This window comes from Caulobacter sp. SLTY (assembly GCF_009905535.1).
Taxonomy (GTDB): domain Bacteria; phylum Pseudomonadota; class Alphaproteobacteria; order Caulobacterales; family Caulobacteraceae; genus Caulobacter.
In genome coordinates this window covers 1-50,518 of the sequence record NZ_JAAALA010000031.1, presented here as the reverse complement: position 1 = coordinate 50,518, position 50,518 = coordinate 1, and the positions used below count along the sequence as shown (strand labels likewise).

66 protein-coding genes and 1 tRNA gene are annotated in these 50,518 nt (G+C 67.2%); 54 read left to right on the top strand and 13 right to left on the bottom strand.

What is annotated here, in order from left to right; translation table 11 throughout:
* Together tuf and GVN21_RS16405 are read left to right on the top strand one after the other, a co-directional pair.
* Positions 1 to 1,095 (top strand): elongation factor Tu (tuf, locus tag GVN21_RS16410; protein ID WP_166575816.1); only part of this gene is annotated, 1,095 nt, incomplete at its 5' end.
* Positions 1,096 to 1,231: 136 nt separating this feature from the next.
* Entirely contained in the window at positions 1,232 to 1,612 is a 381-nt protein-coding gene (locus GVN21_RS16405; RefSeq protein WP_166575815.1) for a VOC family protein, read from the top strand.
* On the opposite strand, the gene GVN21_RS16400 is transcribed toward GVN21_RS16405, so the two are convergent.
* Positions 1,609 to 1,941 carry a metalloregulator ArsR/SmtB family transcription factor gene (locus GVN21_RS16400; protein ID WP_166575814.1) on the bottom strand — a complete coding sequence of 111 codons (333 nt, stop codon included), beginning with the start codon at positions 1,939 to 1,941 and terminating at the stop codon, positions 1,609 to 1,611. The genes GVN21_RS16405 and GVN21_RS16400 overlap by 4 nt on opposite strands.
* The gene (locus GVN21_RS16395) at positions 1,941 to 2,576 is read right to left on the bottom strand and encodes an SRPBCC family protein (RefSeq protein ID WP_166575813.1); all 636 of its coding nucleotides are present in this window, start codon (positions 2,574 to 2,576) and stop codon (positions 1,941 to 1,943) included. The genes GVN21_RS16400 and GVN21_RS16395 overlap by 1 nt, the downstream gene beginning before the upstream one ends.
* 167 nt (positions 2,577 to 2,743) lie before the next feature.
* Here GVN21_RS16395 and GVN21_RS16390 point away from each other — a divergent pair, with 167 nt between their 5' ends.
* The 30 genes from GVN21_RS16390 to rplQ all read left to right on the top strand — a co-directional run bounded on the left by GVN21_RS16390 (position 2,744) and on the right by rplQ (position 20,139).
* On the top strand, positions 2,744 to 3,880 hold the full coding sequence (locus GVN21_RS16390) for a GNAT family N-acetyltransferase (protein ID WP_166575812.1): 1,137 nt from the start codon (positions 2,744 to 2,746) through the stop codon (positions 3,878 to 3,880).
* A 12-nt stretch (positions 3,881 to 3,892) separates the two neighbouring features.
* Positions 3,893 to 4,759: a transcriptional regulator gene (locus GVN21_RS16385; RefSeq protein WP_166575811.1), complete on the top strand. Its 867-nt coding sequence runs from the start codon at positions 3,893 to 3,895 to the stop codon at positions 4,757 to 4,759.
* 108 nt (positions 4,760 to 4,867) lie between these two features.
* Positions 4,868 to 5,728 carry a DUF2807 domain-containing protein gene (locus tag GVN21_RS16380; protein WP_166575810.1) on the top strand — a complete coding sequence of 287 codons (861 nt, stop codon included), beginning with the start codon at positions 4,868 to 4,870 and terminating at the stop codon, positions 5,726 to 5,728.
* Between the two features lie 422 nt (positions 5,729 to 6,150).
* Positions 6,151 to 6,459, top strand: coding sequence for a 30S ribosomal protein S10 (gene rpsJ / locus GVN21_RS16375; protein ID WP_004616952.1), 309 nt, complete (start codon positions 6,151 to 6,153; stop codon positions 6,457 to 6,459).
* Between the two features lie 13 nt (positions 6,460 to 6,472).
* A complete protein-coding gene (rplC, locus tag GVN21_RS16370; RefSeq protein WP_166575809.1) occupies positions 6,473 to 7,231 on the top strand; it encodes a 50S ribosomal protein L3 in 759 nt (252 codons plus the stop codon).
* On the top strand, positions 7,231 to 7,872 hold the full coding sequence (gene rplD, locus GVN21_RS16365; RefSeq protein WP_166575808.1) for a 50S ribosomal protein L4: 642 nt from the start codon (positions 7,231 to 7,233) through the stop codon (positions 7,870 to 7,872). Before rplC ends, rplD begins: the two co-directional genes overlap by 1 nt.
* Positions 7,872 to 8,168, top strand: coding sequence for a 50S ribosomal protein L23 (locus tag GVN21_RS16360; RefSeq protein WP_166575807.1), 297 nt, complete (start codon positions 7,872 to 7,874; stop codon positions 8,166 to 8,168). The genes rplD and GVN21_RS16360 overlap by 1 nt, the downstream gene beginning before the upstream one ends.
* Positions 8,169 to 8,171: 3 nt before the next feature.
* Positions 8,172 to 9,011, top strand: coding sequence for a 50S ribosomal protein L2 (rplB, locus tag GVN21_RS16355; protein WP_166575806.1), 840 nt, complete (start codon positions 8,172 to 8,174; stop codon positions 9,009 to 9,011).
* A 2-nt stretch (positions 9,012 to 9,013) separates the two neighbouring features.
* A complete protein-coding gene (gene rpsS, locus GVN21_RS16350) occupies positions 9,014 to 9,292 on the top strand; it encodes a 30S ribosomal protein S19 (protein ID WP_166575805.1) in 279 nt (92 codons plus the stop codon).
* A 4-nt stretch (positions 9,293 to 9,296) separates the two neighbouring features.
* Entirely contained in the window at positions 9,297 to 9,677 is a 381-nt protein-coding gene (gene rplV / locus GVN21_RS16345) for a 50S ribosomal protein L22 (RefSeq protein WP_166575804.1), read from the top strand.
* On the top strand, positions 9,677 to 10,447 hold the full coding sequence (rpsC, locus tag GVN21_RS16340; RefSeq protein ID WP_166575803.1) for a 30S ribosomal protein S3: 771 nt from the start codon (positions 9,677 to 9,679) through the stop codon (positions 10,445 to 10,447). The genes rplV and rpsC overlap by 1 nt, the downstream gene beginning before the upstream one ends.
* A 5-nt stretch (positions 10,448 to 10,452) precedes the next feature.
* Positions 10,453 to 10,884, top strand: a complete 432-nt coding sequence (gene rplP / locus GVN21_RS16335) for a 50S ribosomal protein L16 (protein WP_166575802.1) — start codon at positions 10,453 to 10,455, stop codon at positions 10,882 to 10,884.
* Positions 10,885 to 10,886: 2 nt separating this feature from the next.
* A complete protein-coding gene (rpmC, locus tag GVN21_RS16330) occupies positions 10,887 to 11,078 on the top strand; it encodes a 50S ribosomal protein L29 (protein ID WP_166575801.1) in 192 nt (63 codons plus the stop codon).
* Between the two features lie 11 nt (positions 11,079 to 11,089).
* Positions 11,090 to 11,329, top strand: coding sequence for a 30S ribosomal protein S17 (rpsQ, locus tag GVN21_RS16325; RefSeq protein ID WP_166575800.1), 240 nt, complete (start codon positions 11,090 to 11,092; stop codon positions 11,327 to 11,329).
* A 17-nt stretch (positions 11,330 to 11,346) separates the two neighbouring features.
* Complete coding sequence (rplN, locus tag GVN21_RS16320; protein WP_166575799.1) at positions 11,347 to 11,715, top strand: 50S ribosomal protein L14; 369 nt, start codon at positions 11,347 to 11,349, stop codon at positions 11,713 to 11,715.
* On the top strand, positions 11,715 to 12,029 hold the full coding sequence (gene rplX / locus GVN21_RS16315) for a 50S ribosomal protein L24 (RefSeq protein ID WP_166575798.1): 315 nt from the start codon (positions 11,715 to 11,717) through the stop codon (positions 12,027 to 12,029). The genes rplN and rplX overlap by 1 nt, the downstream gene beginning before the upstream one ends.
* Positions 12,022 to 12,579 (top strand): 50S ribosomal protein L5, encoded by a 558-nt coding sequence (gene rplE, locus GVN21_RS16310; protein ID WP_166575797.1) that lies wholly within the window; start codon positions 12,022 to 12,024, stop codon positions 12,577 to 12,579. Before rplX ends, rplE begins: the two co-directional genes overlap by 8 nt.
* Before the next feature lie 18 nt (positions 12,580 to 12,597).
* Positions 12,598 to 12,903 (top strand): 30S ribosomal protein S14, encoded by a 306-nt coding sequence (rpsN, locus tag GVN21_RS16305; RefSeq protein ID WP_166575796.1) that lies wholly within the window; start codon positions 12,598 to 12,600, stop codon positions 12,901 to 12,903.
* Between the two features lie 10 nt (positions 12,904 to 12,913).
* Positions 12,914 to 13,312 carry a 30S ribosomal protein S8 gene (gene rpsH / locus GVN21_RS16300; RefSeq protein WP_166575795.1) on the top strand — a complete coding sequence of 133 codons (399 nt, stop codon included), beginning with the start codon at positions 12,914 to 12,916 and terminating at the stop codon, positions 13,310 to 13,312.
* A 1-nt stretch (position 13,313) separates the two neighbouring features.
* Positions 13,314 to 13,847: a 50S ribosomal protein L6 gene (gene rplF, locus GVN21_RS16295; RefSeq protein WP_166575794.1), complete on the top strand. Its 534-nt coding sequence runs from the start codon at positions 13,314 to 13,316 to the stop codon at positions 13,845 to 13,847.
* A gap of 3 nt (positions 13,848 to 13,850) precedes the next feature.
* Positions 13,851 to 14,204: a 50S ribosomal protein L18 gene (gene rplR, locus GVN21_RS16290; RefSeq protein ID WP_166575793.1), complete on the top strand. Its 354-nt coding sequence runs from the start codon at positions 13,851 to 13,853 to the stop codon at positions 14,202 to 14,204.
* A gap of 9 nt (positions 14,205 to 14,213) precedes the next feature.
* Positions 14,214 to 14,807, top strand: a complete 594-nt coding sequence (gene rpsE / locus GVN21_RS16285) for a 30S ribosomal protein S5 (RefSeq protein WP_166575792.1) — start codon at positions 14,214 to 14,216, stop codon at positions 14,805 to 14,807.
* A 3-nt stretch (positions 14,808 to 14,810) separates the two neighbouring features.
* Complete coding sequence (rpmD, locus tag GVN21_RS16280; RefSeq protein ID WP_166575791.1) at positions 14,811 to 14,996, top strand: 50S ribosomal protein L30; 186 nt, start codon at positions 14,811 to 14,813, stop codon at positions 14,994 to 14,996.
* A 112-nt stretch (positions 14,997 to 15,108) separates the two neighbouring features.
* Positions 15,109 to 15,594, top strand: a complete 486-nt coding sequence (gene rplO / locus GVN21_RS16275) for a 50S ribosomal protein L15 (RefSeq protein WP_166575790.1) — start codon at positions 15,109 to 15,111, stop codon at positions 15,592 to 15,594.
* 81 nt (positions 15,595 to 15,675) lie between these two features.
* On the top strand, positions 15,676 to 17,037 hold the full coding sequence (gene secY / locus GVN21_RS16270; protein ID WP_166575789.1) for a preprotein translocase subunit SecY: 1,362 nt from the start codon (positions 15,676 to 15,678) through the stop codon (positions 17,035 to 17,037).
* Between the two features lie 22 nt (positions 17,038 to 17,059).
* Positions 17,060 to 17,632: an adenylate kinase gene (locus tag GVN21_RS16265; RefSeq protein ID WP_166575788.1), complete on the top strand. Its 573-nt coding sequence runs from the start codon at positions 17,060 to 17,062 to the stop codon at positions 17,630 to 17,632.
* 174 nt (positions 17,633 to 17,806) lie between these two features.
* The gene (rpsM, locus tag GVN21_RS16260; RefSeq protein ID WP_166575787.1) at positions 17,807 to 18,175 is read left to right on the top strand and encodes a 30S ribosomal protein S13; all 369 of its coding nucleotides are present in this window, start codon (positions 17,807 to 17,809) and stop codon (positions 18,173 to 18,175) included.
* Positions 18,176 to 18,187: 12 nt separating this feature from the next.
* Positions 18,188 to 18,577 (top strand): 30S ribosomal protein S11, encoded by a 390-nt coding sequence (rpsK, locus tag GVN21_RS16255; RefSeq protein ID WP_166575786.1) that lies wholly within the window; start codon positions 18,188 to 18,190, stop codon positions 18,575 to 18,577.
* Positions 18,578 to 18,652: 75 nt separating this feature from the next.
* A complete protein-coding gene (locus GVN21_RS16250; RefSeq protein ID WP_166575785.1) occupies positions 18,653 to 19,669 on the top strand; it encodes a DNA-directed RNA polymerase subunit alpha in 1,017 nt (338 codons plus the stop codon).
* Between the two features lie 56 nt (positions 19,670 to 19,725).
* Entirely contained in the window at positions 19,726 to 20,139 is a 414-nt protein-coding gene (gene rplQ / locus GVN21_RS16245; RefSeq protein WP_166575784.1) for a 50S ribosomal protein L17, read from the top strand.
* Positions 20,140 to 20,389: 250 nt separating this feature from the next.
* On the opposite strand, the gene GVN21_RS16240 is transcribed toward rplQ, so the two are convergent.
* The 8 genes from GVN21_RS16240 to GVN21_RS16205 all read right to left on the bottom strand — a co-directional run bounded on the left by GVN21_RS16240 (position 20,390) and on the right by GVN21_RS16205 (position 27,348).
* On the bottom strand, positions 20,390 to 21,397 hold the full coding sequence (locus tag GVN21_RS16240; RefSeq protein ID WP_166575783.1) for an NAD(P)-dependent alcohol dehydrogenase: 1,008 nt from the start codon (positions 21,395 to 21,397) through the stop codon (positions 20,390 to 20,392).
* Between the two features lie 88 nt (positions 21,398 to 21,485).
* Positions 21,486 to 22,895, bottom strand: coding sequence for a DegQ family serine endoprotease (locus tag GVN21_RS16235; protein ID WP_166575782.1), 1,410 nt, complete (start codon positions 22,893 to 22,895; stop codon positions 21,486 to 21,488).
* A 72-nt stretch (positions 22,896 to 22,967) separates the two neighbouring features.
* Positions 22,968 to 24,227 (bottom strand): TCR/Tet family MFS transporter, encoded by a 1,260-nt coding sequence (locus GVN21_RS16230; RefSeq protein ID WP_166575781.1) that lies wholly within the window; start codon positions 24,225 to 24,227, stop codon positions 22,968 to 22,970.
* Positions 24,224 to 24,553, bottom strand: coding sequence for an MmcQ/YjbR family DNA-binding protein (locus GVN21_RS16225; RefSeq protein ID WP_166575780.1), 330 nt, complete (start codon positions 24,551 to 24,553; stop codon positions 24,224 to 24,226). The genes GVN21_RS16230 and GVN21_RS16225 overlap by 4 nt, the downstream gene beginning before the upstream one ends.
* A complete protein-coding gene (locus GVN21_RS16220; protein ID WP_166575779.1) occupies positions 24,550 to 25,008 on the bottom strand; it encodes an SRPBCC domain-containing protein in 459 nt (152 codons plus the stop codon). The genes GVN21_RS16225 and GVN21_RS16220 overlap by 4 nt, the downstream gene beginning before the upstream one ends.
* Positions 25,009 to 25,010: 2 nt before the next feature.
* Positions 25,011 to 25,355: a metalloregulator ArsR/SmtB family transcription factor gene (locus tag GVN21_RS16215; protein ID WP_166575778.1), complete on the bottom strand. Its 345-nt coding sequence runs from the start codon at positions 25,353 to 25,355 to the stop codon at positions 25,011 to 25,013.
* The gene (locus tag GVN21_RS16210; RefSeq protein WP_166575777.1) at positions 25,352 to 25,819 is read right to left on the bottom strand and encodes a VOC family protein; all 468 of its coding nucleotides are present in this window, start codon (positions 25,817 to 25,819) and stop codon (positions 25,352 to 25,354) included. The genes GVN21_RS16215 and GVN21_RS16210 overlap by 4 nt, the downstream gene beginning before the upstream one ends.
* Positions 25,820 to 26,118: 299 nt before the next feature.
* Positions 26,119 to 27,348, bottom strand: coding sequence for an ectonucleotide pyrophosphatase/phosphodiesterase (locus GVN21_RS16205; protein ID WP_205690126.1), 1,230 nt, complete (start codon positions 27,346 to 27,348; stop codon positions 26,119 to 26,121).
* 78 nt (positions 27,349 to 27,426) lie between these two features.
* On the opposite strand from GVN21_RS16205, the gene GVN21_RS16200 reads away from it, so the two are divergent.
* The 11 genes from GVN21_RS16200 (at position 27,427) to GVN21_RS16150 (ending at position 36,920) form a co-directional block, all read left to right on the top strand.
* Positions 27,427 to 28,329, top strand: a complete 903-nt coding sequence (locus GVN21_RS16200; RefSeq protein ID WP_166575775.1) for an ABC transporter ATP-binding protein — start codon at positions 27,427 to 27,429, stop codon at positions 28,327 to 28,329.
* Positions 28,319 to 29,137 carry a hypothetical protein gene (locus GVN21_RS16195; RefSeq protein ID WP_166575774.1) on the top strand — a complete coding sequence of 273 codons (819 nt, stop codon included), beginning with the start codon at positions 28,319 to 28,321 and terminating at the stop codon, positions 29,135 to 29,137. The genes GVN21_RS16200 and GVN21_RS16195 overlap by 11 nt, the downstream gene beginning before the upstream one ends.
* A 69-nt stretch (positions 29,138 to 29,206) precedes the next feature.
* A complete protein-coding gene (locus tag GVN21_RS16190; protein WP_166575773.1) occupies positions 29,207 to 29,503 on the top strand; it encodes a septum formation initiator family protein in 297 nt (98 codons plus the stop codon).
* 76 nt (positions 29,504 to 29,579) lie between these two features.
* Positions 29,580 to 30,602 (top strand): pyruvate dehydrogenase (acetyl-transferring) E1 component subunit alpha, encoded by a 1,023-nt coding sequence (gene pdhA / locus GVN21_RS16185; RefSeq protein WP_166575772.1) that lies wholly within the window; start codon positions 29,580 to 29,582, stop codon positions 30,600 to 30,602.
* Positions 30,602 to 31,999, top strand: coding sequence for a pyruvate dehydrogenase complex E1 component subunit beta (locus GVN21_RS16180; RefSeq protein WP_166575771.1), 1,398 nt, complete (start codon positions 30,602 to 30,604; stop codon positions 31,997 to 31,999). Before pdhA ends, GVN21_RS16180 begins: the two co-directional genes overlap by 1 nt.
* Positions 31,996 to 32,409 (top strand): GFA family protein, encoded by a 414-nt coding sequence (locus tag GVN21_RS16175; RefSeq protein ID WP_346764281.1) that lies wholly within the window; start codon positions 31,996 to 31,998, stop codon positions 32,407 to 32,409. The genes GVN21_RS16180 and GVN21_RS16175 overlap by 4 nt, the downstream gene beginning before the upstream one ends.
* The gene (locus tag GVN21_RS16170; protein ID WP_166575770.1) at positions 32,402 to 32,740 is read left to right on the top strand and encodes a tRNA-binding protein; all 339 of its coding nucleotides are present in this window, start codon (positions 32,402 to 32,404) and stop codon (positions 32,738 to 32,740) included. Before GVN21_RS16175 ends, GVN21_RS16170 begins: the two co-directional genes overlap by 8 nt.
* Positions 32,741 to 32,785: 45 nt before the next feature.
* The gene (locus GVN21_RS16165) at positions 32,786 to 34,111 is read left to right on the top strand and encodes a pyruvate dehydrogenase complex dihydrolipoamide acetyltransferase (RefSeq protein ID WP_166575769.1); all 1,326 of its coding nucleotides are present in this window, start codon (positions 32,786 to 32,788) and stop codon (positions 34,109 to 34,111) included.
* A gap of 10 nt (positions 34,112 to 34,121) precedes the next feature.
* A complete protein-coding gene (locus GVN21_RS16160) occupies positions 34,122 to 35,072 on the top strand; it encodes a DUF3667 domain-containing protein (protein WP_166575768.1) in 951 nt (316 codons plus the stop codon).
* Between the two features lie 4 nt (positions 35,073 to 35,076).
* Complete coding sequence (lpdA, locus tag GVN21_RS16155) at positions 35,077 to 36,480, top strand: dihydrolipoyl dehydrogenase (RefSeq protein WP_166575767.1); 1,404 nt, start codon at positions 35,077 to 35,079, stop codon at positions 36,478 to 36,480.
* 47 nt (positions 36,481 to 36,527) lie between these two features.
* Positions 36,528 to 36,920, top strand: a complete 393-nt coding sequence (locus GVN21_RS16150; RefSeq protein WP_205690125.1) for a GNAT family N-acetyltransferase — start codon at positions 36,528 to 36,530, stop codon at positions 36,918 to 36,920.
* Here GVN21_RS16150 and phaC read toward each other — a convergent pair.
* Positions 36,917 to 38,872 (bottom strand): class I poly(R)-hydroxyalkanoic acid synthase, encoded by a 1,956-nt coding sequence (gene phaC, locus GVN21_RS16145; RefSeq protein WP_166575765.1) that lies wholly within the window; start codon positions 38,870 to 38,872, stop codon positions 36,917 to 36,919. The genes GVN21_RS16150 and phaC overlap by 4 nt on opposite strands.
* Before the next feature lie 75 nt (positions 38,873 to 38,947).
* Here phaC and GVN21_RS16140 point away from each other — a divergent pair, with 75 nt between their 5' ends.
* The 11 genes from GVN21_RS16140 (at position 38,948) to GVN21_RS16090 (ending at position 49,260) form a co-directional block, all read left to right on the top strand.
* Positions 38,948 to 39,403: a hypothetical protein gene (locus GVN21_RS16140; protein ID WP_166575764.1), complete on the top strand. Its 456-nt coding sequence runs from the start codon at positions 38,948 to 38,950 to the stop codon at positions 39,401 to 39,403.
* Between the two features lie 118 nt (positions 39,404 to 39,521).
* Entirely contained in the window at positions 39,522 to 40,742 is a 1,221-nt protein-coding gene (locus GVN21_RS16135) for an LL-diaminopimelate aminotransferase (RefSeq protein ID WP_166575763.1), read from the top strand.
* A gap of 9 nt (positions 40,743 to 40,751) precedes the next feature.
* Positions 40,752 to 42,041 (top strand): homoserine dehydrogenase, encoded by a 1,290-nt coding sequence (locus GVN21_RS16130; protein WP_166575762.1) that lies wholly within the window; start codon positions 40,752 to 40,754, stop codon positions 42,039 to 42,041.
* A gap of 119 nt (positions 42,042 to 42,160) precedes the next feature.
* A complete protein-coding gene (gene glpX, locus GVN21_RS16125) occupies positions 42,161 to 43,111 on the top strand; it encodes a class II fructose-bisphosphatase (RefSeq protein WP_166575761.1) in 951 nt (316 codons plus the stop codon).
* Positions 43,111 to 44,904 (top strand): single-stranded-DNA-specific exonuclease RecJ, encoded by a 1,794-nt coding sequence (gene recJ, locus GVN21_RS16120; protein WP_166575760.1) that lies wholly within the window; start codon positions 43,111 to 43,113, stop codon positions 44,902 to 44,904. Before glpX ends, recJ begins: the two co-directional genes overlap by 1 nt.
* Before the next feature lie 64 nt (positions 44,905 to 44,968).
* Positions 44,969 to 45,043: transfer RNA gene (locus GVN21_RS16115), tRNA-Glu, on the top strand.
* Positions 45,044 to 45,215: 172 nt separating this feature from the next.
* Positions 45,216 to 45,803, top strand: coding sequence for a cold-shock protein (locus tag GVN21_RS16110; RefSeq protein WP_166575759.1), 588 nt, complete (start codon positions 45,216 to 45,218; stop codon positions 45,801 to 45,803).
* Positions 45,804 to 45,830: 27 nt separating this feature from the next.
* Positions 45,831 to 46,331, top strand: a complete 501-nt coding sequence (locus GVN21_RS16105) for a DUF192 domain-containing protein (protein WP_166575758.1) — start codon at positions 45,831 to 45,833, stop codon at positions 46,329 to 46,331.
* Positions 46,324 to 46,755: a PaaI family thioesterase gene (locus tag GVN21_RS21405; RefSeq protein WP_166575757.1), complete on the top strand. Its 432-nt coding sequence runs from the start codon at positions 46,324 to 46,326 to the stop codon at positions 46,753 to 46,755. The genes GVN21_RS16105 and GVN21_RS21405 overlap by 8 nt, the downstream gene beginning before the upstream one ends.
* Positions 46,756 to 46,883: 128 nt before the next feature.
* On the top strand, positions 46,884 to 48,620 hold the full coding sequence (ilvD, locus tag GVN21_RS16095) for a dihydroxy-acid dehydratase (protein ID WP_166575756.1): 1,737 nt from the start codon (positions 46,884 to 46,886) through the stop codon (positions 48,618 to 48,620).
* A 4-nt stretch (positions 48,621 to 48,624) separates the two neighbouring features.
* Positions 48,625 to 49,260: a LysE family translocator gene (locus GVN21_RS16090; protein ID WP_240902980.1), complete on the top strand. Its 636-nt coding sequence runs from the start codon at positions 48,625 to 48,627 to the stop codon at positions 49,258 to 49,260.
* Here GVN21_RS16090 and GVN21_RS16085 read toward each other — a convergent pair.
* Positions 49,257 to 49,574: a hypothetical protein gene (locus GVN21_RS16085; protein ID WP_166575755.1), complete on the bottom strand. Its 318-nt coding sequence runs from the start codon at positions 49,572 to 49,574 to the stop codon at positions 49,257 to 49,259. The two genes, GVN21_RS16090 and GVN21_RS16085, sit on opposite strands and share 4 nt — an antisense overlap.
* A gap of 55 nt (positions 49,575 to 49,629) precedes the next feature.
* Positions 49,630 to 50,313 (bottom strand): NnrU family protein, encoded by a 684-nt coding sequence (locus tag GVN21_RS16080; protein ID WP_166575754.1) that lies wholly within the window; start codon positions 50,311 to 50,313, stop codon positions 49,630 to 49,632.
* Positions 50,314 to 50,518 lie beyond the last annotated feature (205 nt).

Below are 50,518 nucleotides of genomic sequence, written 5' to 3'. Positions count from 1 at the left end.
ACCATGGTGCTGGCCAAGTCGGGCGGCGCGACGGCCAAGTCCTACGCCGACATCGACGCGGCGCCGGAAGAGAAGGCCCGCGGCATCACCATCAACACCGCGCACGTGGAATACGAGACGGCCAACCGTCACTACGCCCACGTCGACTGCCCCGGCCACGCCGACTATGTGAAGAACATGATCACCGGCGCGGCGCAGATGGACGGCGCCATCCTGGTTGTGTCGGCCGCCGACGGCCCGATGCCCCAGACCCGCGAGCACATCCTGCTGGCCCGTCAGGTCGGTGTGCCGGCCCTGGTGGTGTTCATGAACAAGGTCGACATGGTCGACGATGAAGAGCTGCTGGAGCTCGTCGAAATGGAAGTGCGTGAGCTGCTCAGCTCGTACAACTTCCCGGGCGACGACATCCCGATCACCAAGGGTTCGGCCCTGGCCGCCGTCGAAGGCAAGACCCCGGAGATCGGCGAACAGCGGATCCTGGACCTGATGGCCTCGGTCGACGCCTACATCCCGCAGCCCGACCGTCCGGTCGACCTGCCGTTCCTGATGCCGGTGGAAGACGTGTTCTCGATCTCGGGCCGCGGCACCGTGGTCACCGGCCGCGTCGAGAAGGGCATCGTGAAGGTTGGCGAGGAAGTCGAGATCGTCGGCATCCGCCCGGTCCAGAAGACCACCTGCACCGGCGTCGAAATGTTCCGCAAGCTGCTGGACCAAGGTCAGGCCGGCGACAACGTCGGCGTGCTGCTGCGCGGCACCAAGCGTGAAGACGTCGAGCGTGGCCAGGTTCTCTGCAAGCCGGGCTCGATCACCCCGCACACCAAGTTCGTGGCCGAAGCCTACATCCTGACCAAGGAAGAAGGCGGCCGTCACACCCCGTTCTTCACCAACTACCGTCCGCAGTTCTACTTCCGGACCACGGACGTGACCGGGATCATCAAGCTGCGCGAAGGCGTGGAAATGATCATGCCGGGCGACAACGCCGAGCTGGACGTCGAGCTGATCACCCCGATCGCCATGGACCAGGGCCTGCGTTTCGCCATCCGCGAAGGCGGCCGCACCGTCGGCGCCGGCGTCGTGTCGAAGATCGTCGAGTAAGCCTCACGCCTCACGGCTGAGACAGCGAAGGCCCCGGAGAGCAATCTCCGGGGCCTTTTGCGTTTCAGTTTGGCGCGACGTTGGCGGATTGCGCATACTCGGCAAACGTCATGAACCCCCAGGCGGAGGCAGCGCCATGAGTGAGACGGTCAATGTCCGGTACATGGTCGGCGACGTGCAGGCCTGCGTCGACTGGTATGTCGGGCGCTTCGGCTTCACGGTCGGGATGAACGCGTCCCCCGCCTTTGCTTCCCTGGAGCGGGGCGCGCTGCGCCTGCTGCTGAGCGGGGAGAAGAGTTCGGCGGGCCTGCCGATGCCGGACGGGCGCTTGCCGGAGCCGGGCGGCTGGAACCGGTTTCAGGTCATCGTCGAGGATATCGCCGCCGAGGTCGAGCGGCTGCGCGGGGAGGGGGTGGCCTTCCGCAATGAGATCCTCAGCGGGCCGGGCGGGTCGCAGATCCTGGCGGAGGATCCGGCGGGTAATCTGGTCGAGCTGTTCCAGCCGGCGGGGCGCTAGGTCTCCCCACGCGCCTTCTTCCCCCGCGCCACCTCGGTGGCCAGCGCTTCGAGCCTGTGGCCCCAGAAGGCGCGGAACGGCTCGAGCCATGCATCGACGTCGCGCATGGGCGCGGCCTGCACGGCGTAGACCCGGCGGGCGCCTTCCGGACGGACGGTGGCGAAGCCGCTGTCGCGCAACACGCGCAGGTGCTGGGAGACGGCTGACTGGGTGATGCCGAATTCGGCGCGGACGATGTCGGTCATCTCGCCGGAGGTGCGTTCGCCCTCGGCGAGCAGCTCCAGGAGCCGCCGCCGCACGGGGTCGCCGAGAACGTCGAAGGCGTGCATCAGGGAGCCGCTTCGCCGCAATAGAAGGCGGCTGTGCGGGCGGCCATGGCGCTGGCGACGTCTGGGTCTTCGCCACAGGCGATATGGGCCCGTCCCCAGGCGGCTGCGCTGGCCTTCATGAAGGCCTTGCCCTGATCGCCGGAGGACCAGCCGTTGACGCCCTCCATGTCGACGGGCTCGCCGGTTTCGATGTGGAGGCCGAGTCCCAGGAAGCTGAGATCCCAACCGACGCCCACCGCAGCCGGGCCGAACTGTTTCCAGTGCTGGTCGGCGTCGTCCGCCCACATGATGTGCTCGAGCGCGAGACGGGTCTGCTCGCCCTTCGGCTCCAGGCGGACGGTGACCCAGCTCTTGCCGCCGCCGAACTCCCAGTCGATGTCGAACCCTTCGTTCGGGTCGCAGCGGGTGATGGCGCCGCCGGCGTTGCCCTTGACCTGATAGCGGCCGCCCAGCCGCAGGTCGCCCTCGACCGGGGCGAACCAGCGCGGGATGCGCTCGGGGTTGGTCAGGGCGTCCCACAGATCTTCGGCCGTGGTGTCATAGTCACGATAGGCGACGACCACGCGGGCCGGCTTGCCCTGGTGCTCGCGTTCGACGAGCGCGCGGAACTCAGCGCCAATGGCGTTGGCGATCATGCTTCGCGTCTCCCTAACTGTCACCAGAAATAGTAGTCCGCACTAATATGAGTCAAGACTAATGCGAATTGTCGTCCCGGCTTAACGGGCGGTTCGCCTATCGCCGGTAGAGCGGAGTGGTACGCCTCTTGCGGGGGCACGGGTCAGAATGACCGGAGGGTTCCGTTTTGGGCCGACAGCTGAGCGTGGAGATCATCGGAACGGACGCGCTGACGTCCGCCGAACGCGCGCTGTGGCTCGAGTGGGTCGCGGCCGACGCGGCCTACGAGTCTCCTTTCTTCCATCCCGATTTCACGGCCATCGCCGGTGAGGTCGCGCCGGATGCGCGGCTGGCGGTGCTGCATCAGGGCGGCGATGTGGTCGGCTTCCTGCCGCACCAGCGGCGGGGCGGGGCGGCACAGCCGCTGGCCGCGCCGATGAACGACTATCATGCGGTCATCGCCAAGCCGGGTCTTGTCATCGGCCTTGAGCAGGCGCCGGAGCTGACGGACGCTCGCTCGTTCACCGCCACCGGCTGGGCTGGGCCCGCGGGCGAGGGGGAGGGCCGGACGTCCGCCCGCACTCTGCTGGCGGATCTGTCGGCCGGGTGGGACGCCTACTACGCGGATCGCAAGGCCAAGTTCGGCAAGTTCGTGCGGGACAAGGAACGGGTCCGGCGGTCGATGGAGCGGGACCTGGGGCCGGTGCGGTTCGAGGCGAATGGCGACCTGTCCCATTTCGAGCGGCTGATCGGCCTGAAACAGGAGCAATACCGGCGCACCCGGCGGCACGACATCTTCGCCTGCGGCTGGACGGTGGAGATGTTGCGCGCGCTGCTGACTCACAAGGATCCGGCCTTCGGGGCGCGGCTGGCGGTGCTGTACGCCGGTGATCGGCCGATGGCCTATGAGATCGGCCTGCGCGGGGGTGCGCACTACCACTTTTGGGTGCCGGCCTACGAGGCCGAGGGGGCGAAGTTCTCGCCGGGCATGCTGCTGAGCATGGATGCCATGCAGGCCCTGTCGGCCGAGGGTGTGAAGCTGTTCGACTTCGGGTTCGAGGGCGAGGCCTACAAGAAGTACTTCTGCGACGCCGAGCGTCAGGTCTGGGAAGGCGCCGTGGTCGAGGACGGGCTGATGAAGGCCATGGCCGGCGACTCCAGCCTGGCGCAGAGCGTGCGCCGGCGCTGGGCCGTGATCGACGCCTGCGAGACCACCACGATCGGCCGGGTGAGGGCGCTGGGCGCCGCCGCATCGGCCATGGCCACCCGCGTTCGACCCCCTCCCGCCGCCGGCGCCCTGCTGGCCGCCGCCATCTGCCTCTGACGGATAGAACCCATGACCTGGCTGACCCAACCGAAGGTCTATGACCACCAGATCCACAAGACCGGCCTGGTCGAGGACGCCGCCCTGGCGCGCGTGCTGGAGACCTATCCGGAGGAACTGCTGGACATCAACGCCTACAGCTACGACGCCGAGGGCCAGGTCAGCCTGGCGACCGGCGACCGTGGCCGGGCCGATGGCGCGGCCTTGCTGGAGGCGATTCAGGGCGGCCGGGTGTGGGTCAACCTGCGCGACGCTCATGAGGCGCATCCGGAGCTGTGGAGACACATCCAGCCGGCGTTCGACGCCATCGCCGAGGACCTGGGCGTCAAGCCGATCAAGGTGACCGGCCAGCTGATCCTGTCATCGCCGCAGACCAAGGTGCCCTACCATTTCGACGCCGCTGGCGTGGTGCTGTTCCACCTGCGCGGGGTCAAGAAGCTGTGGGTCTATCCGACCGACGAGGCGCATCTGCCGCAGCCGTCGGTCGAGAAGGTGATCATGCGGGTGCAGGCCGAGGAGCTGCCCTATCGCATGGCCTTCGACGGCGACGCCCAGGTGGTCGAGCTGCAGCCGGGGCAGGCGCTGACCTGGCCGCTGTACGCGCCCCACCGGGTGGAGAACCAGGGGGTGTTCAACGTCTCCCTGTCGCTGGACTTCCAGACCTGGGGCACCCGGCTGATGCGCGGCGCACACTACGCCAACGGCGTCTTCCGCCGCTGGGGCATGGCGCCGGCGCCGATGGGCAAGACTCCGACGCCGGCCCAGGCCGCGCTGTGGGCCGCGTCCCTGGCGATGAAGAAGGCGGGCTTCGTGCCGAACCTGATCAAGGACTATGAGCGCAGCTTCGCGCTGGCGGAGCAGGGCAAGAAGGCGGCGTGATTGTTTCGGGTCGGACATGAACCTTTGGTCATGACCCCGATTTAAGCTGTCTTCCGCAGCGACCCGTCATAGCGTCCCCTCACTGAATTCGAGAGGGAGACCCAAACCATGCGCGTTCTCGCCGCCGCCGGCCTCGCCGCCGTAGCCGCCTTTTCCACCGCTGTCGCCGCCGAGGCCAAGGAGCCTTCGGTAGAGATCAAGTATGCGGTCGCCCGCGTCACCGTGGTCCCGCAGGACCGCACGGATGTGCAGGTGGTGATCAAGCAGGGCGACAGCCGCCTGCCCCTGAAGGTCTACAAGAAGGGCGACCGAACGATCATCGACGGCGAACTGCGCCACGGGAAGATCCGCAACTGCAGCGGCACGCTGGAGACGGCCACGGTCGATGTCCGCGACGTCGGCAAGATCAGCTGGGCCCAGATGCCGGAAGTCACCATCTACACCCCGCGCGACGTCGATATCAGCGCTGGCGGAGCGGTGTGGGGCTATATCGGCCGGTCCAGCAGCGTCAGCTTGGGCAATGCCGGCTGCGGCGACTGGACCATCGCCGACGTCAGCGGCCAACTGGAAGTCGCGCAGGCCGGCTCGGGCGACGTGCTCGCCGGCAACACAGGCGGCTTGGACCTCAGCGTGGCCGGCTCGGGCGACACCAAGGTGAAGGCGGTGAACGGCGCCGCCGACATTTCCATCGCCGGTTCGGGCAACGTGGTCATGGCTTCGCTGAACGGCGACCTGGACGTTTCGATCGCGGGTTCGGGTGACGTCCGCATCTTCGGCGGCCGCGCGCCGACCGTAGACGTGTCGGTGGCCGGTTCGGGTGACATCCGCTTCGCCGGAGAGGCCCAGAAGGTGGACGCCAGCTTCATGGGCTCGGGCAATGTCTGGGTGACCAAGGCCGGCTCCGTGGACAAATCCGCGATGGGCTCCGGGTCGGTCCATGTGGGACCATTCGACATGAAGCGAAACTAGGCTCTCCGCCATGCGGCAGGGCAGGGGCGCGGTCGAAAGGCCGCGCCCCTTTTTTCTGTCGCCACAGCGTTCCCTCTGGCGCGCCGTTGGAATCTCTCTATAGAGCGCGCTCCGGCGCGTCGGCGCCCGTCGATCCTGTTGAGCGAAGAGGCCCACAAGCCTTGACGCCATGGGATTCGAGGGGTAATAGCGCGCCTCCTGTTGGACCGGCAGTGCCCTTGGGCAGACGCGGTGCGCAGAAACACCAGGGCGCCATTCGGGATCCCTGGCTGAAAAGGCCTTCGCCGGGCAACCAGCGTGGGCCTCTCGTTTTTTGCGGACTTGTGCGTATCCGAGCACCTTTCGAGGTGATCGGGCTGGTCTTTGAAATGGTTCGAGATCACGCGGACGGGCCGCCGTCTGTTGGGGAATAGAAGAGCGATATGGATCGTCAGAACATCCGCATCCGGCTCAAGGCCTTTGACCACCGCGTGCTGGACCATTCCACGCGCGAGATCGTCAATACCGCCAAGAGAACCGGCGCGACCGTCCGGGGGCCGATCCCCCTGCCGACGTTGATCGAAAAATTCACCGTCAACCGCTCGCCCCACGTCGACAAGAAGTCGCGCGAGCAGTTCGAAATCCGCACGCACAAGCGCGTGCTCGATATCGTCGACCCCACCCCGCAGACTGTGGACGCGCTGATGAAGCTCGACCTGTCCGCCGGCGTGGACGTCGAGATCAAGCTGTAAGGGGATCGAACCGATGCGTACCGGATTGATCGCCAAGAAACTTGGCATGACCCGCTTCTTCGACGAAGCCGGCCAACACGTCCCCGTCACTGTCCTGTCGCTCGACGGCTGTACCGTGACCGGTCACAAGACCCAGGACCGTGACGGCTACGTCGCGCTCCAGCTCGGCGCTGGCGCGAAGAAGCCGAAGAACACCTCCAACGCCATGCGTGGCCACTTCGCCAAGGCTCAGGTCGAGCCCAAGCGGATCGTCACCGAATTCCGCGTTGACGAAGACTCCCTGATCGACGTGGGCGCGGAGTTCACCGCCGACCACTTCGTCGCCGGCCAGAAGGTCGACATCCAGGGCATCACCGTCGGTAAGGGTTTCGCCGGCGCCATGAAGCGCTGGAACTTCGGCGGCATGCGCGCCACCCACGGTGTCTCGGTCTCGCACCGGGCCCACGGTTCGACCGGTCAACGGCAGGACCCGGGCAAGACCTTCGCGGGCAAGAAGATGGCCGGCCATCTCGGCCAGGAAACCGTCACCACCCTCAACATCACCGTCTGGAAAGTGGACGCCGAGCGCGGCCTGATCCTGGTGAAGGGCGCCGTCCCCGGTTCGGAAGGCTCCTACGTGAAGATCCGCGACGCGGTGAAGTCTGCCCGCCCTGAAGAAGCCCCGGTCCCGGGCGCCTTCCGCAAGGCCGGCCAGCAAGCCGCCGCCGCTCCCGCTGAAACCCCCGCTGAGGAAGCCCCGGCTGCTGAAGCGTCGGCCGAGGGTGCTGAATAATGAAACTCGACGTCATCAAACTGGACGGCGGCAAGGCCGGCTCTGTTGACCTCGACGACGCCATCTTCGGCATCGACGAGATCCGCGGCGACATCCTGCAGCGCGTCGTGACCTGGCAGCTGGCCAAGCGCCGCGCCGGGACCCACAAGATCCAGGTCCGCAACGAAGTCTCGCGGACCTCGAAGAAGATGTACAAGCAGAAGGGAACCGGCGGCGCCCGTCACGGCTCGCGCCGGGCGGCTCAGTTCGTCGGCGGCGCCAAGGCTCACGGCCCGGTCGTCCGCAGCCATGCCTTCGACCTGCCCAAGAAGGTCCGCGCCCTGGCCCTGCGCCACGCGCTGTCCTCCAAGGCCAAGGACGGCTCGCTGGTCATCGTTGACGACCTGGCCCTGACCGAAGCCAAGACGGCCGCTCTGCGGACCAGCCTGGGCGCCATCGGTCTGACCAACGCCCTGGTCATCGCCGGTCCGGAAGTGGACGCCAACTTCAAGCTGGCGGCCCGCAACATTCCGAACATCGACGTGCTGCCGAACGCCGGTCTGAACGTCTACGACGTGCTGCGTCGCCAGAAGCTGGTCCTGACCAAGGCCGCCATCGAGGCGATCTCGGCCCGCTTCGCCGATCAGAAGGAAGCCGCGTAATGGCCGCTACCGCCCGCCACTACGACACCATCCTGGCCCCGGTGATCACCGAAAAGGCCACGATCCTGTCGGAGCAAAACAAGGTGGTCTTCCGCGTCGCCGATACGGCGACCAAGGACGAGATCGCCGCCGCTGTCGAGGCCCTGTTCAAGGTCACGGTCACCAAGGTCAACACCCTGAACGTCAAGGGCAAGACCAAGCGTTTCCGTGGTCGGATCGGCCGTCGCTCGGACGTCAAAAAAGCCATCGTGACCCTGGCCGAAGGCCAGTCGATCGACATCACCACGGGGCTCTAAGTCATGGCTCTGAAGCATTTCAAACCGACCTCGCCGTCGCGTCGCCAGCTGGTGCTGGTCGACCGTTCGGAACTGCACAAGGGTCGCCCGGAGAAGAGCCTCGTCGAGGGTCTGACCAAGAAGGGCGGCCGGGGTGGCGGTGGCCGGATCGCCGTCCGCTTCCGCGGCGGCGGCGCCAAGCGCCTGTACCGCATCATCGACTTCAAGCGTCGCAAGTTCGACGTGGCCGCGACCGTCGAGCGTATGGAATACGACCCCAACCGGTCGGCCTTCATCGCACTGGTCAAGTATGCCGATGGCGAGCTGAGCTACATCCTGGCTCCGCAGCGCCTCAAGGTCGGTGACGAGATCATCGCCTCGGCCAAGGTCGACGTGAAGCCGGGCAACGCCGCTCCCCTGAGCGGCCTGCCGATCGGCACCATCATCCACAACGTCGAGCTGAAGCCCCTCAAGGGCGGTCAGATCGCTCGTTCGGCCGGGTCCTACGCCCAGCTGGTCGGTCGTGACGCCGGCTACGCCCAGATCCGCCTCAACTCGGGCGAGCTGCGCATGGTCCAGGACAGCTGCATGGCCACGGTGGGCGCGGTGTCGAACCCCGACCACATGAACCAGAACCTGGGCAAGGCCGGTCGCGTCCGTCACATGGGCTTCCGCCCGCACGTCCGCGGCGTCGCCATGAACCCGATCGACCACCCGCACGGCGGTGGTGAAGGCCGCACCAGCGGTGGCCGCCACCCGGTTACCCCGGCCGGCAAGCCGACCAAGGGCGCCAAGACCCGCACGAACAAGGCCACGGACAAGTTCATCATCCGTAGCCGTCACAAAGCCAAGAAGGCCCGCTAGAGATGACCCGTTCCGTCTGGAAAGGTCCGTTCGTCGACGGCTACCTGCTGAAGAAGGCCGATGCGGCCCAAAGCAGCGGCCGCAAGGACGTGATCAAGATCTGGTCGCGTCGTTCGACCATCATGCCGCAGTTCGTCGGTCTGACGTTCGGCGTCCACAACGGCCAGAAGCACGTTCCCGTCCTGGTGTCGGAAGACATGGTCGGCATGAAGTTCGGCGAGTTCGCGCCCACGCGCAACTTCCCGGGCCACGCGGCCGACAAGAAGGCCAAGAGGAAGTAATCGGATGTCCAAGCCGAAGACTCAACGCCGCCTCCCGGCCACCGAAGCGATGGTCAAGCTGCGCACCCTGCGCACCTCGGCCCGCAAGCTGAACCTGGTCGCTCAGTCGATCCGCGGCCTTCGGGTGCAGCGGGCGCTGAACGAACTGGAATTCAGCCAGAAGCGCATCGCCAAGGACGTTCGCAAGGCGCTCTACTCGGCCATCTCCAACGCCGAGAATAACCACAACCTCGACATCGACAGCCTGGTCGTCGCCGAAGCGTTCGTTGGCAAGAACCTGATCATGAAGCGTTTCTCGCCGCGCGCTCGCGGCCGGGCTTCGCGGATCGAGAAACCGTTTTCCGAGATCACCATCGTGGTCCGCGAGCTGGGTGAGGCCGCCTGATGGGTCAGAAAGTCAATCCGATCGGTCTGCGCCTCGGCGTCAACCGCACCTGGGACAGCCGGTGGTTCGCCGACGGCGCCGAGTACGGCCGCCTGCTGCACGAGGACATCAAGGTCCGTCGTGAGCTGAAGAAGCGCCTGTACCAGGCCGGCATCTCGCGGATCATCATCGAGCGTCCGCACAAGAAGTGCCGGGTCACCATCTATGCCGCCCGCCCGGGCGTCATTATCGGCAAGAAGGGCGCCGACATCGACAAGCTCCGCAAGGACCTGTCGGCCCTGACCAACGCCGAGGTGCACCTGAACATCGTCGAGATCCGCAAGCCGGAAACCGACGCCCAGCTGGTGGCCGAGAACATCGCCCAGCAGCTCGAGCGCCGGGTCGCCTTCCGCCGCGCGATGAAGCGCACCATGCAGTCGACCATGCGTCTGGGCGCCAAGGGCGTTCGGATCAACGTTTCGGGTCGTCTGGGTGGCGCTGAAATCGCCCGGATGGAATGGTACCGCGAAGGCCGCGTGCCGCTGCACACCCTGCGGGCCGACATCGACTATGGCTTCGCTGAAGCCAAGACCACCTACGGCATCATCGGCGTGAAGACCTGGATCTTCAAAGGCGAGGTGCTGGATCACGACCCGATGGCCCTGGACAAGCGCCTGGCCAGCGAGTCCGGCCCGGCCGGTGAAGGCGGCGGCCGTGACCGTGACGACCGCGGTCCCCGCGGACCCCGTCGCGATCGCGGCGACCGTGGCGGCCGTGGAGCTGAGGCGTAACGAACATGCTGTCTCCGAAGAAAACCAAGTACCGGAAGGCCTTCAAGGGCCGTATCCACGGCACGGCGAAGGGCGGCACCCTGCTGAACTTCGGCTCGTACGGCCTCAAGGCCGTTGAGCCGGAGCGCATCACGGCCCGTCAGATCGAGGCGGCCCGCCGCGCGATCACCCGCCACATGAAGCGTCAGGGCCGCGTCTGGATCCGGATCTTCCCGGACCTGCCGGTCACCGACAAGCCGGCCGAAGTCCGGATGGGTAAGGGCAAGGGCGCCGTGGATTACTGGGCCGCGCGCGTTCACCCCGGCCGCATCATGTTCGAGATCGACGGCGTCGCCGACGATATCGCCCGTGACGCGCTGAAGCTCGGCGCCGCCAAGCTGCCGATCAAGACCCGCATCGTCACCCGCATCGACGCCGGCATCGGCGCGGAGCACTAGAGATGAAGATCGATCAAATCCGGGGCATGACCCCCGACCAGCTGGCCGAGACCCTGCTGAACCTGAAGAAGGAGCAGTTCAACCTGCGCTTCCAGGCGGCGACCGGCCAGGTCGAAAAGACTCACCGCGTCAACGAGATCCGCAAGGATATCGCCCGCATCAAGACCGTGCTCCGCACCAAGCAGGCGGCGTAGGGAGAGGACAGATGCCGAAACGTATTCTCGAAGGCCTCGTCGTCTCCGACAAGGGCGACAAGACCGTGATCGTGAAGGTCGAACGTACCATTCTGCACCCCGTGCTGAAGAAGACCGTTCGTCGTTCGAAGAAGTACCACGCGCATGACGAAGCCAATGCCTACAAGGCTGGTGAAGTCGCTCGTATCATCGAGTGCGCGCCGAAGTCCAAGCTGAAGACCTGGGAAGTGCTTCCCAAGGCTTCGGCATAGTCTGGAAGGTTTGAACCATGATCCAGATGCAAACTAACCTGGACGTCGCCGACAATTCTGGCGCCCGCCGGGTCATGTGCATCAAGGTGCTGGGCGGCGCCAAGCGTCGCTACGCCCACGTCGGGGACAAGATCGTTGTCTCCGTCAAAGAAGCCATTCCGCGCGGCCGCGTGAAGAAGGGTGATGTGCTGCAGGCCATCGTCGTTCGCACGTCCTCGGCTATCAAGCGCAAGGACGGCTCGGTGATCCGCTTCGACAAGAACGCGGCGGTGATCGTCAACAAGCAGGCGGAGCCGATCGGCACGCGCATCTTCGGACCGGTTCCGCGCGAACTCCGCGCCAAGAACCACATGAAGATCATCAGCCTGGCTCCGGAGGTCCTGTAATGGCCGCGAAGATCAAGAAGGGCGATCGCGTCATCGTCCTGACGGGCAAGGACAAGGGCAAGACCGGTAGCGTCACCCGCGTCATGCCGAAGGAAGATCGCCTGGTCGTCGGCGGGATCAACATGGTCCAGCGCCACACCAAGCCGACCCAGGGCGACCCCCAGGGCGGGATCAAGAACAAGGAAGCGCCGCTGCACGTTTCCAACGTCGCGATCGTCGACAGCAACGGCAAGCCGACCCGCGTCGGTTTCCGTATCGACGGCGACAAGAAGGTGCGCGTCGCCAAGAGCACCGGTGAGGTGATCAATGGCTGATCAAGATTACACGCCCCGGCTGAAGTCCGAATATCGCGAGCGCATCCGCGCCGCGATGAAGGAGCAGTTCGGCTACACCAACGAGATGCAGATCCCCAAGCTCGACAAGATCGTCGTGAACATGGGTATCGGCGAAGCGGTTGCCGACTCCAAGAAGGCCACCGCGGCCATGAAGGACCTGGCGGCGATCACCGGCCAGAAGCCGATGCCGACCAAGGCCCGTGTCTCCGTCGCCCAGTTCAAGGTGCGCGAAGGCATGACCGTGGGCGCCAAGGTGACCCTTCGCGCCGACCGCATGTATGAGTTCCTCGACCGTCTGATCACCATCGCCCTGCCGCGGGTGAAGGACTTCCGGGGCCTCAACGGCAAGAGCTTCGATGGTCGCGGCAACTACGCCATGGGTCTGAAGGAACACATCGTGTTCCCGGAGATCAACTACGACGAAATCGATCAGATGTGGGGCATGGACATCATCGTCTGCACCACGGCCAGAACCGATCAGGAAGCCAAGGCTCTCCTGAAAGAGTTCAAATTCCCGTTCACCTCGTAAGCGGGAAGGAAAGAACCCATGGCAAAGAAAAGCGCCGTCAACCGCAACGAGATGGTCAAGGCCCTCGTCAAGCAACTCGCCGGAAAGCGGGCTGAGCTGAAGAAGCTGGCCAACGACGAGAGCCTGCCGCTGGAAGAGCGTTTCGACGCTCGCCTGAAGCTGGCCAAGTTGCCGCGCAACTCCTCCGCGACCCGCATCCGTAACCGGTGCGAAGTCACTGGGCGCCCGCGCGCCTATTACCGCAAGCTCAAGATGAGCCGGATCGCGCTGCGGGAGCTTGGCTCCGCTGGCCAGATCCCCGGCCTCGTCAAGTCGAGCTGGTGAGGACCATCAGATGTCGATGAACGATCCCCTGAGCGATCTGATCGCCCGCATCAAGAACGCCGCCATGCGCAAGCGCTCGAAGGTGTCGACCCCCGCGTCGCGTCTCCGCGCCCGCGTCCTGGATGTCCTGGCCGACGAAGGCTACATCCGCGGCTATTCGCTGGTCGAGAAGCCGGGAGCCTTCCCGGAATTCGAGATCGAGCTGAAGTACTTTGACGGCCAGCCGGTCATCGCGGAGATCTCCCGCGTGTCCAAGCCGGGTCGCCGGGTCTACAGCTCGATCAAGGACCTGAAGCCGATCAAGAACGGCCTCGGTATCTCGATCCTGTCCACTCCCAAGGGCGTCATGTCCGACAACGCGGCGCGCGACGCCAACGTTGGCGGCGAAGTCCTCTGCAGGGTCTACTAAGATGTCCCGGATTGGCAAGAAAACCATCTCCGTTCCGAAGGGCGTGACCGTCTCGATCGACGGCCAGACCGTCTCGGTGAAGGGCCCCAAGGGTCAGACCTCCTGGACCGTGATCGACGACGTCACGGTCACTCAGGAAGGCGATGAGCTGACCGTCGCCCCGCGCGACGAGTCGACCCGCGCCCGCGCCATGTGGGGCCTGACCCGCACGCTGGTGGCCAACATGGTCCACGGCGTGACCGAAGGCTTTGAGCGCAAGCTCGAGCTGGTCGGCGTGGGTTACCGCGCCGCCCTGAAGGGCTCGAACCTGTCGCTGCAGCTCGGCTTCAGCCACGACGTCGATGTCGAGCCCCCCGCGGGCGTGACCTTCGCCGTGCCCAAGCAGACCGAAATCACCATCAGCGGCATCGACAAGCAGGCGGTTGGTGAAATCGCCTCGAAAATCCGCCGCCTGCGTCCGCCGGAGCCCTACAAGGGCAAGGGCGTCCGCTACGCCGGCGAGAAGGTGCGCCGCAAGGAAGGCAAGAAGAAGTAAGCCATGCCGCTCTCTCCCTCTGAAATCACCAAGCGCCGCGCGGTCCGCATCCGCACCCGCCTCAAGGCGGTGGCCAACGGTCGCCCGCGCCTGTCGGTCTTCCGTTCGTCCAAGAACATCTACGCCCAGGTCATCGATGATGCCCGCGGCGTGACCCTGGCCGCCGCCTCCACCCTGGAAGGCGAAGGCAAGAAGGGCGCGGACAAGGACGCCGCGGCGGCCGTCGGTAAGCTGGTCGCCGAGCGCGCCATCGAAAAGGGCGTCAAGGACGTCGTCTTCGATCGTGGCGGTCACATCTTTCACGGCCGGATCAAGGCGCTGGCTGACGCCGCGCGTGAAGCCGGCCTGAACTTCTAAGGATCGATCATGGCTCGTGAACAACAACGTGGCGACCGCCGCGACCGCCGCGACCGGCCCCAGGAAGAGGGTCCGGAAAGCGACATCGTCGAGAAGCTGGTCCACATCAACCGCGTCGCCGCCACCGTGAAGGGCGGCCGCCGCTTCAGCTTCGCTGCTCTGATGGTCGTCGGTGACCAGAAGGGCCGCGTGGGCTTCGGTCATGGCAAGGCGCGCGAAGTGCCGGAAGCCATCCGCAAGGCCACTGAAGAAGCCAAGAAGTCGATGATCCGCGTTCCGCTGCGGGAATCCCGGACCCTGCACCACGACGGCAACGGCCGTTGGGGCGCCGGCAAGGTGATGGTCCGCTCGGCGCCTCCCGGCACCGGCATCATTGCCGGTGGTCCGATGCGCGCGGTTCTGGAAACCCTGGGCGTCCAGGACGTGGTCGGCAAGTCGACCGGGTCCTCGAACCCCTACAACATGGTTCGCGCCACCTTCGAAGCGCTGAAGGTCCAGAGCTCGCCCCGCCAGATCGCCGCCAAGCGCGGCAAGAAGGTCAGCGACGTCCTGAGCCGCCGCGCCGACGGGGCTTCGGCCGCGCCGGAAGCTGTCGAGGGCTAAGACATGGCCGAGAAGAAAACCGTCACCATCCGCCAGACCGGCAGCCCGATCCGTCGGAACGCCGTGCAGCGCGCCACCCTGTCGGGCCTCAAGCTCAACCGCGTGGGCCGTGTCGCCACCCTGGAGGACACCCCCTCCGTGCGCGGCATGATCCATAAGGTCCGCCACATGGTGGAAGTGGTCGAATAGGACTGCTACAGAGACCCCGGAAACGCCTTCCCCGAAAGGGGAGGGCGCTTTCTCATTTTTACAAAGCCGAGTCCGGGCCAGGCCCGGGCGCAGATCTCCAAGGAGAGGCACGATGACCAAGCTGAACGAACTGGCCCCCCAAGAGGGCTCGACCAAGAACCGCATGCGCGTCGGCCGCGGCCCGGGTTCGGGCAAGGGCAAGACCGGTGGTCGTGGCGTGAAGGGCCAGAAGGCGCGCTCGGGCGTGGCCATCGCCGGCTTCGAAGGCGGCCAGATGCCGCTGCACATGCGCATGCCCAAGCGCGGCTTCAACAACCCCTTTGCCAAGCAGTTCGCTGAAGTGAACCTGTGGCGCCTGGAACAGGCCGTCGCCGCCGGCAAGCTGGACGCCAAGAAGGCCGTAGACTCCGACGCCTTGGTCGCCGCCGGCATCGTCCGCCGCGCCAAGGACGGCATCAAGCTGCTGGGCAAGGGTGAGATCAAGGCCGCCCTGAACCTGACCGTCTACGCGGCCACCCCCTCGGCCGTCGCGGCCGTGGAGAAGGCCGGCGGCAGCGTCACCCAGACCCGCCCGGTCAAGGCCGAAGCGGAAGCCTGATAGGCCATGCGTCAAAATAGGGGTCGCGGAATGGTCCGTGCGCCCCTATCTGATGGCCTCATCTGAGTCAGGGGATTGTCGATGGCCTCGGCCGCCGAACAGCTAGCCGCAAACATGAACTTCGGCGCCTTCGCCAAGGCGACGGAGCTTCACAAGCGTATTTGGTTCACGCTCTGGGCGTTGGTCATCTACCGCGTCGGGACCTACATCCCGATTCCGGGCATCGACCCGGAAGTCTTCCGCCAGACCTTCCAGCAGCAGACCCAGGGCATCCTGGGGATGGTCAACCTGTTCAGCGGCGGCGCCGTGGAACGGATGGCCATCTTCGCCCTGAACGTCATGCCCTACATCAGCGCCTCGATCATCGTGCAGCTGATGGGCGCAGTCTATCCGCCGTGGGAAAAGCTGCGCAAGGAAGGCGGCGAAGCCGGCCGCAAGCAGCTGAACCAGTACACCCGATACCTGACGGTGGCCCTGGCCCTGTTCCAGTCGGCGGGCATCGCCTTCTCGCTGCAGGCGCAGCCGGGCGTGGTCGACGCCAACGCCTCGGGCGTCATCTTCATCATCTCGACCATCGTGACGCTGACCGGCGGCACCATGTTCCTGATGTGGCTGGGCGAGCAGATCACCGCGCGGGGCGTCGGCAACGGCGTGTCGCTGATCATCTTCGCCGGCATCGTGGCGGCCCTGCCGATCAGCCTGTGGACCCTGCTGCAGCAGGTGATGGTCGGGGCGGTCAGCTCCTTCATCCTGCTGCTGCTGGCCGTAATGGCCGTGGCGGTGGTGATCGCCATCGTGTTCATGGAGCGCTCGCAACGCCGGCTGCTGATCCAGTATCCCAAGCGCCAGGTCGGCAATCGGATGATGGGCGGCGAGTCGAGCTTCCTGCCGCTGAAGATCAACACCGCGGGCGTCATTCCGCCGATCTTCGCCAGCTCGCTGCTGCTGCTGCCCGCCACCGCCGCCGGCTTCATGAAGCCGGAGACCATGCCGGGCTGGGCCCAGTGGCTGCCCGAGGTTGTTCGCCACCTGCAGCACGGCCAGCCGGTCTACATCGTGGTCTACGGCCTGCTGATCATCTTCTTCTGCTTCTTCTACACCTCGATCGTGTTCAATCCGGACGACACGGCGGAGAACCTGCGCAAGTACGGTGGCTTCCTGCCGGGCATCCGGCCGGGCAAGCGGACGGCGGAGTACCTGGACTATGTCCTGTCCCGCCTGACCGTGATCGGCGCCGCCTACATCGCCGCCGTCTGTCTTATCCCGGAAATCATGGTCAGCTTCATGGGCGCGCCGCAGACGGCTCGGGCCCTGGGGGGCACATCGATCCTGATCGTCGTGTCGGTGACCATGGACACGGTGGCGCAGATCCAGTCACACCTGCTCGCGCACCAATACGAAGGGCTCATCAAGAAGTCCAAGCTGCGCGGCGCCAAGCGGTAGGGCAGGGGAGGCCCTTCAAGCGATGAACCTGATCCTGTTCGGGCCGCCCGGTTGCGGCAAGGGCACCCAGGCCAAGAAGCTGGTCGATGGGCGCGGCATGGTCCAGCTATCGACCGGCGACATGCTTCGCGCGGCCATCGCGGCCGAGTCGGAGCTGGGGCTGAAGGTGAAGGACATCATGGCCCGGGGCGACCTGGTGCCGGATGAGATCGTGATCGCCCTGATCGAGGAGCGCTTGCCCGAGGCCGAGGCCGCCGGCGGCGCCATCTTCGACGGCTTCCCGCGCACCGTGGCCCAGGCCGAGGCCCTGGACGCGATGCTGGCGGGTCGCGGCAAAAAGATCGACCGGGTCGTCCGCCTGCTGGTGGATGAGCCGGAACTGCTCGCCCGGGTGACCGGGCGATTCGAACAACAGGGGCGACCGGACGACAATCCGGAAACCTTCGTCACCCGCCTGGCGGCCTACAACAAGCAGACCGCGCCGTTGCTGCCCTACTACGGCAACACCGGCAAAGTCCGCGAAGTGAACGGCATGGGGACCATGGACAGTGTTGCCGCGGAGATCGCGGCGGCTCTGGACGAGGTCGAAGCCTGATCAATCACGCTGGGGCGGATTCATTCGCTTCCGGCATTGACGGAAACAAAACGTTGCTTATAACGCTGCGTTTCCGCGAAAGGCGCGACTCTCTCCGACCCTTTTTCAGGGGTTCGGCGGCGTGGCGTTTGGTTTTGCGTGCACCGTTAGGGTGCAACTGAAGAGAGAGCAGACGTGGCCCGTATCGCAGGCGTCAACATTCCGTCGAACAAGCGCGTGGTGATCGCGCTGCAGTATATCCATGGCATCGGCCCGAAGTCCGCACAGGACATCGTGAAGAAGGTCGGGATCGAGGACAGCCGCCGGGTCAACGCCCTGAGCGACGCCGAAGTCCTGCAGATCCGCGAGACCATCGACCGCGACTTCACCGTCGAGGGCGACCTGCGCCGTGAGACCGCCGTTAACATCAAGCGTCTGATGGACCTGGCCTGCTACCGCGGCCTCCGTCACCGCAAGGGCCTGCCCGTTCGCGGTCAGCGCACCCATACCAACGCCCGCACCCGCAAGGGTCCGGCCAAGCCGATCGCCGGCAAGAAGAAGTAAGAGAGCGCCCCGATGGCTAAGGAACAGGCTCGCGTCAAACGCCGCGAACGCAAGAACATCACCTCGGGCGTGGCGCATGTGAACGCCTCGTTCAACAACACCATGATCACCATCACCGACGCTCAGGGGAACACCATCTCCTGGTCCAGCGCCGGCATGATGGGCTTCAAGGGTTCGCGCAAGTCGACCCCGTACGCCGCCCAGATGGCCGCCGAAGACGCGGGCAAGAAGGCGGCCGAGCACGGCGTGCGCACCCTGGAAGTGAACGTCTCGGGCCCCGGCTCGGGTCGGGAATCGGCCCTGCGCGCCCTGCAGGCCGCCGGCATGACGATCACCACCATCCGTGACGTCACCCCGATCCCGCACAACGGTTGCCGGCCGCCCAAGCGCCGCCGGGTCTAAGACCCGAGCGACCGATTTTAACTGGCCGGCTCCGCATTCGCGGGGCCGGCACACGTGTTTCGAGGATATCCGCCCGTGATCGAACGCAATTGGAACGAGCTGATCCGCCCGGAAAAGCCGCTGATCGAGACCGGTTCCGACGCCAGCCGCAAGGCTCGCCTCGTCGCTGAGCCGCTCGAGCGCGGCTTCGGCGTGACGCTCGGGAACGCGCTGCGCCGCGTTCTGCTCTCTTCGCTGCAAGGCGCCGCCGTGACCGCCGTCCAGATCGACGGCGTCGTCCACGAATTCTCCTCGATGGAAGGCGTCCGCGAGGACGTCGTGGACATCGTGCTGAACATCAAGCAGCTGGCCCTGCGCATGCACTCCGAAGGCCCCAAGCGCATGACGCTGAAGGCCGTCGGCCCCGGCCCGGTGACCGCCAGCCAGATCGAAGTCCCCTCGGACATCGAGATCCTCAACGGCGACCATGTGCTCTGCACCCTGGACGACGGCGCCTCGGTGCGCATGGAGTTCACGGTCAACAACGGCAAGGGCTACGTCCCCGCCGAGCGCAACCGTCCGGAAGACGCCCCGATCGGCCTGATCGCCGTCGACAGCCTCTACTCGCCGGTCAAGCGCGTCGCCTACCGGGTCGAGCCGACCCGCCAGGGCCAGTCGCTGGACTACGACAAGCTCGTCCTCGAAGTGGAAACCAACGGCGCCGTGACGCCGGTGGATGCGGTGGCCTACGCCGCCCGCATCATCCAGGACCAGCTGCAGATCTTCATCACCTTCGAAGAGCCGAAGGCCAAGTCGGATGGCGAAGCCAAGCCCGACCTGCCGTTCAACCCGGCCCTGCTTAAGAAGGTCGACGAACTGGAACTGTCGGTCCGCTCGGCCAACTGCCTGAAGAACGACAACATCGTCTACATCGGCGACCTGATTCAGAAGACCGAAGCCGAGATGCTCCGCACCCCGAACTTCGGCCGCAAGTCCCTCAACGAGATCAAGGAAGTGCTCTCGGGCATGAACCTGCACCTCGGCATGGACGTGCCCAACTGGCCGCCGGAAAACATCGACGATCTGGCCAAGAAGTTCGAAGACCAGATCTAACAAACGTTGTATGACCCCCGCCGCCGAGAGGCGCCGGAGTTTTTGGAGAGACCGACATGCGCCACGGTTACGCGCACCGCAAACTGGGCCGCACGACCAGCCACCGCACCGCCATGTTCGCCAACATGTCGGCGTCGCTGATCAAGCACGAGCAGATCGTCACCACCCTGCCGAAGGCCAAGGAACTGCGCCCGATCGTCGAGAAGCTGGTCACCCTGGCCAAGCGCGGCGACCTGCACGCTCGCCGTCAGGCCATCAGCTCGGTTCGTGACGTCGAACAGGTCGGCAAGCTCTTCGCCACCCTCGGCCCGCGCTACAAGGACCGCCAGGGCGGCTACATCCGCGTCCTGAAGGCCGGCTTCCGCTACGGCGACAACGCCCCGATGGCGGTGATCGAGTTCGTCGACCGCGACCCGTCGGAAAAGGGCAAGGACTCCGGTCCGGTCCAGACCTTCGGCGACGACGAATAGTCGAACCGACCGGTTGGAACTGAAGAGGGCGGCGCCGAAAGGCGCCGCCCTTTTTGCTGGGGATTGGTTGTCCGCGTCGCGGCCGTTTCGGAAGTTCGCGCAGATTTGTCCCGGACAACCTGTCCCCGACAGGCCACCGGCGAAGACCGTGGACCATCGGGGACAGGTACTCCGAACAAGTTCTGAGTTCACCCTTCGAGGCCGGCGCGGCGGAGAACCAGTCCCCTTCGGCCGGCGTCGCGACCCAGCCTCAGATATCCACCACGATCTTGCCGAAGTGAGTGTTGCTTTCCTGGTGGGCGAAAGCGGCGCCGAGCTCGGCGAGGGGGAAGTGTTTGTCGAGGACAGGCTTGAGGCCGGTCGCGTCGATGGCCCGGACCATGTCGTTCTGATGCCGGCGGCTGCCGACGGTCAGGCCGATCAGCCGGATCGACTTGCCCATCACCATGGCCGAAGGGAAGTCGCCGGTGAAGCCGGCCAGGACGCCGATCAGGGCGATGTGGCCGCCGACACGCGAGGCGACGATCGACTGGGGCAGGGTGCCCGCGCCACCGATCTCGACCACATGGTCGACGCCGCGGCCGTCGGTGATCTTGCGGGCGGTCGCGCCCCAGGTGGGGTCGGCCTTGTAGTTGATCAGGTGGTCGGCCCCGAGCGCCTTGAGCCGCTCCAGCTTCTCATCCGAGGAGGAGGTGGCGATCACCGTGCAGCCGAACGCCTTGGCGATCTGCAGGGCGTAGATCGACACCCCGCCGGTGCCCTGGACCAGCACCGTGTCACCGGCCTTCAGGTTTCCGTCGGACACCAGGCCGCGCCAGGCGGTAACCCCGGCGCAGGTGATGGTGGCCGCCTCGGCGGCGCTGTAGCCGACCGGGGCGCGGGTGAAGTCCGTCGCGGGCTGAGTGACCATCTCGACCGCGTAGCCATCGATGCCGTCGCCCGGCACGCGGGTGAAGCCACGGTCGTTCGGCTCCCCGTCGATCCAGTCGGGGAAGAAGGTGGAGACGACCAGGTCGCCGACCTTGAACTCAGTGACGCCCTCGCCGACCGCCAGCACCTCGCCGGCGCCGTCGGACATCGGGATGCGGTCGTTGGGGGTGGGGATCATCCCCTTCACCACCAGGTAGTCATGGTAGTTCAGCGAGCTGGCCCGCAGGCGGACCTTGATCTGGCCGGGGCCGGGCGCGCCGGGCTCGGCGACGTCGACCAGCTCCAGCTTGTCCAGACCGCCGGGGTTGCGCACGTAGATGGCCTTCACGACGTCTCTCCTCATGGTGTTTTGACCCATGATGGCCAGACCCACGGGCGGCGCAACCGTGACCCGGCGGAACTCCGCCCAGTTATTTTTAGAGCGCGAAGCTGGACGTGATCTGCTGGCCCTGGCGTTCGATGGTGATGGACCAGCGCCGGCCGTTCTGGGCCGTGGCGGTGGCCAGCTCGCTTTCGGAGCGGACCGCCTTGCCGTTGATCGCCCGGATGAAGTCGCCTGGGCGCAGGCCGGCGCGGGCAGCGTAGCCGCGCGGGTCGATCTGCAGCACAACAAGGCCGCGCCCGACGAAGGGGTCCAGGCCCTTGGCGTCGGCCATGGCCGGGGTCAGCTCGGCGACAAAGGCGCCCTGCAGCGGGTTGCGGCCATCGATCAGCCGGCCGCCGTCGGTGCGGCCCGGCGCCTTCTCGGCCCGGACGTTGAGGGTGATCTCACGGCCGTCCCGCAGGACGCGCAGGGGCGTCTGGGCGCCGATCTTCTGATTGCCGAAGTGGTAGGTGACGGCCCCCTCATCGGTGACCGGCTGGCCTGCGATTTCCAGGATCACGTCGCCCTGGCGCAGACCGGCGCGGTCGGCGGCGGCGCCCGGCCAGACATCGGCCACTAGGGCGCCGCGCGGAGCGTTCTGGCCCAAGGTCTGGGCGATGTCGGAGGTGACCGCCTGGGTCCGGGCCCCGAGCCAGGGGCGGATCACGGCGGTCTCGCCGCCCAGGGCGGAAGCGACCACCCGGCGGGCCATCTGGGCGGGAATCGCGAAGCCGACGCCTGACGACTGGCCCGACCGCGACAGGATGGCGGTGTTCACGCCGATCAGGTCGCCGTCCATGTCGACCAGCGGCCCACCGCTGTTGCCCGGATTGATGGCGGCGTCGGTCTGGATGAAGAAGCCGAAATCGGTGATCCCCAGGTTCGAACGGGCGGTGGCGGAGACGATGCCGTTGGTCACCGTCTGGCCCACGCCGAACGGGTTGCCGATGGCCAGGACCAGGTCGCCGACCTCAAGCTGTTCGGCGTCGTCGATGGCAATAACTGGCAACTTCTCGGAGCCGACATCGATCTTCAGCACCGCCAAGTCCGATCGCGGATCGGCGAGCAGCACCTTGGCCGGAAATTCCCGCTTGTCGGCCAGCTGGACGATGACCTCGTCGGCCCCCTCGATGTTGTGGTTGTTGGTCAGGATCACCCCGTCGGCGCGGACGATGGCGCCCGAGCCCAGGCTCTGCGCGACCCGCTCGCGCGGCATGCCGCCGCCGGAGAAGAAGTCCCAGAAGGGGTCCACCCGTTGGCGCACCGTACGGCGGCTGGAGACGTTGACCACGGCGGGCGCGGCCTTGCGCACCACCGGGGCGAACGACTGCTTCATCTCCACGGCGCTGGTTGGCACGGTCTTCACCGTGGGCGGCGGCAGGCTCTGGGACTGGGCGTCCCCGCCAGGGGAGCAGGCGGCCAGGACAGCGAGGGCCGGGATCAGGACTTGATAGGCGCGCATGGGTTTCCGCAGGTGTTCAACGCTTCGCCCCCTAACAAAGGGAGGTTTTCGGCGCATTCAAGGCGCGGCGTTTCAGCTCTGCAGAGGTTCGGGCGCCGGCGCTGGGGTCTTGGCCACGTTCAGGGCCAGCACAAAGCCCGCCACCATCAGGGCCGAGGCGATCAGGATCGGCAGGCCGGGCAGGCCCAGCACCTCCTTGTGCCGCAGGGCCCAGGCGTAGCTTAGCCCGAACAGCGCCGGGCCGATGATGCCGGCGATGCCCATGATCGCCCCGTTGGCGCCCTGCAGCTGGCCCTGTTCGCTGGGGCCTACGCGGCGGGTCATCAGGCCCTGCAGCCCGGGGCCGGTGAATCCCATCAGGGCGAAGATCGGGACCCCGGCGAGGTAGAGCCAGCCGGTCGGCGCCAGGCCGTAGATCGCAAACCCGACCGCGCCGCTGAACAGGCCGAGCAGCAGAGCGCCGCGCTCGCCGATCTTCTTGACCACCGGGCCGATGAGGACAGCCTGAACAATGATGTTTGAGATGCCGGTGGCCATCATGCTGAGCCCGACCGTCCGCGCATCCCAGCCGTAGCGTTCGTTGAGGTAGAGGACGAAAATCACCGGCAGGGCGACGTGGGCAAGCTGGAACAGGAAGCCGACGCTGGCCAGGCCGAGCAGGTCTGGGTGGGAACGGAGCAGGCGCAGCGAGCCGAGCGGGTTGGCGCGTCGCCAGTCGATGATCTTCACCCGGCGCTCGGGCGGCAGGGACTCGGGCAGGATATAAAAGCCGTAGAGCCAGTTGAGCAGAGCGAGCGCCGCGCAGACCAGGAAGGGCAGGCGCAGGTCGATGTCAGCCAGGAAGCCGCCCAGGGTCGGACCGAAGGTGAAGCCGAGCCCGAAGGCGGCGCCCATCATGCCGAAGGCCTTGGCGCGGTTCTCCGGGCCGGTGATGTCCGCGATGTAGGCGTTGGCGGTCGAGAAGCTGGCGGCGGTGGCGCCGTTGATCACCCGGCCGACGTAGAGCCAGCGGATACCTGGCGCAAAGGCCATGAACAGGAAGTCGACGCCGATCCCGAAATTGGAGGCCAGCAGCACCGGCCGCCGCCCGAACCGGTCGGACAACAGGCCGATGATCGGGGCGCAGAAGAACTGCATCAGCCCGAAGGTGGTGGCGAACAGGACGTTGATCTCGGAGGCTTGCGCGGTGTCCCCGCCGACCAACTGCTTCACCAGCAGAGGCAGGACCGGGATCATGATGCCGAGCGCCGTAACGTCGATCAGGGCGGTGACGAAGATGAATCCCACGGCCGCCGTGCGCCGGTGGCCAGTCAGGCTGTCCTGTTCGGTCATTGATCCCCCAGCAGTGTCTTGGGCGCGACTTGCCGCCAGGCGAGGCGGATCAGGTTGGCCAGCTTTTCGTCATCCATGCGCTCGATGTCGAGCAGCGTCCAGCCGCCCCGGTCCCAGCCGCCGGGGAGGGGGATGACCGCCTCCGGATCCGACTGTTTCAGGCTCTCCTTGATCTCGGGGAGGATCTTGAGCACCAGCTGTTCGCCGCCTGGCGGCAGGGTGGCGAAGATCTTGCCCTTCACCCGGAAGGAGGCGCGGTCGAAGTGAGGCTGCTCCTCGGCGAGCGGCAGCGAGAGGGCGAGGGCGCGGATGTCGTCCTGGGTCATACCTGCTCTCCCAGCCGATCCAGCAGGTCACGCCACCAGTCGCCGTGGCGCTTCATGAAGTAGCTGTTCTCCATGCCGTGTTTGGCGACATGCTCGCGGGGCACACTGTCCCAGCCGGTGTGGATGACGGTGACCCGGGTCTCCTCGCCGACCGCCTCGAAGGTGACCTCGACATCGGTGGCCTGGTCCGGCGCGAAGGTCGCCTGGCGCCAGCCGAAGGCCAGTCGCGCGCCGGGCTCCCAGGCTGTCACCTCGCCGACCTCGAACACCTTGCCGCTCGGCAGCCGTTCGACCAGCCGCTCCTGGCCCTCGAACGCCATCTCGCCGGGCGAGCGGGGCGTGAACGCGAACTCGGGGTTGGGCCGCCACCACAGGGCAATGTCACGGGTGAAGACCTCGAACGCCCTTTGCGGCGTGGCTTTCACGCGAACGGAGATCAGGACCCGACTGGCCACCCTCAGTCCTGCTCCAGATGGGCCTTGAAGGCGGCCAGCTGGTGGGACCACATGCGCTCGGTCTGTTCCAGCCAGCGTATCAGATCGACCATCGGCTCGGCTCTCAGCTGATAGACGCGCACCCGCGCGTCGAATTCCGGATGGCTTTCCTCCACCAGCCCGGATTGGCGGAGGGTCTTCAGGTGTCGGCTCATCGCAGGCGGGGCCAGGCCGGTGGCCTGCGCCAGTTCCCCGGCCCGCCGCGGACGCTCGCGCAGGAGCTCGATCACCTGGCGGCGATGTGGGTCGGCGAGGGCGGCGAGGGTCGCGTCGATACGACCCTCCGTGCGTTTGGCGGCGGCAGTCATTCCTTGATGATGGTGGCCTTCAGGCCGGTGTCGCGATGCCAGTCCTCGGGGGAGGTCGTGCGCACGGTCTGGCCGACGGTCCAGATGTGGCCTTCGGGATCTTTGCAGCGGTAGGTGCGGTCGCCGTAGAACTGGTCCTCCGGCTCTTGGATAATGAGGGCGCCGGCCTTGCGGGCGCGTTCGCAGTGGGCGTCTATCGTGCCGTCTTCCGGCTCGACCTGGATGTGGACCGTCTGGGTCATCATGCCGCCGATTGAAGCCGGGCTCTTGTGCTCCTCGGTCCATTCGCTGCCGACCATGACCGCGCCGGTCCCGAACCGCATCTCGCTGTGGCCGACATTGCCGGCCTCGTCCTCGATGAGGAGGATGATCTCGAACCCGAAGGCGTCCTCGAGGAATTTGAGGGCGGCGCGGGGATCTCGGTAGCAGAGGGCGGAGACGAGGGCGGGGCGGGTCCAGGCCATGGGGCGGCGTCCTTGATTGCGAGTTGGGGAAATATTTCACAAAACATAAAACTATGTCAACCGCTGAACCGGGCCAGGCGAGCATAGGTCAGTCGCTCCCCCTCTGGGGGAGCTGGCTGGCGCCGATAGGCGACAGACTGAGGGGGCAGCGCCGGCGTTTCGCGTTGAGCATGAAGGCCGGCATCGACGGCCGCGCCAGAACGCTCCCGTCCTTGACAAGCCGGCGCCGCCCCCACCACCACGCGCGTATTCGCGCGCGGTCCCCCGCCCCCAAAGGGGGGCGGAACTGAACCCTGGTCCTAGCGCAGGATTCCCTTCGGCATCTCCCCATTGCCCTTCAGCGGCGTGACCCCGATCATCCGGGCCAGCAGGGGATAGACGTCGACGTTTTCCATCCCCGTGACCTTCACGCCCGGCCGCACGCTGGGGCCCCAGGCGATGAACAGGGCCGCCATCTCCGGGGCATTGGGGTCATAGCCATGAGCGCCGGTGACGCGGGTCGCGGGCTTGCGCTTGGCGACGCTTTCGGTGTCGCCGATGTACCATCCGACCTTCGCCAGGCAGACGATGGCCGGGACGCGGGCGTTGCGGCCATAGTGCAGGCGGGCCGGAATGTCGGCCTTGCGCCAGCAGGTCATGTGCGCGTGCTTGCGCAACAGCGCCGCCTCGCCGCGCTTCTCCTGGCCAGGGATAAGTTCGAACCCCGCGACTGCGCCGCCAGTGACCATGCGCGCCGCGCCGGGATCGGCCGCATCGGCGACGATCGTGTTGCCGACAGGGACGGGCGCCATGCCGTGGTCGGCGACGATCACCAGGTTGGCTGTGATGCCGCGGCTCTCGAGACCCTCCAGCAGCCGGGCGATGGCGGCGTCGACCTCGGCGACGGCCTTGTCGGTCTCCGGCGCGCCGGGGCCGTACCAGTGGCCGGCGGTATCGACGATATCGAAATACAGGGTGCCGAAGCGCGGCTTCACCACCGGGTCGGAGAGCCAGGTCAGCAGCTGGTCCACGCGCGCCGGCGCCGGCAGCTTCTGGTCGAACACCGCCCACAGGGCCGGACGAACGCCCTGGATGTCGGCCTCGGAGCCCGGCCAGAACATGGTGGCGGTGCGGATACCGGCCTTCTCGGCGGTGACCCACAGGGGCTCGGCCTGGTCCCACCAGCGGCGGTCGGTCACCGCCTCGCGCTTGCTGAGGGCGAAGCCGCCGGGGATGGCGGCGTCTTCCATGGTGTTGCCCACGATGCCGTGCCGATCCGGGCGCAGGCCGGTGACCAGGGTGTAGTGGTTGGGGAAGGTGACGCTCGGAAACGAGGGCTTCATGCCCTTGGGCGCCACGGCGCCTTCTTGCGCTAAGCGCCAGAGAGTCGGGGCTTTTTCCGGGGTCAGGTAATCTGGGCGGAAGCCGTCGATGGAAATCAGGATGGTGACCGGCGGGGGTGTGGCCGGCGGCTTGGACGTCACTGGGGGCGTGGTCGCGCAGGCGCCAAGCGCGAGGAACAGGCCGAAGATGAGTCCGAGCCGCCGCATGATCCTGCTCCGGATGATTGTCGTCTTGGCGACTCTGCCTGTGAGCGCCATAGTCATCGCCCAAGACAGGCCCATGACATGACCACGGCGCTACAGGCCATCGGCCTGACGAAGACTTTCGGCTCCAGCGGCGGCGCGGTCCAGGCCCTGGATCACTTCAGCCTCGATATTCCCCGCGGTGGCGTGTTCGGCGTGCTGGGGCCGAACGGCGCGGGCAAGTCGACGCTGTTCCGGCTGGCGCTGGGTCTGATCCGCCCAACCAACGGCGAGGTCCGGCTGCTGGGCGCCCCCGCCGGGGATGTCGGGGCCCTGCGCCGGATCGGCTCGGTGATCGAAACGCCGCGCTTTCATCCCTACCTGACGGCGCGCGAGACGCTGGTCATGCTGTCGACGCTCAGCGGGGTGAAGGATCCGCAGGTCGGCGTCTGGCTTGAGCGGGTGGGGCTGGCCGAGGCCGCCGATCGGCGCACCAAGGGGTTCTCGGTGGGGATGAAGCAGCGGCTCGGCCTGGCCGCCGCCCTGATCACCCGGCCGGAGGCGGTCATCCTCGACGAGCCGACCAGCGGCATGGACCCGGCCGGCATCATCGAGATCCGCGACCTGATCCGCCAGCTGGCCGACAAGGACGGGGTCACCGTCATCCTGGCAAGCCACCAACTGGACGAGGTGCAGCGGGTCTGCGACCGCGTGGCCTTCCTCGCCAAGGGCAAGGTGATCGGCTCCGGCTCGGTCGCCGAGATGACCAGCAGCAATGAGAAGCTGCGCCTGCTGGCGACTCCGCAAGCCACCGTGCTGGAAATCCTCGGCGCCCGTGGCCAGGTCGATGAAGACGCCGTGCTGGCCGACGTCACCCGGGCCCAGGCTCCGGACCTGATCCGCGCCCTGGCCCACAAGGGGGTGGATGTGGTCGAGGCCCGCTGGGTCGGCGGCGACCTGGAGCGGGCCTACTTCTTCCATATGGATGCCGGCCATGCTGACTGACGCGCTGAAGGCCGAGACCTACCGCCTGTGGCGGGATCGCGGGGCGGTGTTCTGGGGCTTCGCCTTCCCCGGGATCGGCGTCTTCCTGCTGGGCATCGTGGCCAGCCTGTTCATCCGCTTTGTCGCCAAGCAGCAGATGCCGGGCGCCATCAACCTGGGCAGCGACACCATCGGCGCCCTGGGCGGCGCCGGCTCGCCGATCACCCAGATTTTCTTCCTGATCGCGGCGGCGGCCATCTTCGGCACGGACTACCGGTGGGAGACCTGGCGTCTGGAGACGCCGCGCAACAGCCGGATCAACCTGATGCTGGCCAAGTTCGCCGCCTATGGCCTGGGGGTGTTCCTGGCCTTGCTCGGCATGGCCGTGGGCGGCCTGCTCAGCGGCCTGGTCCGGGCGGTGATCGAGACCTCGCCGATCGCTCCGTTCGACTTCGCCACCTGGCAGGCAGGATTCCTGCGGGGCCTAGTGGCCTCTTGGCTGGAGCTGATGGTGGTGGGGGTGATCACCGCGTTGCTGGCGGTGCTGACACGGACCAACGTGGCGGCGATCATCGTCACCCTGCTGCTGGCCTTCGCCCAGGCGATCATCATGGGGCAGGTGCGGATCGACCCGCGTGAGCCGCCCCTGGACGCCTTGGCCAGCTTTCCGGCCCTGGCCGCGAATGTGGTGCGGGGCGGGCCGGTGGATATCGGAGGGGCGACCGCCAATGGCGCGCCGGCGGCGGTCTTGATGCTGGTTCTCTGGATCGTCGTCTTCGGCGGGGCGGCCATCCTGTTGTTTCTTCGGCAGGAACTCACCCGCGAGTAGGGTTCCGTTAAGCATGACGGTGGGATTCTAGGGCTCCCGAAGTTCCTGGATTCAAACGCTTACAGCGCCATGCTCGCGCTCATCCGCCCCTACCTGCCGACGATCACCTGGCTGGGCCTGATCGTCTATTTCGTCTTCCACGGTCTGACCGGGGAGCTCGGCTGGCTATTGTCCAAGCAACGCCAGGCCGAACAGGCGCAACTTCACGAAAAGCTCAAGCGCACCGAGCAGGAACGGATGGACCTCGAAGCCCGGGCTCGGCTATTACGCGATGGCAGCCTTTCGCGGGACCTTTTGGAAGAACGCGCGCGTTCTGTCCTAGGCTTCGCGGACCCAAGGGATTATGTGATCCGTCTGCAGCCCTGAACCGGGTCGATCCTTTCGCCCCGGCTCGGCGCCGAGGGAAGGAAAGGCCGCTTGAGATCGGTCCAGGGAGAAATGCATGGCGCGGGCGAGTAAGGCCAAGGCACAGTCGGGGAGGGGCTCTGACACCGGTGTCACGGGCCGGGACCAGCTGCTGAAATACTATCGCGACATGCTGCTGATCCGCCGGTTCGAGGAACGGGCGGGGCAGCTGTACGGCATGGGCCTGATCGGTGGCTTCTGCCACCTCTACATCGGCCAGGAAGCCATCGCGGTCGGCATGGAGGCCATCCGCAAGCCCGGCGACCAGATCATCACCGGCTATCGCGATCACGGCCATATGCTGGCCGCAGGTATGGAAAGCCGTGAGGTCATGGCCGAGCTGACCGGCCGGTCGGGCGGCTCGTCAAAGGGCAAGGGCGGGTCGATGCACATGTTCTCGACGGAGGCCGGCTTCTACGGCGGCCACGGCATCGTCGGCGCCCAGGTCAGCCTGGGCACCGGGCTGGCGCTGGCCAACAAGTACAAGCAGAACGGCAACGTCGCGTTCGCCTACTTCGGCGACGGCGCGGCCAACCAGGGCCAGGTCTACGAGAGCTTCAACATGGCGGAGCTCTGGGACCTGCCGGTCGTCTATGTGATCGAGAACAACCAGTACGCTATGGGCACCTCGATCGAGCGCTCGGCGTCGGAGACGCGGCTGCACAAGCGCGGCATCTCGTTCCAGATCCCGGGCGAGGAAGTCGACGGCATGGATGTCGAGGCTGTGGCCGCCGCCGGCCTGAAGGCGGCCGAGCACGCCCGGTCGGGCAACGGCCCCTACATCCTCGAGATGAAGACCTATCGCTACCGCGGCCACTCGATGAGCGACCCGGCCAAGTATCGCACCAAGGAGGAGGTGGACGAGGTCAAGAAGACCCGCGACCCCATCGACCACCTGCGCGAGAAGCTGGACGCCGCCAAGGTGACCGAGGACGAGCTGAAGAAGATCGACGCCGAGGTGAAGGCCATCGTGGCCGACGCCGCCGAGTTCGCCCGCACCAGCCCCGAACCCGACCCGTCCGAACTCTACACCGACGTCTACCTGGAGGCGGCCGAGTAATGACCGACATCCTGATGCCCGCCCTCTCCCCGACCATGGAGGAGGGAACGCTCGCCAAATGGCACGTCAAGCAGGGCGATACCGTCAAGGCCGGCGACGTGATCGCCGAGATCGAGACCGACAAGGCGACCATGGAGGTCGAGGCTGTCGACGAGGGCGTGATCAGCGCCATCCTGGTCGAGGCCGGAACCGAGGGCGTGAAGGTCAATACGCCCATCGCCCAGCTGGACGGCGAGGAGGGGTCCGCCGCCGCACCAAAGGCCGAGGCGCCGGCCGAAGCGCCCAAACAGGAAGCCGCCGGTGATCCCGAGAAGAAGCCGGCCGAGGAGGCCAAGCCTCAGCCGGAGGGGGAGGGGCCCGCGCCCGTCGTTGCCAAGGTCGCGCTGAAGGACCCTGAGATTCCGGCCGGCGCCAAGATGGTCAAGATCACCGTGCGCGACGCCCTGCGCGACGCCATGGCGGAGGAGATGCGCCGCGACGAGACGGTGTTCCTGATGGGCGAGGAAGTCGCCCAGTACCAGGGCGCCTACAAGGTCAGCCGCGACCTGTTGCAGGAATTCGGCGACCGCCGGGTGATCGACACGCCGATCACCGAGCACGGCTTCGCGGGCCTCGGCGTCGGCGCGGCGATGGCGGGCCTAAAGCCCATTGTCGAGTTCATGACCTGGAACTTCGGCATGCAGGCCATCGACCAGATCATCAACTCCGCCGCCAAGACGCTCTACATGTCCGGCGGCCAAATCAAATCGTCGATCGTCTTCCGCGGCCCCAACGGCGCGGCCTCCCGCGTCGGCGCCCAGCACAGCCAGGACTACAGCGCCTGGTACGGCCAGGTGCCGGGTCTGAAGGTGGTCGCGCCCTATGACGCGGCCGATGCCAAGGGCCTGCTCAAGGCCGCCATCCGCGACCCCAACCCCGTCGTCTTCCTCGAGCACGAGATGATGTACGGCGTCGAGTTCGAGATCCCCGAGGTGGAGGACTGGATCGTCCCCATCGGCAAGGCCAAGGTCCGCCGTGAAGGCAAGGACGTCACCCTGACCGCCCACAGCCGCATGGTCGGCCTGGCGCTCAAGGCCGCCGAGGAATTGGCCGCCGAGGGCATCGAGGCGGAAGTCATCGACCTGCGCACCATCCGTCCCCTCGACCACGAGACCATCGTCGAGAGCGTCAAGAAGACCAACCGTCTGGTGAGTTGTGAGGAAGGCTGGGGTCCGATGGGCGTCGGCGCGGAGGTGGTGGCCCGGGTGATCGAGCACGCCTTCGACTACCTCGACGCCCCGCCGCTGCGGGTGCACCAGGAAGACGTGCCCCTGCCATACGCGGCCAACCTGGAAGCCCTGTCGCTGCCGTCGGTCGACAAGATCGTCAAGGCGGCCAAGGCGGTGAGCTACAAGTGACCCAGGCGTCGCACAGCTGGCATGCCGGCGGCTGCCACTGCGGCGCAGTGCGGTTCGAGGCGGCTCTGTCGGCTGTGGTCGAGGCGCAGAGCTGTAACTGCTCGATGTGCCAGAAGGTGGGCTTCGTCCATGTGATCGTACCGGAGAGCCGGTTCCGGCTGACAGCCGGCGCGAAGGCCATCACGACCTACAGCTTCAATACCGGCGTCGCCCAGCACACCTTCTGCAAGGTCTGCGGCGTGAAGGCCTTCTACCGGCCGCGCTCGAACCCAGACGGCTGGTCGGTCAACGCCCGCTGCCTGGACGATCTGGACGGCATCGACCTGCGCATCGAGGCGTTTGACGGCCAGAACTGGGAGGCGCACGGCGCATCCCTGGCGCACCTCTCCAGGGAGGACGTCCATGCCTGAGATCGTGCTCGACGACTTCCTGAAGGTCGACATCCGGGTCGGCGAGGTGATCGCCGCCGAGCCGTTCCCCGAGGCGCGCAAGCCCGCGATCAAGCTGCGCATCGATTTCGGCGGCGACATCGGGGTCAAGAAGTCCTCGGCCCAGATCGTCAGCAATCATCCGGTCGAGAGCCTGGTCGGTCGCCAGGTCCTGGCGGTGGTCAACTTCCCGCCGCGCCAGATCGGGCCTTTCATGTCCGAGGTGCTGACCCTGGGCGTTCCCGACGCCGACGGCGAGGTCATGCTGATCGGCCCCGACCGTCCCGTTCCCATCGGCGGAAGGCTCTATTGATGCGCCTTTCCCAGTTCCAAAGCAGAGCCAACAACGAGCCGCGCCATGTCCATTGAAATTCTGATGCCCGCCCTGTCGCCGACCATGGAGGAAGGCTCGCTGGCCAAGTGGCATGTGAAGCCCGGCGACACGGTGAAAGCCGGTGACGTGATCGCCGAGATCGAGACCGACAAGGCGACCATGGAGGTCGAGGCCGTTGACGAGGGCGTGGTCGAGGCCATCCTGGTCGACGCCGGGACCGAGGGCGTGAAGGTCAACACCCCCATCGCCCGCCTGGCCGGGGAGGGTGAGGCGCCCGCGCCGGCTCCCAAGGCTGAGGCCCCCAAGGCGGAAGCCAAGCCTGAACCCACGCCAGAGGCCGCCAAGGCGGCGCCCCCTCCCGCCGCCCCATCGCAGGCCGCTGGCGAGACCGGCGCCACCACCAAGGCGCCGGCGCCCGCCACGTTGAACGGCTCGGGCGACCGCATCTTCGCTTCACCGCTGGCCAAGCGGCTGGCTCAGGCCGCCGGGCTCGACCTCGCGGCCCTGAAGGGCAGCGGCCCGCACGGCCGCATCGTCAAGGCCGACGTCGACGCTGCCCGCGGCAAGGCTCCCGCCGAGGCGCCTTCCTTCCCCGGCGCGGCGCCCGCGTCCGCCCCGGCCCGCGCGCCGCAATCCCTGGCCCAGATGGGCATCCCCGACGGCAGCTACGACCTCGTCCCGCTCGACGGCATGCGCAAGACCATCGCCCGCCGGATGACCGATAGCTTCCGCGACATCCCCCACTTCCCCCTGACCATCGACCTGGAGATCGACGGCCTGCTGGCCGCGCGCTCCAAGATCAACGCCATGCTGGAGAAGGACGGGGTCAAGGTTTCGGTCAACGACTTGGTGATGAAGGCCGTGGCCGTGGCTCTCAAGCGGGTGCCGGAAGCCAACGCCAGCTACAGCCCCGAGGGGCTGGCCATGCACCACCACGCCGACATCGCCATGGCCGTGGCCATCGACGGCGGCCTGATCACCCCGATCATCCGCAAGGCCGACACCAAGGGCTTGGCCAAGATCGCTATCGAGGCCAAGGACCTCGCCGCCCGCGCCCGCGACCGCAAGCTGAAGCCCGAGGAGTTCCAGGGCGGCACCTTCTCGGTCTCCAACCTCGGCATGATGGGAATCAAGTCCTTCGCCTCGATCATCAACGAGCCGCAGGGCTGCATCATGAGCGTCGGCGCCGGCGAGCAGCGCCCCGTTGTGAAGAACGGCGAACTGGCCATCGCCACGGTGATGACCGTCACCCTGACCTGCGACCACCGGGTGGTCGACGGGGCCATCGGCGCGCGCTTCCTGCAGGTGTTCAAGTCGCTGATTGAAGACCCGCTGACCATGATCGTCTGAGGCCGGCGCCTTGCCGCCCGAGACCGCCAGCGAGAGGCTTTGCGACGACTGCGGATCGCCGCTGGTCGGGCGGTTCTGCCATGCCTGCGGCGAGGACAGCCAGCCGCCACGGAGGGAGCTGAAGTTCCTGTTTGCCGACGCGCTCGACAACATCTTCAGCTTCACCGAGCATGTTCCCCACACCCTGCGCGACCTGCTGCTCGATCCGGGCCGCATCCTGCGCGGCCTGCGGGACGGCGATCGCAAACGCTACCTCTCGCCGTTCAAGCTCTATGTCAGCGCCTCGCTGGTCTTCTTCCTGTTCCTGGGGATCACGGGCGTCAGCATGATGCAGTTCGAGGTGCGGCGCACCGATGGGCCGGTCGTCGTCTCGGAGCTTGCGGACGGCACGACGGAGATGAAGGGGTTCTACATCCAGGCCCGGACCCTGATGCCTGAAGACCCGGCCACGCCCCATCCCGAGGTCGCGGCCGCCCTGAAGAATGCCAGCAAAAATCTCGCCGACGAGGGTAACCGCGCCTTCCTCGCCGCGCTGCTGCTGGCGGTCGAGAAGCCGCAGGTGATCAATGACGATATCGCCACCTGGGCGCCCCGGGCCCTTTGGCTGCTGATGCCACTGTATGCCCTGATGATCTGGCCTCTCTACGGTCGGAGCACGCTGCTGGCCGACCACTTCATCTTTTCGCTCTGGGGCCACACGACCCTTTACCTGCTGATGATCGGGGGAGCGCTGTGGAACATGGCCGGGCCCAAGATCGGCCTCGGACTGGTGCTGCTCGCCTACCAAGTCTACCTGACCATCGGCCTCAAGACCTACTACGGGCGCAGCTGGTTCGGGGCGGTGGTCAAGGGCGGCCTGATCAGCGCCGCCTACACGGCCGTCTGGTTGGGGCTGAGCTTCGTCTTCTTCATCTGGCAGGCGCTGAAGTTCCTGCCGCCCGACTATTTCTTCACGGAGTGAACCGTTGAGCGATTTCGACGTGATCGTCATTGGCGCCGGCCCCGGCGGCTATGTGACTGCCATCCGCGCCAGCCAGCTGGGCCTGAAGACCGCCATCGTGGAGCGGGAGAACCTGGGCGGCATCTGCCTCAACTGGGGCTGCATCCCGACCAAGGCGCTGCTGAAGACCGCCGAGGTCTACGAGCAGCTGGGGCACCTTGAGGCCTATGGCCTGTCCGTGCAGGGCCGGTCGTTCGACTTCGGCAAGGTGGTCGAGCGCTCGCGCGGGGTGGCCAAGCAACTGACCGCCGGCGTCGCCTTCCTGATGAAGAAGCACAAGATCGAGGTCATCGAGGGGACTGCGAAGCTTGAGAAGGCGGCTGGCGCGCCCAAGGCGGTCGTGGCGTTGAAGGCCGGCGGCAGCCGCACGGTGACTGCCAAGCATGTCATCCTGGCCACCGGCGCCCGCGCCCGCACCATCCCGGCCATCGGCTTCGAACCGGACGGCGAGCGCATCTGGACCTACCGCGAGGCGCTGGTTCCCAAGAGCGCGCCCAAGAGCCTGGTGGTCATCGGCTCGGGCGCGATCGGCATCGAGTTCGCCAGCTTCTATCGGGCGCTGGGCTCGGAGGTGACGGTGATCGAGGCGCTGGACCGCATCCTGCCGGTCGAGGACGAGGAGATCTCCAAGGCCGCCCACAAGGCGTTCGAGAAGCGCGGCATCAAGTTCCGGGTTGCCGCCAAGGTGTCCAAGCTGGCCAAGAGCAAGTCCGGCGTCAGCGTCGATCTGGAAGTCGGCGGCAAGGCCGAGACCCTGGCCGCCGACGTGGCCATCGTGGCCATCGGCATCAGTCCCAACACCGACAACATGGGCCTGGAGACCCTGGGCCTGAAACTGGACCGCGGCCATGTGGCGACCGACAAGCACGGCGTCACCAACGTGCCGGGCCTCTATGCGATCGGCGATGTCGCCGGTGCTCCCTGGCTGGCCCACAAGGCGATGCACGAGGGTGTTCATTGCATCGAGTACATCGCCGGCTTCAAGACCCCCAACCTGACCGCCCCGATCCCCGGCTGCACCTATGCGACGCCGCAGGTCGCCTCCGTCGGCCTGACCGAAGCCGCCGCCAAGGCGGCCGGCCATGAGGTGAAAGTCGGCCGCTTCCCCTTCAAGGTGAACGGCAAGGCGATCGCCGCGGGCGAACTGGACGGGTTCGTCAAGACGGTGTTCGACGCCAACACCGGGGCCCTGCTCGGCGCCCACATGATCGGCCACGAGGTCACCGAGATGATCCAGGGCTATGCCATCGCCATGACCATGGAGGCGACGGAGGAAGACCTGTTCGCCACCGTCTTCCCGCACCCGACCATGAGCGAGGCCATGCACGAGGCGGCGCTCGACGCCTACGCCCGGCCGCTGCACATCTGATGATCCACCGGGCGAGGCCGGAGGACCGCGCGGCCCTGGTTGCGCTGATGAGCGAGAGCAATGGCTATGAGGCCCCGGCCGCGCGGGCGATGATCGCCGCCTTCGTTTCTCGCTGGACCTTCGCCCATGCCGATGAGGTCTGGCTGGACGAGGAGGACGGCGTGGCGATGGGCTTCTACCAGCTGATCCCGCACGAGGGTCCGGTCTGGGAACTCGACCTCTTCTTCACCGCCAATGCCGCCCAGGGGAAGGGCGTCGGACGGCGGCTGTTCGAGCATATGGCTAACAGGGCGAGGGCACTCGAAGCGACGGCCGTGGTGATCAGCTCGAACCCGCGGGCGGCTGAGTTCTACCGGCGGATGGGAGCGGTGGATGTCGGGGTGTCGCCCCCGATCGGGGAAATCACTTGGGAGCGGCCGAAGCTGCGGCTTGAGCTTTAGCTCCGCACCTTCACGAACGACCCCGGCGCATCCTCGATCGGCTTCAGCGGCCCCTTGGTCGGGTCCCGCGCCGGGACCATCTCGCCCGACCGCTCGTTGAGCCAGGCCGCCCAGTGGGGCCACCAGCTGCCCGGATGCTCCACGGCGCCGGCGACCCATTCCTCGACGGTGGCGGGCAGGGCGCTGTTGGTCCAGTGCTGGTACTTCCTGGCGTTGGGGTGGTTGATCACTCCGGCGATGTGGCCGCTGCCGGCCATGGTGAAGGTGACCGGCCCGCCGAACAGCTTGGCCCCGCGATAGATGCTGCGGAACGGGGCGATATGGTCCTCGCGGCTCGACTGAACGTAGATCGGCGTCTTCACCTTCGACAGGTCCAGCTTCACCCCATCCAGGGTCAGCTTGCCCTCCGCCAGGGCGTTATCCTTGTAGAAATTGCGCAGATAGAACAGGTGGAGCGCCTTGGGCATCCGCGTCTGGTCGCTGTTCCAGAACAGCAGGTCGAAGGGCTTGGGCTCCTTGCCCATCAGGTAGTTGTTCACGAAGAACGACCAGATCAGGTCGTTGCCGCGCAGGGCGTTGAACGTATCGGCCATCGACTTGCCGGGCAGGAAGCCGCCGGCCTTGTCCATCTGGGCCTCGATGTCCTTCAGCCAGCCCTCGTCGACGAAAAGCCGCAGGTCGCCGGCCTCGGCGAAGTCCTGTTGGGCGGCGAAGAAGGTGGCGGAATTGACCCGCTTGTCGCCCTTGGCGGCCATGTGGGCCAGGGCGCAGCTGAGCAGCGTACCGCCGATGCAGTAGCCGACGGTGTTCACCTTTTCGGTGCCGGCCTGCTTCATCACCTGGGCGGTGGCGTCGTAGATGCCCTCGACCAGGTAGTCCTCGAAGGTCTTGGCCGCGAGCTTTTCGTCGGGGTTCACCCAGCTGGTGACGAAGACGCTGAAGCCCTGGCCGGTCAGCCAGCGGATCAGGCTGTTATCGGGCCGAAGGTCGGTGATGTAGAACTTGTTGATCCAGGGCGTAAACAGCAGCAGCGGGATCTCCCGCACCTGCTCGGTCGTCGGATTGAACTGCAGCAGCTGCAGGATGTCGTTCTGGTAGATGACCTTGCCGGGCGCGGTGGCGACGTTCTCACCCACCACGAACTCGTCCATGTCGGTCTGGCTGATCGACAGCTGGCCGCCGCCGCGGGCCAGGTCCTCGGCGAACTGCTCCATCCCCCGCACCAGGCTCTCGCCGCCGGTGGCCACCGCCTCGCGCAGGGCGGCTGGGTTGCTCATCAGGAAGTTGGAGGGGCTGACCGCGTCGGTCAGCATCTTCATGAAGAACTCGACCCGTCGCTTCTCGAGCGGATCGACACCCTCGACCTCCGACACCAGCCCGTTCAGCCAGTTGGAGGTGAGCAGGTAGGACTGCTTCATCACGTCGAAGACCGGGTTGGCGCCCCAGTCCGGATCGTTGAACCGCTTGTCGCCCTTGGCGGGCGCGACAACCGGCTCGACCTGCTCGCCGGCCATCCGCTTGGCGGTGTTTTGCCAGAGGTCCAGATAGCGGGAGAAGAGATCCGCCTGGGCCCGCAGCATGCGGTCAGGCTCGCTGGCCAGCTTGCCCATCACCTGGGTCAGGGCCGGGCCGACGTGGAAAGGGTCGGTGTTCAGCGCCGCCGGGGCGTCGGCCTGGCGCAGGGCGGCCTCGGCGATGGCTCCCTGGGCGGTGATGGCGGCGCGGGCCAGGTTTGCCGACAGCTTCTCGAACTGCTCCCGCTGCTCGCGCGGTATGAAGGCGGCCGGATCCGGCAGGGAAGGGGCGTCGGCCTTCGGCGGCTCGGGCGCGGTCGCCTGGGCGGCGGCCTCCTTGCGGTCGGTCGGTGGAGCTTTCGGCTTGGCGGCCTTGACGGTCTTGGGCTTCGTGGCCTTCGGCTTGGTCGTCGAAGTGGTCGTCGTTGCCCGGGCCATGCACGGTATCCTCACCTGAAGGACGCTGAGCCGCCCTTTCGTTCGTCGCAATCATCGCATATGACCGGACTTAGGATGAACGGCCAACCCCGCGATTTGTTTTCCAGCACCGCGCTGGTTCTGCTCGGCGCGCTAGCGCTGGGCGCCCTCGCCTTGGGCGGATGCGCCAGCAGTTCGGTGTTCGACGAGGTGGCTGTCGATCCGAACTCCCCTGCCAAGGCTCAGATCGAAGCGGTCTTGGCCAAGCCCGGCAACTATCCCAGCTTCGCCGACATCCCGGCCCCGCCGACGGACCTGCCGGCCGCCGAAAGCTTCCGCACGGAGGTCGAGAGCCAGACCCTGGCCGGCCAGGCCGTGCGGGCCGACACCGCCCCGGAAACCTGGCAGCTCGACGCCAGCGAGGCCTTCGCCGAGCGGGCCCGCGCCGACACCGGCGACATCCGCGCCCCGACCGACGCCGAGATCGCCGAGTCCGAGGCCTTCGCCGCCGCCGCCCGTGCGCGAGCTAAGCCGCCCCCGTCGCCGAAGTAGGTCTCTACGGGCAGCGGGGGCATAATCTTCCAACAGCTGGCTTGGTTGAGCCCATCGCGTGGGCTATCCATGCTCAACACCCGCTCCCGCAGCGCCGATAGCGGCGCACGAGCCTGAAATGACGACCGATTTCCACCGTATCCGACGCCTGCCTCCCTACGTCTTCGAGGAGGTCAACAAGATCAAGGCCCGCCTGCGCGGCCAGGGGGTCGACATTATCGATTTCGGCATGGGCAACCCCGATATGCCGACCCCCAAGCACATCGTCGACAAGATGGTCGAGACGGCCCGTGATCCGAAGTCCGGCCGCTACAGCGCCTCCAAGGGCATTATCGGCCTGCGCCGCGCCATGGCCGGCTATTACGGGCGCCGTTACGGGGTGAAGCTGGACCCGGACCGGGAGGTGATCGCCACCCTCGGCTCCAAGGAGGGCTTCGCCAACCTGGCTAACGCCCTGACCGCCCCCGGCGACGTGATCATCTGCCCCAACCCGGCTTACCCGATCCACGCCTTCGGCTTCATCATGGCCGGCGGGGTGATCCGCCATGTGCCGGCCCTCTCGCCGGAAGAGTATCTCTCCGGTGTCGGCCGCGCGGTTCGCCACAGCGTGCCGCCGCCCAGCGTGCTGATCCTCAGCTACCCGTCCAACCCGACGGCCCAATGGGTCGACCTCGACTTCTACAAGGACGCCATCCAGCTGGCGAAGAAGCACGACCTGCTGGTCATCTCCGACGTCGCCTATTCGGAGATATATTTCGACGACAACCCGCCGCCGTCCGTGCTCCAGGTCGATGGCGCCAAGGATTGCGCGGTCGAGGTCAACAGTCTGTCGAAGACCTACGCCATGGCCGGCTGGCGGGTCGGGATGGTGGTCGGCAACGAGCGGATGTGCTCGGCCCTGGCGCGGGTGAAATCCTACCTCGACTACGGCGCCTTCACCCCGATCCAGGTGGCGGCCGCGGCGGCGCTCAACGGCCCGCAGGACTGCGTCGACGAGATCCGCGCCACCTACAAGAGCCGCCGCGACACTCTGGTGAAGTCGATGGCCCAGGCCGGCTGGGACATTCCCTCGCCCCCCGCCTCGATGTTCGCCTGGGCCCCGATCCCCGAACAGTTCAGGGAAGCGGGCTCGATGCTGTTCGCCAAGCTGCTAGTCGAGGAGGCCGGCGTGGCCGTCGCGCCGGGCGCCGGCTTTGGCGAATACGGCGAGGGCTATGTCCGCATCGGCCTGGTCGAGAACGAACAGCGCATCCGCCAGGCGGCCCGCAATGTGAAGAAGTTCCTCGCCAACTCCGGCGAGATCCTGGGCCGGGCGCACAATGCGCTGGCGGCTCAGTAGGGGATCGGCATGACACAGAAGACCTGGCGCATCGGCGTCGCCGGCCTCGGCACCGTGGGCGGCGGTCTGCTGCAGTTTCTCAGCGACCGGCCTGACTTTGCCCCCGCCGGCGACCGGGCGGTGGTCACGGCGGTCTCGGCTCGCAACCGCTCTCGGCCCCGGCCGGTCGATATCTCGGGCCTGGCTTGGTTCGACGACCCGGTGGCGCTGGCCTCCAGCCCCGACATCGACATCTTCGTCGAACTCGTCGGCGGCTCCGACGGCCCGGCCAAGGCGGCCGTCGAGGCGGCGCTGAAGGCCGGCAAGCCGGTGGTCACCGCCAACAAGGCGCTGATCGCCGAGCATGGCGCGGAACTCGCCGTCCTGGCCGAGACCGCCGGCGTCCCCCTGCTGTTCGAGGCCGCCGTCATGGGCGGCACCCCGGCGGTGAAGATGCTGCGCGAGGCGATGGTCGGGGACGACGTCTCGGCCCTGGCCGGCATCCTCAACGGCACCTGCAACTTCATCCTCAGCGAGATGGAGGCCAAGGGCCGGGGCTTCAAAGAGGTTCTCGCCGACGCCCAGGCGCTGGGCTACGCCGAGGCCGACCCGACCATGGACGTCGGCGGCTTCGACGCGGCTCACAAGATCAGCATCCTGGCCGCCTTGGCCTTCGGCTGCGCCCCCAACTACGCCGCCGCCGAGATCGAGGGGATCGACCAAGTCGAACAGCTCGACATCACCCTGGCCAAGGACCTCGGCTACCGCATCCGGCTGATCGCCTCGACCGAGAAGACCGATGATGGGGTGGCGGTGCGCGTGCACCCCAGCCTGGTCGCCTTCGGCCACCCACTCGCCGAGACGCGCGGCGCCACCAACGCCCTGTTCATCGAAGGCAGCCGGATCGGCCGCATCTTCCTGCAGGGGCCCGGCGCGGGCGCCGGTCCGACCGCCGCCGCCGTGGCCGCCGACATTGCAGACGTCATGACCGCCTCCCGCCGCCCGGTGTTCCAATCGCCGGCCGCGATCCTGGCCCCCTTCATCGCCGTGGCCCCGACCCGGCGGGTGGGCAAGGCCTACCTTCGCCTGCTGGTAAAGGACCAGCCCGGCGTGATCGCGGCGGTGTCCGAAACCCTGGCCGGCAGCGGCGTCTCCATCGACAGCTTCCTGCAGAAGCCAGTCGAGGACGCCGGCGGCGTGCCCATCGTGCTGACTACCCATGCGATTGCGGAGTCGGTCCTGACCGACGCCATTGATCGGCTGGAGCGGCTGGATGTGGTCATCGAGCGGCCGAGGCTGTTGCGGATCGCCCGTATCTGATTTGTCGCGAGCAATTCACGGGATTCGGGGCGATTCTTGCTCGCGCCGACTCCCGACAATGGCTAAACCCCCGCTCGGCCTCTAGAAAACACATCCGCAGGGCCGGGAGACGCTTTGATATGAGTTCTGAAACCCTCGACCGTGGGCTTGTGCTCGACGCCGTCCGCGTGACCGAAGCCGCCGCCATTGCCAGTTGGGCGCTCGTGGGCCGCGGCGACGAGAAGGCCGCCGACCAGGCCGCCGTCGACGCCATGCGCAATGCGCTCAACGATCTGGAGATCGACGGCGAGATCGTTATCGGTGAGGGCGAGCGCGACGAAGCCCCGATGCTCTACATCGGCGAGAAGGTTGGCAAGGGCGGCCCGCGCGTCGACATCGCCCTGGACCCGCTGGAAGGCACAACCCTGACCGCCAAGGCCATGGCCAACGCGCTGGCGGTGATGGCCTGGGCCCCGGCCGGCACCCTGCTGAACGCACCCGACACCTACATGGACAAGATAGCCTGCGGGCCGGGCTATCCGGAAGGCATCCTCGATCTGGACAAGACCCCGGCGCAGAACGTCGAGGCTCTGGCCGCCGCCAAGGGCGTGCCCGCCGACCAGATCACTGTCTGCGTCCTCGACCGCCCGCGCCACTCGGACATCATGGCCAGCCTGCGCAGCGTCGGCGCCCGCGTCTATCTGATCACCGACGGGGACGTGGCCGGGGTGATGAACACCGCCGATCCGGAAACCGGCGTCGACCTCTACATCGGCCAGGGCGGCGCCCCCGAAGGCGTGCTGGCCTGCGCGGCGCTGAAGTGCGTCGGTGGCCAATTCCAGGGCCGGCTGGTGTTCCGCAACGCCGATGAGAAGGCCCGGGCCGAACGGGTCGGGATCAGCGACTTCGACCGCAAGTACGACCTGAACGACATCGTCCGCGCCGACGCCATCTTCGTAGCCACCGGCGTCACCAAGGGCGCCCTGCTCGACGGCGTCACCTTCAAGGACGGCTTCGTTCACACCCACACCCTGGTGATGAACAGCTCCAGCCGCACGGTGCGCGAAGTGCGGATGAAACGCGCCCTCTAATGGCCGACGGCGCGCCAGCGCTGGACTTCCTGGGCGTCCGCAGGTCCCTGACCGGCCGGACCTGGCGCCGCCGCCCGGCCGACGAGGCGACGGTACGCGAGCACCAGCTGCGCCACGGCCTGTCGGAGCCCCTGGCCCGCGCCATCGCCGCGCGCGGCATCGGGGCGGAAGGGGGAGGGGACTTCCTCAACCCCACCCTCAAGGCTCTGTTTCCGGACCCCTCCTGCTTCGCCGACATGGACCTGGCGGCGCGCATCCTGGTCGATGCGGTGGAGTCCGGCCGCCCGACCACCGTGTTCGCGGACTATGACGTCGATGGCGCCTCCAGCGCCGCCCAACTGGTCCGCTGGTTCCGAGCCATGGGCCGCGACCTGCCGGTCTATGTGCCGGACCGTATCCTCGAGGGGTACGGCCCCAGTCCCGCCGCCTTCCGCAAGATCAAGGACAGCGGCGCCGACCTGGTGATCACCGTCGACTGTGGAGCGGCCGCCCACGATGCTCTGCATGAGGCCGCCCGAATCGGCCTCGATGTGGTGGTGATCGATCACCACCTGATGAAGGGCGACCCGCCGCCGGCGGCTGCCCTGGTCAACCCGAACCGTCCCGACTGCGCCTCCGGTCAGGGCCACCTGGCGGCCGCGGGGGTGGTATTCGTGTTGCTGGCCGCCCTCAACCGCGAGGCTCGCAAGCGCGGCCTGACGCCACCTGACGTCATGCAGTGGCTGGACCTCGCCGCTATGGGCGCGGTCTGCGACGTCACCTCGCTGACCGGCTTCAACCGCGCGCTGGCCGCCCAGGGTCTGCGGGTCATGTCAGGCTGGCGCAATATTGGGCTGAAGGCCTTGCTCGACGTCGCCAAGGCCCAGGGGCCGGCCACCAGCTTCCATGCCGGCTGGATCCTCGGCCCCCGCATCAACGCCGGCGGCCGCATCGGCCGCGCCGACCTCGGGGCCCGGCTGCTGTCCACCGAGGATCCGGAGGAGGCCTCCGCCCTGGCCCAGGAGCTCGACGCCCTGAACGCCTCCCGCAAGGAGGTCGAGCGGGCGGTGATCGACGAGGCCGTCGCGATGATCGAGCAGGCCAGCAATTTCGACCCCGAAGCCCCGGTTATTGTGGTCGCGGGCGACGGCTGGCACCCCGGCGTGGTCGGCATCGCCGCAGGCCGATTGCGCGAGCGGTATCGCAAGCCGGTGATCGTGATCGGGGTCGACCGCCCCGCCGACATCGGCAAGGGTTCCGGCCGCTCCCAACCGGGGGTCAACCTCGGCCGGGCGGTTCAGGCCGCCTATGATGAGGGTCTGCTGCTGGCCGGCGGCGGCCACGCCATGGCGGCCGGTCTGACCGTGCGCCCGTCCGGCGTGCCGGAACTTCGTGATTTCCTTGCCGACCGTCTGGCCGGGGAGATGATCGACGCCGCCGCCCAGGATGCGGTGGAGATCGACGCCCTGCTGGCCCCCGGCGGGGCCACGCGCGCGCTCTACGAGGATTTCCAGCGCCTGGCCCCCTACGGTCCCGGCAATCCCGAACCCCTCTTCGCCGTGGCCGACGCCCGAATCGAGCGGCCGATCGCCATGCGCGGCGGCCATATCCGGGTGACTCTTGTCGATTCGGCCGGCGCCCGGCTCAAGGCCGTCGCCTGGCGTGCGGGCGAGACGGAAATGGGCCAGCGGCTGCTAGCCGGCGGGGGCGGGGTGCATGTCGTCGGCAGGCTGAAACCCGATGATTGGCAGGGCCGGGAGGGGGTTGAGCTGGAGATCGAGGACGTCGCCGATCCGCGCAAAGCCGTCGAATGATGTTTTGTTTTTCGAGGGGTTGCGCCCCTCCGACAGGTTGGCTATATCGCCGCTTCCTCGCCGCGCGCCCTTCGTCTATCGGTTAGGACCCCAGATTTTCAATCTGGTAAGAGGGGTTCGATTCCCCTAGGGCGTGCCACGAGGGCTTCCCTAAAAACTGGCGCCTACCCGGTTCGGGTGCGGCGGAGTGTCGCGAAACCGCGATTCTGCCCTCGGTGCGTGGAAAACAGTGATTGACGGCTCACCTCACAGGAGAACATTGTTATTCTTGAGGCGCTTGGCTTGTGGTTTTGGCTGGGCGGGGGAGAGTGATGTCGAGTCTCGAAATGCATACCGAGGATGCTCACGACGACGCCGTGAGGATCAGCGGAAGAATCAAATGGTTCGACCTGGGCAAGGGCTACGGCTTCATTTTGCCCGATGACCCGGATGTCACCGATGCGCGCGATGTGCTGCTGCACGTGACTTCGCTACGCAATCTGGGCCGTGATTCTGTCCTTGAGGGATCTCTGATCGTCTGCGATGCGGTCAAGCGGCCGAAAGGCTGGCAGGTCACCGACATCCTCGAACTCGACGAGAGCGCCGCCCCGCCACCGCTCGAACGACCTCGCCGCTTCGACGAGCCGCGTGCGGGCCGGTTAGGCGGCGCGCGCGAGTCGCGCCAGCGCGCCACCATGGTGGTCCCCGAGGGCCCTATGGAGCGCGCCACCGTCAAATGGTTCAACCGCACCAAGGGCTACGGTTTCGTAGTGCGCGACGACGCGCCCGGCGATATCTTCGTCCACATCGAGACCCTGCGCCGCAGCGGCCTCGATGACCTGCAGCCCGGGGAAACCGTCATGGTGCGCTTCGCCGAAGGGCCCAAGGGTCTGGTCGTGGCCCAGATCGAGGCGTCCTGAACGCCTCCGGTTCGGAGAGTTCGCTTCGTGTCATTGCTTTCCCGTTACGGCCGCGCCTTGTTGCTGGCTGCGGCCCTCGGCGTCGCCGCCCCATCGCTGAGCGCCTGCAAGGCCAGTCCGGCCGCAGAGGCCGAAAAGCCGATCTCACCGCTGGAGACCCTCACCATTCGCACCGCCAGGGGCGAGGTGAAGTTCCAGGTTGAGATCGCGGACGATGACGCGGAACGCCAACATGGCCTGATGGACCGCAAGTCGCTCGCCCCCGATCGCGGCATGCTGTTCGACTTCGAGGAGGAGCGCGAGCAGGCCTTCTGGATGAAGAACACCCTGATCCCGCTCGACATCATCTACATTGCCGAGGATGGGACCATCGTCTCGATCGCCGCCATGACCACCCCGATGTCGGAGCAGTCGATCCCCTCCAATGGCCCCGCATCGGGCGTGCTGGAGATCGCCGGCGGTCGGGCGGGCGAACTGGGCCTCGCGCCGGGCGACAAGGTGACCCACCGGATCTTCACCGGTGGCTGACGACGAGGTCATCCCGCCGCCGCCCGAAGGGTTCTCCCACTCGCCCCGCGGCCCCTACACCACTCACAACGGTCCGATGTTCCACCGGAACAACGCCGACGGGACCTATGAGCACGCCTTCTTCGTGCTCCCACGCCACTGCAACGGCATGGGCTTCGCCCACGGCGGCATGATCGCGACCTTTATGGACGGCGTGCTGGCCCGCGCGGTCCACGGCGCCACCGGCGGCCATGCGGCTGTTACGGTGCACCTGTCCCTCGACTACCTGAGCGCCGGACGGCGCGGCGAATGGCTGTTCGGCGACGGCCGGGTCACCCGCGAGACCCGTGACCTGGTCTTCGTCGAGGGCCGCATCCACGCCGGCGAGCGCGACGTCGCCCGCGCCACGGCCATCTTCAAGCCCCTCCGCCGCAAGATGCCCTGAGGCCTGCGGGGTCGAAGCTTGCGTCCTGGGAGCGCTGGCGCCTTTTGCAGCGCAATATTTTTCCGCCTTTGGCCCTTCCGCGCCCCCGCCGATTGCGATAACCCGCCAGCAGAGTGGAGGAGGCGTCAATGGCCCGGAAACCCGACGGATCGTGGGATAAATCCAACCTGCCCAGCCGGCATGTGACCGAGGGGCCGGCGCGCTCGCCGCACCGGTCCTACTATTATGCGATGGGCCTGGGGACGCGGGAGATCAACGCGCCGTTCGTAGGGGTGGCCAGTTGCTGGAACGAGGCGGCGCCCTGCAACACCGCCCTGATGCGTCAGGCGCACGCGGTGTCGGAAGGGGTGAAGAAGGCCGGGGCGACCCCGCGCGAGTTCTGCACCATCACGGTCACCGACGGCATCGCCATGGGCCATGAGGGCATGCGCAGCTCGCTGGTCAGCCGCGAGGTCATCGCCGACTCGGTCGAGCTGACCATGCGGGGCCACAGCTACGACGCCCTGGTCGGGGTGGCCGGCTGCGACAAGTCGCTGCCCGGGATGATGATGGCCATGCTGCGGCTCAACGTGCCCAGCGTCTTTCTGTACGGCGGCTCGATCCTGCCCGGTCGCTGGAAGGGCAAGGACGTCACCGTGGTCGACGTCTTCGAGGCGGTCGGCCAGCATTCGGCCGGCAACCTGCCGGACGAGGAGCTGGCGGGTCTGGAGCGGGTGGCCTGTCCGGGCGACGGCGCCTGTGGCGGCCAGTTCACCGCCAACACCATGGCCTGCGTCTCCGAGGCCATCGGCCTGGCGCTGCCGCTGTCGGCCTCGCTGCCGGCCCCCTACCTGGACCGGGACGCCTATGCGGTGGCCAGCGGCGAGGCGGTGGTGCGGTTGATCGAGCAGAACATCCGGCCGCGCGACATCTGCACCCGCAAGGCGTTCGAGAATGCGGCCGTGGTGGTGGCCGCCACCGGCGGCTCGACCAACGGCGGCCTGCACCTGCCGGCCATGGCCCATGAGTGCGGCATCGACTTCACCTTGGCCGACATGGCCGAGATCTTCAAACGCACCCCCCACCTGGCCGACCTGAAGCCCGGCGGCCGCTATGTGGCCAAGGACATGGGCGAGGCGGGCGGCATGCCGATGCTGCTGCGCACCCTCCTGGACGGCGGCTACATCCACGGCGACTGCCTGACGGTGACCGGCAAGACCATCGCCGAGAACCTGGAAGGCGTGGTGTTCAACGAGAACCAGGACGTCATCCGCCCTTACACCAACCCCCTGTCGCCGACCGGCGGCGTGGTCGGGCTCTGGGGCTCGTTGGCTCCCGACGGCGCCATCGTCAAGGTGGCGGGCATGACCTCCCACCGGGCCCATCGCGGGCCGGCGCGGGTGTTCGATGGCGAGGAAGCCTGTTTCGCCGCCGTCGAGCGCGGCGACTATGCGGACGGCGATGTGCTTGTGATCCGCTACGAGGGGCCGCGCGGCGGGCCGGGCATGCGCGAGATGTTGTCGACCACCGCCGCCCTGGCCGGACAGGGCCGGGGCGACAAGGTGGCCCTGGTCACCGATGGCCGCTTCAGCGGCGGCACCCGAGGCCTCTGCATCGGCCACGTCGGCCCTGAAGCCCAGGCCGGTGGCCCAATCGGCTTGGTACAGGACGGCGATATCATCGCGATCGACGCCGACGCGGGGACCATCGAGCTGGAAGTCGGGGCCGATGAACTCGCCCGCCGCAAGGCTGAGTGGAAGCCGCGCCAGACCGCCTACGGGTCCGGCGCCCTGTGGAAGTTCGCGCAAGGCGTCGGTCCGGCCCACCTGGGCGCGACGACCCACCCGGGCTTCGCGGGCGAGCGGCACGTCTACGCGGACATATAGCGCTTTGTCCTCGCCCATCGACCCGGCTGTGCTGCCGGCCTTTCTCGGGGCGATGGTGCTGGTCGAGCTGACGCCGGGGCCGAATATGGGCTACCTCGCCGCCTTGTCGGCGGAGCGGGGGCGGGCAGCCGGTTTCGCGGCGGTGCTGGGGGTTCAGCTGGGTCTGCTGGCCTATCTCCTGGCCACCTTGCTCGGACTCACCGAACTGATGCTGGTCTGGCCGGCGGCCTACGAAGCCCTTCGCTGGGCGGGGGTAGCCTATCTGCTGTGGCTGGCTTGGGACGCCTGGCGTGGCGCCGAGGCCGGGCCGGACGCGCACGTCCTGCCGCCGGCCTCGATGGCCCGTCTGGTCTGGCGGGGCTTTCTGGCCAATGTGCTCAACCCCAAGGCGGCGTTGTTCTACGTCACCCTGTTGCCGGCCTTCATCCGGCCGGGCTTCGCGCCGACGGGGTGGCAGATCGCCCTGTTCGGGGCCGGCCATCTGGCGGTCAGCGCGGCCGTGCACGGCCTGATCGTTCTGGGCGCGGCCAGGGCCGGGACTTTGGCTTCGCGGGCGGCAGGGAGCGTCAGATTGCGCCGGACGATGGCCGTCGGTATCGCCCTGATCGCCGCCTGGCTGGCCTGGTCGACCCGGCGCTAGTCGTCCTTCGACTGCGCCTTGCGCGCCTGGGCGTCCTGCGCCTTTTCGAAGTCGCTCGCCGGGACAGCGCGCTTGTCGAGCTCGTTTTCTGGCTCGGTGAGCTTGACCGAGATCTGGTCGCCGCTGGCCTTGGGCGCGGCGACGCCGATCTCGCGCACCGGCTTGTCGGCCTGTTTGGCGTAGTAGTCGGCCTGTTCCTGGTCGGTGACCACACCGTCCTTGTTGGTGTCGGCCGGCTTGGTCAGCTTCAGCGACTGGGCGGCGGCCGGCATGGCGGCCAGCACGGCGGCGGCGGCCAGAATAGCGATACGCATCGGTTAGATCCCCCTTACTCGATGCTGGGGAGAGTGCCCGCCCCCGCTGCGCCGATCAAGGCAGGGCAGGGACCCCGAAGATCATCCCGTGGCCCCACAGCAGCGCGGCCCAAACCGCCACGGCGGCCAGCAGGCGCCACCAGCCGATCTCCAGCAGCCTGAAAGGCTGGCGGCCATGAACCACCGCGGCGAAAGGGATGTTCGCGGTCTGGGCGACGAAGGCGTCGTAGTCTGCGCCCAGCTTGGCGCGGCGCTTGGCGTCGATGCTGTAGGTCCCGGAGATCGCCAGCAGGGCCATGGAGCCGAAAAGCACCACGCTGGGCGTATCCCCGTTGACCAGGAGATGGCCCGCCGCCCAGATCGCCACACCCCACAGGAAGGGGTGGCGGGTGATGCGCAGGATGCCGGTGACCGGGCGGCCAAGCGCGCCTTCCTGTTTGACGCTGGTCGGGTTGGGGCTGAGCAGGCCCGGCACAACGAACAGCAGGGCCACAAGCTGGATGCCGGCCTGAAGCCAATGCCCAACTTCGGCGGGCGCCGCCCACCAGACCGCGCCTTCTCCCCGAGCCGCGCCGTAGGCCATCGACAACCAGACGATGGCGCCCAGGGAGGCCAAGGAAAACAGCCCCATGTAGGCGTTCTCGCCGATCACCCTGACGATGCCGGCGCGAACGCGTGTGCCGGCTATCAACAGGTGCATCAGAACGAATACCGCGGCGGCGGCAAACAGCATGGTCATGGCGTGGCCTCCCTTCAACAGGGGAAGACTGCTCGCTATAATTTACGCTGTCAATTATGTTTCGGATCGTCGAACAGGTCGGGTGCGGCGTCGCTCTCATCCTCTTCCCAGGGCGGATCCTCGTCGATCTCCTCAGGCTCAGGCCGCGCGGCTGCGCGGGCCACCTTGGGCGGCGGGGGAGGCGGGGCGGCCGAGACCACGGCGC

What these genes read in the sequence shown, in the direction of transcription:
- GVN21_RS16405 (WP_166575815.1), top strand. Translation starts at nt 1,232, where the DNA reads ATGAGTGAGACGGTCAATGTCCGGTACATGGTCGGCGACGTGCAGGCC.
- GVN21_RS16400 (WP_166575814.1), bottom strand. Translation starts at nt 1,941, where the DNA reads ATGCACGCCTTCGACGTTCTCGGCGACCCCGTGCGGCGGCGGCTCCTG.
- GVN21_RS16395 (WP_166575813.1), bottom strand. Translation starts at nt 2,576, where the DNA reads ATGATCGCCAACGCCATTGGCGCTGAGTTCCGCGCGCTCGTCGAACGC.
- GVN21_RS16385 (WP_166575811.1), top strand. Translation starts at nt 3,893, where the DNA reads ATGACCTGGCTGACCCAACCGAAGGTCTATGACCACCAGATCCACAAG.
- GVN21_RS16380 (WP_166575810.1), top strand. Translation starts at nt 4,868, where the DNA reads ATGCGCGTTCTCGCCGCCGCCGGCCTCGCCGCCGTAGCCGCCTTTTCC.
- rpsJ (WP_004616952.1), top strand. Translation starts at nt 6,151, where the DNA reads ATGGATCGTCAGAACATCCGCATCCGGCTCAAGGCCTTTGACCACCGC.
- rplC (WP_166575809.1), top strand. Translation starts at nt 6,473, where the DNA reads ATGCGTACCGGATTGATCGCCAAGAAACTTGGCATGACCCGCTTCTTC.
- rplD (WP_166575808.1), top strand. Translation starts at nt 7,231, where the DNA reads ATGAAACTCGACGTCATCAAACTGGACGGCGGCAAGGCCGGCTCTGTT.
- GVN21_RS16360 (WP_166575807.1), top strand. Translation starts at nt 7,872, where the DNA reads ATGGCCGCTACCGCCCGCCACTACGACACCATCCTGGCCCCGGTGATC.
- rplB (WP_166575806.1), top strand. Translation starts at nt 8,172, where the DNA reads ATGGCTCTGAAGCATTTCAAACCGACCTCGCCGTCGCGTCGCCAGCTG.
- rpsS (WP_166575805.1), top strand. Translation starts at nt 9,014, where the DNA reads ATGACCCGTTCCGTCTGGAAAGGTCCGTTCGTCGACGGCTACCTGCTG.
- rplV (WP_166575804.1), top strand. Translation starts at nt 9,297, where the DNA reads ATGTCCAAGCCGAAGACTCAACGCCGCCTCCCGGCCACCGAAGCGATG.
- rpsC (WP_166575803.1), top strand. Translation starts at nt 9,677, where the DNA reads ATGGGTCAGAAAGTCAATCCGATCGGTCTGCGCCTCGGCGTCAACCGC.
- rplP (WP_166575802.1), top strand. Translation starts at nt 10,453, where the DNA reads ATGCTGTCTCCGAAGAAAACCAAGTACCGGAAGGCCTTCAAGGGCCGT.
- rpmC (WP_166575801.1), top strand. Translation starts at nt 10,887, where the DNA reads ATGAAGATCGATCAAATCCGGGGCATGACCCCCGACCAGCTGGCCGAG.
- rpsQ (WP_166575800.1), top strand. Translation starts at nt 11,090, where the DNA reads ATGCCGAAACGTATTCTCGAAGGCCTCGTCGTCTCCGACAAGGGCGAC.
- rplN (WP_166575799.1), top strand. Translation starts at nt 11,347, where the DNA reads ATGATCCAGATGCAAACTAACCTGGACGTCGCCGACAATTCTGGCGCC.
- rplX (WP_166575798.1), top strand. Translation starts at nt 11,715, where the DNA reads ATGGCCGCGAAGATCAAGAAGGGCGATCGCGTCATCGTCCTGACGGGC.
- rplE (WP_166575797.1), top strand. Translation starts at nt 12,022, where the DNA reads ATGGCTGATCAAGATTACACGCCCCGGCTGAAGTCCGAATATCGCGAG.
- rpsN (WP_166575796.1), top strand. Translation starts at nt 12,598, where the DNA reads ATGGCAAAGAAAAGCGCCGTCAACCGCAACGAGATGGTCAAGGCCCTC.
- rpsH (WP_166575795.1), top strand. Translation starts at nt 12,914, where the DNA reads ATGTCGATGAACGATCCCCTGAGCGATCTGATCGCCCGCATCAAGAAC.
- rplF (WP_166575794.1), top strand. Translation starts at nt 13,314, where the DNA reads ATGTCCCGGATTGGCAAGAAAACCATCTCCGTTCCGAAGGGCGTGACC.
- rplR (WP_166575793.1), top strand. Translation starts at nt 13,851, where the DNA reads ATGCCGCTCTCTCCCTCTGAAATCACCAAGCGCCGCGCGGTCCGCATC.
- rpsE (WP_166575792.1), top strand. Translation starts at nt 14,214, where the DNA reads ATGGCTCGTGAACAACAACGTGGCGACCGCCGCGACCGCCGCGACCGG.
- rpmD (WP_166575791.1), top strand. Translation starts at nt 14,811, where the DNA reads ATGGCCGAGAAGAAAACCGTCACCATCCGCCAGACCGGCAGCCCGATC.
- rplO (WP_166575790.1), top strand. Translation starts at nt 15,109, where the DNA reads ATGACCAAGCTGAACGAACTGGCCCCCCAAGAGGGCTCGACCAAGAAC.
- secY (WP_166575789.1), top strand. Translation starts at nt 15,676, where the DNA reads ATGGCCTCGGCCGCCGAACAGCTAGCCGCAAACATGAACTTCGGCGCC.
- GVN21_RS16265 (WP_166575788.1), top strand. Translation starts at nt 17,060, where the DNA reads ATGAACCTGATCCTGTTCGGGCCGCCCGGTTGCGGCAAGGGCACCCAG.
- rpsK (WP_166575786.1), top strand. Translation starts at nt 18,188, where the DNA reads ATGGCTAAGGAACAGGCTCGCGTCAAACGCCGCGAACGCAAGAACATC.
- rplQ (WP_166575784.1), top strand. Translation starts at nt 19,726, where the DNA reads ATGCGCCACGGTTACGCGCACCGCAAACTGGGCCGCACGACCAGCCAC.
- GVN21_RS16235 (WP_166575782.1), bottom strand. Translation starts at nt 22,895, where the DNA reads ATGCGCGCCTATCAAGTCCTGATCCCGGCCCTCGCTGTCCTGGCCGCC.
- GVN21_RS16230 (WP_166575781.1), bottom strand. Translation starts at nt 24,227, where the DNA reads ATGACCGAACAGGACAGCCTGACTGGCCACCGGCGCACGGCGGCCGTG.
- GVN21_RS16225 (WP_166575780.1), bottom strand. Translation starts at nt 24,553, where the DNA reads ATGACCCAGGACGACATCCGCGCCCTCGCCCTCTCGCTGCCGCTCGCC.
- GVN21_RS16215 (WP_166575778.1), bottom strand. Translation starts at nt 25,355, where the DNA reads ATGACTGCCGCCGCCAAACGCACGGAGGGTCGTATCGACGCGACCCTC.
- GVN21_RS16210 (WP_166575777.1), bottom strand. Translation starts at nt 25,819, where the DNA reads ATGGCCTGGACCCGCCCCGCCCTCGTCTCCGCCCTCTGCTACCGAGAT.
- GVN21_RS16205 (WP_205690126.1), bottom strand. Translation starts at nt 27,348, where the DNA reads ATGCGGCGGCTCGGACTCATCTTCGGCCTGTTCCTCGCGCTTGGCGCC.
- GVN21_RS16200 (WP_166575775.1), top strand. Translation starts at nt 27,427, where the DNA reads ATGACCACGGCGCTACAGGCCATCGGCCTGACGAAGACTTTCGGCTCC.
- GVN21_RS16195 (WP_166575774.1), top strand. Translation starts at nt 28,319, where the DNA reads ATGCTGACTGACGCGCTGAAGGCCGAGACCTACCGCCTGTGGCGGGAT.
- GVN21_RS16190 (WP_166575773.1), top strand. Translation starts at nt 29,207, where the DNA reads ATGCTCGCGCTCATCCGCCCCTACCTGCCGACGATCACCTGGCTGGGC.
- pdhA (WP_166575772.1), top strand. Translation starts at nt 29,580, where the DNA reads ATGGCGCGGGCGAGTAAGGCCAAGGCACAGTCGGGGAGGGGCTCTGAC.
- GVN21_RS16180 (WP_166575771.1), top strand. Translation starts at nt 30,602, where the DNA reads ATGACCGACATCCTGATGCCCGCCCTCTCCCCGACCATGGAGGAGGGA.
- GVN21_RS16170 (WP_166575770.1), top strand. Translation starts at nt 32,402, where the DNA reads ATGCCTGAGATCGTGCTCGACGACTTCCTGAAGGTCGACATCCGGGTC.
- GVN21_RS16165 (WP_166575769.1), top strand. Translation starts at nt 32,786, where the DNA reads ATGTCCATTGAAATTCTGATGCCCGCCCTGTCGCCGACCATGGAGGAA.
- GVN21_RS16150 (WP_205690125.1), top strand. Translation starts at nt 36,528, where the DNA reads ATGAGCGAGAGCAATGGCTATGAGGCCCCGGCCGCGCGGGCGATGATC.
- phaC (WP_166575765.1), bottom strand. Translation starts at nt 38,872, where the DNA reads ATGGCCCGGGCAACGACGACCACTTCGACGACCAAGCCGAAGGCCACG.
- GVN21_RS16140 (WP_166575764.1), top strand. Translation starts at nt 38,948, where the DNA reads ATGAACGGCCAACCCCGCGATTTGTTTTCCAGCACCGCGCTGGTTCTG.
- GVN21_RS16135 (WP_166575763.1), top strand. Translation starts at nt 39,522, where the DNA reads ATGACGACCGATTTCCACCGTATCCGACGCCTGCCTCCCTACGTCTTC.
- GVN21_RS16130 (WP_166575762.1), top strand. Translation starts at nt 40,752, where the DNA reads ATGACACAGAAGACCTGGCGCATCGGCGTCGCCGGCCTCGGCACCGTG.
- glpX (WP_166575761.1), top strand. Translation starts at nt 42,161, where the DNA reads ATGAGTTCTGAAACCCTCGACCGTGGGCTTGTGCTCGACGCCGTCCGC.
- recJ (WP_166575760.1), top strand. Translation starts at nt 43,111, where the DNA reads ATGGCCGACGGCGCGCCAGCGCTGGACTTCCTGGGCGTCCGCAGGTCC.
- GVN21_RS16110 (WP_166575759.1), top strand. Translation starts at nt 45,216, where the DNA reads ATGTCGAGTCTCGAAATGCATACCGAGGATGCTCACGACGACGCCGTG.
- ilvD (WP_166575756.1), top strand. Translation starts at nt 46,884, where the DNA reads ATGGCCCGGAAACCCGACGGATCGTGGGATAAATCCAACCTGCCCAGC.
- GVN21_RS16085 (WP_166575755.1), bottom strand. Translation starts at nt 49,574, where the DNA reads ATGCGTATCGCTATTCTGGCCGCCGCCGCCGTGCTGGCCGCCATGCCG.
- GVN21_RS16080 (WP_166575754.1), bottom strand. Translation starts at nt 50,313, where the DNA reads ATGACCATGCTGTTTGCCGCCGCCGCGGTATTCGTTCTGATGCACCTG.